Genomic DNA, 57,671 nt, shown 5'->3' with positions numbered 1-57,671 from the left:
GACATTTTCATCTGGGACACCATGGCCGGACACAGTAAATGGGCCAATATTCAGCACCGCAAAGGCCGCCAAGACGCCAAACGCGGAAAGCTCTGGACCAAAATCATTCGTGAAATCACCGTCGCGGCGCGTGCCGGCGGCCCGGATCCCGACAGCAATCCGCGTCTGCGGATGGCCTGGGACAAGGCCACCGACGCCAATATGCCCAAGGACAACATCCAACGCGCCATCCAACGCGGCGCAGGCGGCGCCGACGGCGCCAACTACGAAGAAGTCCGCTACGAGGGCTACGGCATTGGCGGCGCTGCCGTCATCGTCGATTGCATGACCGACAACCGCACCCGTACCGTTGCCGAGGTCCGTCACGCCTTCTCCAAAAATGGCGGCAACCTGGGCCAAGAAGGCTCCGTTGCCTTCATGTTCAAACATTGCGGTCAGTTCGTGTTCGCACCGGGCACGCCCGAGGACGCCGTCATGGAAGCCGCCCTCGAAGCCGGCGCCGAAGACGTGACCACCGATGACGAAGGCGTCATCGAAGTCATCTGCGCCCCGACAGACTACGCTGCCGTGCGCCAGGCATTCGAATCGGCCGGCCTGAAGGCCGAGGTCGACGGCATCATCATGAAGCCGCAAAACGAGACCGAGCTCACCGGTGACGACGCCGTCAAGATGCAAAAACTGCTCGACGTGCTGGAGGGCCTGGACGACGTGCAAGAAGTCTATACCACCGTTGTATTTGACGAAGCCCAGTAGTAACCGCCATGCCCCCAGGGACATACGTCCCCGGGTGGGTCTGCAGTAAAAAACCGACCGGCAAAACGGGGTGACCCGTCAGCCTTTTGTGCCAAGCCTGTGGCGGCAACGCCCTGGCCTCTTTAAGAAGTCATCGAAAAATGAAACTCCTGGTAATCGGCTCTGGCGGCCGCGAACACGCCCTGGCTTGGCGCCTGGCCCGCTCGCCCCGTGTCCACAAGGTCTATGTCGCGCCTGGCAATGGCGGCACCGAGCAGGGCGACCTGCTGCAAAACGTGCCGCTCACCAGCCCTGAGGATCTGGCTGATTTCGTTGAGCGTGAAGGGGTTTCTCTGACGGTCGTAGGCCCCGAGGCGCCTCTGGCAGCCGGCGTCGTCGACGTTTTTCGTGAACGCAAACTGAAAATCTTTGGCCCGACCAAGGCCGCGGCACAGCTGGAAAGCTCCAAAGACTACGCCAAGGCCTTCATGGTGCGCCATGGGATTCCCACGGCCCGCTACGAAACCTTCACTGATCCCGCCCGCGCCCACGCCTACATCGACCAGGAAGGCGCCCCCATCGTCATCAAGGCAGACGGCCTGGCCGCCGGCAAGGGCGTCGTCGTGGCCGCCGATCTGGCCGAGGCCCACGCCGCCATTGACGCCATGCTCGGCGACGGCAGCATGGGCCAAGCCGGTGCCCGCGTCGTCATCGAAGAATGCCTGGTCGGCGAAGAAGCCAGCTTCATCGTCATGTGCGACGGCCGCAACGTCCTGGCACTGGCCACCAGCCAAGACCACAAGCGCCTCAAAGACGGCGACGCCGGCCCCAATACAGGCGGCATGGGCGCCTACTCGCCTGCCCCCATCGTCACGCCGGAACTGCATCATCGCATCATGCGCGAAATCATTCTGCCCACCGTTCAGGGCATGGCGCGTGATGGCATCCCCTATACGGGTTTCCTGTACGCCGGCCTGATGATCGCCCCGGGCGACGATCCGGATCGGTCCATCAAGACGCTGGAATTCAATTGCCGCATGGGCGACCCCGAAACCCAGCCCATCATGATGCGCGTCAAAAGCGATCTGCTCGATGCGCTGGAACATGCCGTCGAGGGCACGCTCGACCAGGCCGACATCACCTGGGATCGCCGTACCGCCCTGGGCGTCGTTCTGGCCGCACACAACTACCCCGGCACACCGCGCAACGGCGACACCATTGCGCCGCTGCCTGCCGAGACCGAAGACTGCACCGTTTTCCACGCGGGCACCCGCCTGGAAAACGGTCAATTGAAAACCTCCGGCGGCCGCGTGCTTTGCGTCACCGCCTTGGGCGACTCCGTCCGCATGGCGCGTGAGCGTGCCTATGCTGCCGTCGACGGCGTGCAATTCGATGGCCGCCAATACCGGACCGACATCGGATGGCGCGCACTGAAACCGTCCCAACAAAAGGCCAAACCTTAATCAAACGCAAAGCAATGGTGGCCTCTCAGGCTTAAGCTATCCAGGTCACGCGGCGTCAGCTTCTCCGCCGCCGCGTCCCACACTGCTGACGATCTTCGTCAGCAGTCAGCCTGAATCCCCATCTGGACACTGCATGAGCAATATCCCCGTTTCCGACGTACGAGACTACCTGACCGGCCTGCAAGCGCGTATCGTGCAAGCTCTCGAGCAAGCCGGCGGCGAGGATTTTCGCACCGACGCCTGGCAGCGTGCCGAGGGTGGCGGTGGTGTGTCTCGCTTGATCGAAGGCGGTCAATTGCTCGAACGCGGCGGCGTATTGTTCAGCCATGTCCAGGGTACCCAGTTGCCGCCCTCCGCCAGTGCCCACCGTCCGGAGCTGGCCGGCCGTCCCTGGCAAGCCATGGGCGTGTCGATGGTCTTGCACCCTCGCAATCCCTATGTGCCCACCGTACACATGAACGTGCGCATGTTCATGGCCGCGGCTCGCCCGGGCCAAGACGAAGACGACGTATTCTGGTTCGGCGGCGGCATGGACCTGACGCCCTACTACGCCTTCGAAGAAGACGCACAGCATTTCCATCAGGTCTGCCACGATGCGTTGGCTCCCCATGGCGACACGTACTATCCCCGCTACAAGCGCTGGTGTGACGAGTACTTTTTCCTGAAACATCGCCAGGAAACCCGTGGCATTGGCGGCGTGTTCTTCGACGACCTCAACGAACCCGGCTTTGACGCCTCGTTTGCGTTGCTGCGCTCGGTCGGTGACGCATTTTTGCCCGCCTACCTGCCCATCGTCGAACGCCGCCGCCATATCCCCTACGAGCAGGCTCAACGCGATTTTCAGGCCTATCGGCGTGGACGCTATGTCGAGTTCAATCTCGTATATGACCGCGGCACCCTATTCGGCCTGCAATCCGGCGGCCGCACCGAGTCGATTTTGCTTTCGATGCCGCCCGTGGCACAGTGGCGCTATGACTGGCACCCCGAGCCCGGCACACCGGAATCCGAGCTCGCCGCCTTCCTGAAACCCCGAGACTGGGTGTAATCCCAGCGCCGCTGTCCACAATGCCTGTCCACTCAGAAAACGAACCCCGTATTGGCCTGCTGGGCGGCAGTTTCGACCCCATTCACCTCGCACACCTGGCGCTGGCTCGCGCTGCCCTGCGTGAATTGCATCTCGCGCAGGTGCAATTCATCCCCGCTGCCAACCCATGGCAACGCGCGCCCTTGAACGCCGCGCCCGAACATCGCCTGCGCATGATCGAGCTGGCGATCGACGGCGAGCCCGGCATGGCCGTCAATCCCATCGAAATCGAACGCGGCGGCGCTACCTATACCGTCGACACTCTACGCGCCTTGCCGTCTGGCGCCCGTTACGTCTGGATCCTGGGCGCCGATCAGCTGACCAATTTCTGCACGTGGAATGAATGGCGAGAAATATCGGCCCGAGTAGACCTGGCTGTCGCTACACGCCCCGGCACGCCGTTGATTCCCCCCGAGGAATTGACGCATTGGCTAGCCAGTCAGAACCGTCAGGATGGTTCCACACACCGCGAATTGACCACGCTGCCCTTTACCCCCATGGCGATCTCCGCCTCTGACATCCGTGCCAGGCTGGCTCGCGGCGACACGACCGAGGGCCTGCTGCCCCCGCCAGTCGCCCGTTACATCGCAGCGCACGGCCTTTACCGCTAATTCCAATAGTCCGACACCGGCAGCCGGACTCGCGCTGCCCTCAAACAGCTCCACCAGGTTTCCCCTCGCGGGTTATATTTACACCCATGGATATTCAAAAATTACAACGCGCCGTCATTGACGCCCTCGAAGACGTCAAAGCCCAAGACATCAAAGTCTTTAACACGACGCATCTCACCAGCCTGTTCGACCGCGTGGTCATTGCCAGCGGGACATCCAACCGGCAAACCCGCGCCCTGGCGTCCAGCGTGGCCAATTGCGGCCGTGCCCTGGACCTGACCGGCATCACCGTCGAAGGCGAAGACACCGGCGAGTGGGTCGTCGTCGACTTGGGCGACATCGTCATCCACGTCATGCAGCCTGCCATCCGCCAGTACTACAACCTGGAAGAAATCTGGGGCGACAAGCCCGTTCGCGTCAAGCTACTGCCCGGGTCAGGTGCCCCCGTACACGCTGCTGACCGCGATACTGGCGAAGACGAGGCCTGAAACCCTCGCTAGCCTGCGCGTTACGGCTCGCCCGGCCGCAGCCTGATGCCCGGCCCAAGCCTGCCGTAGCCGTATACTGAATCTGCCGCAGCCCGAACTCACGCGCCTCACGTTGCGTCGTGTGAGTTCTCTCCAGCCAGAGGCCATCACGTGAAACTCATCGTCATCGCCGTCGGCAACCGCATGCCCGCCTGGGTCGAAACTGCCTGGGACGATTACGCAAAACGCTTGCCTGCCGACTGCGCGCTCGAACTCCGCGAAATCAAACCCGAGCCACGCACGACGGGTAAAACGCCCGCCCAAATGATGGCGGCAGAAGCCCGCCGTATCGAGGCTGCCATTCCCCCCGGCGCCTTGAAACTCGCCCTGGACGAACGCGGGCGCGACCTGACCACGATGGCCCTGTCGCAACGCCTCGAACAATGGCGCGGCGATGGCCGGGACGTGGTGTTCCTGGTAGGAGGCCCGGATGGCCTGGACGCCTCGCTCAAGGCCGCCAGCGACGGGCAGATTCGTCTCTCGTCGCTGACCCTGCCACACCCCATGGTGCGTGTCGTGCTGGCCGAACAGCTTTATCGTGCCTGGGCGATCATGACGAATCACCCGTATCATCGGGCCTGAATCTGTCCACCTCTCGCGTGTACACAGATCATCCAGCTCACTCATGGCAAACCCAAGCCCTGCTCTCAGCACCATGACCTCACAGATCTATCTCGCCTCGGCTAGCCCGCGCCGCCGTGAACTGTTGACCCAGATCGGATTAGCTCACACCGTATTACAGGTCCCTGCGCCTCCGGGTGAAGACGAGCCGCAGCATGCTGGTGAAACCGCGGCAGACTACGTCCAACGCACTGCCCGCGAAAAAGCCGAGCGCGGACAACAATGGATGACGTCCCAGTCACTGCCAACGCTGCCGATCCTGGCGGCCGACACCACTGTCATCCTGCAAGGCGAGGTGTTGGGCAAACCTACCAACCTCGCTCACGCCACCGACATGCTAAGCCGCCTGTCCGGCACCAGCCATCACGTTCACACCGCTGTCGTCCTGTGGCACGACGGCCAACTGCACGAAGACGTATCGATCTCCGAAGTCCGCATGCGCACGCTTAGCGCAGACGATATCGCCCGCTACTGCGACAGCGGCGAGCCCTTTGGCAAAGCGGGCGCATACGGCATTCAAGGTCTCGCAGGCACATTCATCGCCCATTTATCCGGCAGCTATACCGGTGTCATGGGCTTGCCCGTGTTCGAAACGGCGAACCTGCTGCGCCGCGTGGGCATAGCGCTACCGTAGCCTCATCAGAGCCGTCCCCATCAAAAATGGCCAGCCTGCAAAATTCACAGGCTGGCCATTTTTTGTGCAGATAAACGCAACGTAATTACTTTTCCGCTTTCGCCCCGGAAATCTGCACCAGCTCCGCTGCCTCGACCATCCCCTTTTGCACCATGTCCCAATACGCGTCGATCGACATGGGTTCAGCCGGTACCGAGCCGAGATCCACGAACTTTTTACGCAGCTCCGGATCTTGCAGCGCTTTGGTCAACGCGTCATTCAGCTTGATCAAAACCGGACGCGGCGTCCCGGCAGGTGCCACGAGCCCATACCAGGAATCCATGTAAAACCCTTTGACCCCCGCCTCGTCAAACGTCGGCACATCGGGCAACGCGGCAATTCGCGATTTCGCCGTGATCGCCAGCGGACGCACCTTGCCCGAAGCAATCGGCGCCATCGCACCCGTGGTGATGATCATATCGATACGGCCCGCCATCACATCCGTCAACGCAGGCGCCGTGCCTTTAAACGGTACATGCAAAATATCGATCCCGGTACGTGTCTTGAAACTCGCTCCCGCCAGATGCTGCGACGAGCCCACACCGCCGGAGCCGTATGTCAATTTCCCCGGATTCTCTTTCGCATACGCCACATAATCCTGGACCGTTTTAAACGGCGAATCCAGCGGCACCAACATCGTCGAAGGCGAGGTATTGATCAACCCCACTGGCGCAAAATCCTTGATCGAGTCATATCCGATATTGTCGTACAGCGCAGAATTCAAGCCGTGCGATGCCACAGTCGCCAACATAATGGTGTAGCCATCAGGCGTAGCGCGCGCAGCAGCCACCGAGCCGATATTGCCGCCCGCCCCGCCCTTATTGTCCACGACAATGGATTGACCCAGATGCTTGCCCATTTCGGCGGCCACCATGCGCCCGACGCCGTCCGCCGGTCCGCCAGCCGCCCAGCCAATAATCATCGTGACGGGTCTGCTCGGATAGCTGTCCACCGATTCTGCCTGCGCAGACAAAGCGGACAGCCCGAGAGAGAGTGCTAGCGCAACTTGTTTATAACGACGCAATATTGTGGTCATAGTAAAACGCCTGATCAGAGAAAATCGAAATAGGAACACAAAGGATCGCTACGATAGCGCAATCCTTCAGCGATATACGGTTGCTACGAGGAATCGACAACGTCGGCGGCACGGCACGTGCATGCCACGACATCACATTGACGCCGGCGAACGGCCGAGGCGTAGCGATACCTGCCGGTCTGATTACGACATCGTCAGCTCAAGGTATCGCGCCGTTGAATACGACGCGCTAGCTATCACGCCTCCGAGGCAACTTGACGCAACGCCTGCTCAAACGCCTCGGGCGGCTGCCCGCCAGACACTAGATACTTATCATTAATGATCACTGACGGCACAGAGGTAATCCCCAACTCGCGCCATTTCGCCTGCTCTGCGCGGACCTCATCCGTATAGCGTCCGGACGCCACGACATCACGCGCAGCGTCCGCGTCCAGTCCCACGTCTTGCGCGGCTTGCACCAACACCTCGGTCTCGCTGGTGTCGTAATTATCAAAGTGATAGACCTTCAGCAATTGCCGTTTGAGTGCGACTTGCTGCGGTTGCCCCAGCGTACCTGCCCAATACAGCAATCGATGTGCGCCGAACGTATTGTAGGAACGGCTTTCTTCCGTCTGATGCATCGGCATCCCCACCGCCGCCGCGCGTTCTGCAATCACCTTGCGGTTCTCTTGCAAACGCGCCTGGTCAAAGCCGTACTTCTTCATCAAACGTTCGCCCGTATTCTGCCCACCCTTGGGCATATCCGGATTCAGCTCGAACGGCTGCATATGAATGTCGAACTGCGCCTCGGAGCCAATGCGATCGATAGCCGTCAGCAAACCACCCAAGCCTACCGCACACCACGGGCAAGCGACATCGGATACGAAATCGATTTTGATTTTTTTGGACATGAATGGCTCCGGACAATGCGCTGATAGCGTAAATCTATGCATCAAATACAAAGAAATACGAGCTGGCGGCTAAAACATCAATCTAACACGTGCTTGACCAGTATATAGGGACCCTGCCGAGATTCCACGTACAGCAAAAAGTTGTTAACGTTGAACGTACTGAGAATTGAGATGCCTCACGTGGACTACAAAGAATATGCATATCGACTTCCTCGGCATTCAAGCGTTCTTGGCAATTGTCGAAACCGGCAGCTTTCAACTGGCCGCAACAGAACTCAACCTGTCCCAAACAGCCGTCAGCCACCGTATGCGGAAGCTGGAAGAAACACTCGGCGTCAAGTTGATTGCCCGTACTACACGCGACGTCACGCTCACCGAAGCTGGCCGCGCTTTGCTTCCCACCGCGCGCAGTGCGGTGAAGGAGCTTGGCATGTCTTGCGACGCCATCCGTAAACACGGCCAAAATGCACCCGATTGGCTGGCGTTTGCTTGCCTCCCTAGCCTGAGCCACGGACTGGTAAGTCCTTTACTCCTAGCGGCCAAAGACCGTTGGCCGGACGCACTCGTCAGAGTCTTCGATACCTCTGTCCGAGAGATGGTAGAGCTACTCGAGTCACGCGTCGTGTCATTTGGAGTGTCGGTACTGCAACAGGGCTATGGTGATTTACAAGTCGAATCGATAGGCGACGAGCATTTCGTACTCGCATGTCCGCCGCAGCACCGGTTTGCCCAACAACCGAATGTCGATTGCTCCACCCTCGAAAACGAGTCCATGATCCGGATCAGCCTGACTTCGGGTAACAGCGCAACCATCGACAGCGCACTCGGCCACCTGCGCGAGCGCTTGCGTTGGCGTTATGAAGCGCTTCATAACGCCATGGCCCTGGATATGGTGCGCGCGGGTCTGGGACTAGCTATTGTGCCGCGCCTCTTCGTCCCGCCCAACTCTGGCGTAGCCGTTGTGCCTATCAAGGCGCCAATCATCAAGCGAACGCTGTGCCTGCTGTCCCGCGGGGACGATACGCCGAGCGCACAGGAGCAATGGCTGCGCGATCAAGCGATGACCCTGTTGAAGATGCATCTGACAACGAAAGAAGATGATTCGTATGCATGAATAGCGCAGAACTATTCATTTGATCTTACTGAAGGGCATATCTAGACTTTCTCCCGAACAAATCCGCATATGCGGGACCGGCTGCCAGCCGCAGCCGATAAAGGAGACAGCCTCATGCCCCCCAACGTCGGCGAGCCGACTGTCGCGCCCAGTACGCACCGCGGCCAAACCATCGCACAGAAAATTATCGCGCGCCATGCCGGGCGCGAGCATGTCGAGGTGGGTGAGTATCTCAGTTGCGTTCCAGACCATGTCGTAACGCAGGAGCTTTACTGGCCCACACATAAAGAGAATCTCGAAAAAATCGGTGCCAAAGGGCTTGCTCGGCCCGACAAGGCCATTATCGTCATCGATCACACCGCTGCAGCCGCCGTAGGCTCTCGGCATGCCGCAACCCACAAGCTGCTCAAGGAACTCACCGAGAGATTCGGCATCGAGAATTTCTTTGGGCCCAATACCGGTCTGCGTCACTTGGTACTCGTGGAACGAGGATTTGCCAGACCTGGCTCGCTGGTCTTCTCTGACGAAGGGAATATCGCCAGCATTGGTGCTGTCGGCGCATTGAACATACCTACATCCGCCGATATTCTCGTTCCTTTGCTAAAGGATGAGAACTGGCTTCGCGTTCCGAAGACCGTTCGCATCAATCTTTTCGGCCAGTTGGCATTCGGGGTTTCCGCCCGCGATGTTGTTCAATCCATCATCCGAGATTATGGAAGCGGCGAATTCCTTCAATGCTGCGTCGAATATGGCGGCCCCGGCGTACATGACCTCACGCTTGACGACCGACAAACGATTCTGGCCTCGACCTTTCACACGATGTCGGACACCGCGATCATGGAAGTGGACGACGTGGCGCTTGCTTATGTCGACGAGCGCGCGAACGGCCGCCCCTATGAGACCATCTTCAGCGACCCCGATGCGCAGTACGAACGGGTCATCGACATCGACCTGTCCTGCATCGAGCCATTAGTCACAGTGCCGCCCGAACTCACCGGGGCACAGCCGGTGTCGCTGCTTGCAGGTACCCCTATCCATCAGGCAACCATTGGATCGTGCGCCGGCAATCGGCTGCAAGACATGCGCGACGCGGCCGCCATCTTGAGCGGCCGCACCATTGCCCGAAAGGTCACCCTGTACATCTCGCCGGGCAGTCAGAACGTATACGCACAAGCTGCCCGCGAAGGGTTGCTAGCAATTTTCGCCACCGCGGGCGCAACCGTACTCTCTCCCGGCTGTAATACCTGTTGGGGTTATCTCGGCGTACTGAACGAGAACGAGAACTCCATATCCACCCATCAATTCAATTACCAAGGCAGAAATGGCGCAGAAACCGCTCGCATTTTTCTGGCCTCACCTCTGACCGTGGCCGCCTCCGCTGTCTGCGGAGAAATCGTGGACCCACGTATTTTGCTGGGAGAAGCACGATCCCCTAACGCATTGATGGAAGCGGACTGATATGGAAGACCCCCAGCTGAAAGGACGAGTCTGGAAATTCGGTGATCAGGTCTCCGGCGATGACGGGATCATCGACTTTTCCGCAGTGCGTGATGGCTTCGGCAAGCCTTTCGATGCGCCTCTGCTCCGGTCCATGTGTTTTCGCAGACTCAACCCGCGGTTTCCATCGGAAGTGCGAGAGGGTGACATCGTGGTGGCCGGCAAGAATTTTGCCCACCATAACCATATCGAAGTCAGTGCAGCCATCAAACTCTCCGGTATTTCAGTGGTTCTCGTGGAATCCTGCGAATCTGGATTTGTCAGGCGCGCCTTATCACAAGGCTTGCCGATCTTGACTGTCCCCGGCATCACGGCCCACGTCAGCAACGGAGACACCATTGGGGTCGATCCCGCCAATGGCCTGATCACCCTCGCCGACGGTAGAACACTGTCCGCGCAACCATTTTCTGAGCGAATGCTGGCCATCTGGCGGGCCGGCGGCCTGGTTCGAGCCCTTCAAAACGAGTTTCAACAACGCTAACGGCTCTCACCTGCGATTGCATGGACATACCAATAATATCCACGGAGACAATATGCAAATCAAATACTCGGCATTTTTGCCAGCGAGCGTCCGGCGTGCCGCTGCCACATTGCTATGTGGCGCGATGGCGGTCTCGCCATTATTGGCACGCGCAGAATACCCTGACAAGATGATCCGCCTCGTGCACCCGTATGCAGCGGGCGGCGCGGGCGACCTGCTGACCCGCGAACTTGCCGACGGCCTCAAGACAGCTTTCAACGGCGCCGCCGTCATTACCGACAACAAACCAGGCGGCGGCACCATCGTGGGCGCCGTCGCGGTGGCCCATTCGGCGCCGGACGGCTACACCGTATTGATGATCGGCCCGGCCACGCATGTGATCATGCCTCTCATCAATCCCAAGATCCCCTACAACGCGAAGAAGGATTTCGAACTGGTGGGCATGTGGAGTGTCATCGGCAGCATGGTTTCCGTGAATGCCGAAACCCCCGTACATTCGCTGAAGGAACTGGTCGACTATTCCCAAAAGAATCCTGGCAGCTTGAACTATTCGAGCGCAGGCGCGGGAACCGGCCCACACCTGGCTGGCGAGATGTTCAAGGATCTCACCGGGGCTCGCATCACCCATATTCCGTACAAAGGGGCGTCGCCGGCCGTGATGGCACTGGCGGGTAACGAAGTCCAGGTGTCGTTCGTCAACATCCCGCCGCAGGTACCCTTCGTGAAGAACGGAAAGATCCGGCCCCTGGCGGTATCCACGCCCCAGCGCTCGCCCTTGTTACCTGACGTTCCCACCACTGCCGAGGCAGGAATGCCGGGGTTCATTTCCGAATCCTGGTACGGCGTAGCTGTCCCCGCCGGCACGCCCGCGGACATCCGTGCCAAGCTGCTAAGCGGTATGCAGGCAGCCGCTGCCGATCCGGCCCGCAGGGAGCGCCTGGCGGCGGCCGGCGTCGAATTGCGGGTGACCGATGCAGCAGAGTTGGCCCAGTACATTGACTCGGAAGAGCAGCGTCTCAAACCCGTACTCAAGCGTCTCGACATCAAGATGGAGTGACCGTGAAAAAACCAATCCGCAACGGCATTTCCGGGCGAGTACTCGTCACAGCCAAGAGCGTGGCCCAGTCCCAGAAAGCCATCGCATTAATGCAGGAAGCGGGCCATGAAGTCATCGTCCGAAACACGCCGGCCCCAATCGATGGGGCCTGGCTGGTAGAACAGGTACGGGACATCGACGCTCTGGTGTTCGCCATGGAGCCCATGGACGCAGCCGTAATCGGAGCAGCCAACCGGCTCAAGCTGATCGCCCGGCCGGGTGTCGGCTACGACAACGTGGATCTGGAGGCGGCGACCCGCAACGGCGTGATCGTCTGCATCGCGGCCGGGACCAACGACCAGAGTGTCGCCGATTTCACCCTTGCCCTGATACTGGAAGCGATGCGCGGCATTTCCCGCGCGTCGACCAGCGTGCGAGCACATGGATGGGAGCGGTTCACAGGAACCGAGGCCTGGCGCAAGAAGATCTGCGTCGTGGGTCTGGGTCGCATCGGCCGAGGTGTGGTCAAACGTGCTCGCGGCTTCGACATGGAGGTGCTTGCTGTCTGTCCGCGGCCGGACCTGGATTTCGGCCGGGAACAAGGTGTGCGTTTCTGCTCACTCGATGAAGCGTTGGCGGAAGCAGACATCGTGACGCTGCATTTGCCCCTCGATCACTCGACGCGGCACATGATCAACGCACGCACGCTGGCACAGATGAAACGAGGTGCTTACCTGATCAACACCTCGCGCGGTGGTTTACTGGACGAAGAGGCCGTTGTGCAAGCCATCCGCAGTGGCCATTTGGCAGGCGTAGCCGTCGATGTCCTGCAGCAACAGGGGGTGGGCAGTCCTAGTTGCCTGATCGATGTCGAAGGCATCACCGTCACGCCGCACATGGCCACCTTTACGCACGAATCCATTGAGAGGGTGGCAATGTCCGTGGCTGAGAGCGTCATCACCGCATTAGCCGGCAGAATGCCGCGCCACGTCATCAATCCCACCGCGTGGGATTGATCGGTGCACGATCACTACCCTACTTTTTCGGCCGAGGCCGCATAATGTCCATCCAACCCGAAACCATCCGCCGTGTCACAGCGAAGCTCTACGACCGCTCGCTACGCGGAATTCCGTCCGACACCCGTTCTGCCCTCCTCGCACTGGAAACCACTGATCGCAGCGAAACCGCCAGGCACACGCTGCGCATCATGGTGGAAAGCGCAGACGCCGCAGCACGCGACAATCACTTCATTTGCTCGGATGCCGGTGTGCCGGTGTTCTTTGTGCGAGTCGGCACCCAGGCGCGCTTCGCGGGCGATGTCCGCCAGGCCATCACCGACGGGTTTGCGGACTTGGTGGGCAACATTCAGCCGCCCCTGCTGCCCCACGTCACCCACCCGCTCACGCTAGAGCGAGGCCATGCTGGCAAGGGCATGCCGCTCACCACCTTTGACCTAGTCGATGGCAGCGACTGTGTGGACATCACCTGCAGCCCCAAGGCACTGGGTTCGGGACGGTGGGAAGCGTTGGAAATCTTCAGTTTTCCCGATCTGGCGACTATCGAGCGATACGTCATCGACACCGTCTGCAAGGCGGGCTCGCAGCCCTGCCCGCCAGTGGTGATCGGTGTAGGCGTAGGCGGCTCTTTCGACTACGCCGCCAAGATGGCAAAGGAGGCCACTTTGCGCCCTATCGGAGAACGCCATGCCGAACCACTGGTGGCCGACATGGAGCGTCGATTGGCTGCAGCCATCAACAAGACCGGTTTCGGCCCCATGGGGACGGGCGGCGATAGTACCGCGCTATCGGTCAACGTGAACTACTGTGCCGGCCATGGTTTTACCCCGGTGGCCGTGGCTTTCAACTGCTGGATCAACCGGCGCACCCGCGCGCGGATCTACAACGACAATCGAGTGGAGATCGTAGAATGAGCATCCGCACGCATCGTATGAATTTCCCGCTGTCGGCCGAGGACGCACGCTCGCTTCGTGCCGGTGACCAATTGATCTTGGATGGCGAAATAGTCGTAACGGCCGGCCTGCCCACGCACCAGCGCCTGCTAAAAGCGCTCGACGGGGCCGAACCGCTACCTCTGCAACTGCACGACGGCTGCCTGTTTCACATCGGCAGCTACAGTCAGGAGGCAGCCGATGGCAGCTTCCAGGTGCTCTATATCAATCCCACCACGAGCACCCGTTTCAATCCCTACATGCCTGCGCTGATCCGCCAGCTGGGTTTGCATGCCGTGGGCGGCAAGGGCGGGCTGGATGCGGCGTCGGTCGAGGCAATGAAAGAGACCGGCTGCGTTTATCTCTCCTTTCTGGGGGGAGGTTGCACCCTGCTGTCGCAATCGCTGCGCGGCGTGCTGGAAATCGGCTGGCCCGATATGCTGACCCACTACCGCGTAGTGCGGCTAAAGGTCGAAGGGCTAGGGCCAGTCACCGTAGCCATTGATGCGCATGGAAACAGTTGCTATGCCGATGCACAAGCGCAGGCCAGCGCCGCCATGGATACCATCCTGTCGGAGCTGGACGCCGGCCGCGCTGAATTCTGCAGGAACGGCCCATAAACAGACACGCAAGATTTTGCGTCTACTTGCCGTATGATTAACGCGTCTGCCCTCCTCCGGACGCGCCCATGATTCGACTAATGCGAGCACCCGATTTAATGCTGGCTCAACATTGGGTCAACCTGCTAACTCAGGCCGGCATCACCTGCCACCTCACGAACCGCTACATGCAAGGCGGCGCAGGGGAAATCCCGGTAGATCAATGCGGCCCGGACATCTGGCTGGAAAACGAACACGACAAAGCCGTGGCCATGCAAATTATTGAGGGTCCAGTAAAGAACGAGCTATTCGGCGCCAGATTCAACTGGCACTGCGGCGACTGCGGAGAATGGCTGGAGCCGCAATTCACCACCTGCTGGCAATGCGGCGCGGCACGTCCTCAAGGTATTGAATAGTCTGGCTCTCACCAAAACTGGGCCGAGCCTTGAAATAGTTTTGGTTTTAACCAAGCGCATCGCTCTGCACGGAAAGCCCTTCCACCATCCTCAACAGCGCCACCATTCCCGGATCATCCATCCCGATAGTTCGATCCGCAAACATGCGAGCGCGCCCTATCCGATTCGGCCTGTCACGGAATTCATCGAGCGCCCTCTGCACGGCATCACGGGCCACAGGTAAGAGACAGTCTTCGTCAGCCGCTGCTTGCAAGGCCACACAAATCGCCTGCAGCCCATCCAAAACCGTTTTATCTCCCAGGCTGGCGCCTCCTCTGGCAGACAAGGCCTCAATCACAACAGTGAGCAGATCCGCAATGTCTGATCGACTCAAACTCGTTTTGCCGGCGCTTTTTTTCGCAGCAGTCATGAATGCCACCGTCAACAGCGTACCGAAACTCGAGCCCGACGCTCTAGCGCTAGCCTGTGCCAACTTTTTAAAAGCCCCGTCCAAATCATCAGGCAGGCTCAACAGTTCTTGCTCAATCAGAACGGCACATTTGTCGAGCGTCGCCCCCAGATCCGCATCGCCCAACCTGCCATCCAATTCATTCAATTCTGGGGCCGCTGCGCGCATCGCGACACACCAACGACCCGTGGCAGCTTTCAATTCAGACTGAGACAACATCAATGCACCCTCCAGAACGGACAATCCGCCGGCGCCGTCAATAACTGCTCCAGCTCATCATCCAATTTCATCAAGGTCAACGACGCACCTGTCATCTCCATGGAAGTCGCATATCTGCCGACCAACGGCTGCACGATTTCAACTCCCTTGCTCCGCATCACGGCAGCCACTCGTCGGAACAGGATATACAGATCTTCCGCTGGCGTCGCCCCCAGGCTGTTAACGATGACCCCGACGCGACTCCCCTGACACAACGCCAACTCAGGCATCAAATGGCTGAGCATCTCATCGGCCAATTCATCAGCGGTTTTCAGCGGCCCACGCCAGAGTCCCGGCTCTCCGTGAATCCCCATGCCGAACTCCATCTCTCCGTCCTGAATCGTGAACGAGGGCTTGCCCGATTCTGGCACCACGCACGGCGTAATCGCTACACCGATAGAACGGCAAGCCTCATTCGCCTTGTTCGCGAGGCGTGTAACCTCTTCGAGCGACGCCCCCGCAGCAGCCTTCGCGCCAGCCACCTTGTAGACCAACACCAACCCCGCCACGCCTCGGCGCTTTTCCTGTTGATCGATCGGCGCGCTCGCCACATCATCCGTCACACGCACAGATGCCGTAGCAATACCCTCCAGCTCAAGCATCTCTGCCGCCATATCAAAGTTCATACGGTCGCCACCGTAATTGCCGTATAGCTGCAAAACACCCGCGCCCCCATCAGCAGCGCGCGCTGCCTCCATGCAATCCGCCATCCGAGGGCCTGCAAAGACATTGCCTACCGCACAACTGTCCAGCAAGCCCTCGCCAACATAGCCCAGAAACACAGGCAGATGGCCCGATCCGCCGCCAGTCACAATACCTACTTTTCCGGCAACCGCTCCTCGGTTGCGCGCAATCACGCGGCCATCGTCACCCATTCGTTTGAGTTCAGGATGGGCGACGCAAAGCCCCTCCAGCATTTCATCGACATAGTGTTGGGGATTGTTGAGAATTTTTTTCACGGGATTGATTCACTCGCTATTTACGCCGCATCGCCTCAGTCGACTTTCAGTCGACCGTCTTTTGCTGCCTGTGTTGCAACCGCATACTCGGCGTTCAACACCTGCGTAAACTCTGCCGGCGTACTGGAATAAGCCACACTGCCGAGCTCAGTCGCGCTCTTGACCGCCTGCGGATCCTTGACCGCCTGCGCGATCAGATTCGCCAGTTGATCCCGCAGCTCCTTGGGCATGCCACTCGGCCCCAATATGCCCACGTAGGTAGTGCCGTCGATATTGCCAAATCCCAGTTCAGCGATCGTCGGCACGTCTGGAATAATGGGATCCCGCTCAGGCCCCAACACGGCCAATGCCTTCAATGCACCGCTCTTGATATGCGGCAGGCAGCTGGGCACCTGATCGAACATCGCATCGATCTGCCCGCCGAGCAGACTGATCAATGCAGGGTTGGCCCCCTTGTAGCTGAGCACCGTGAACTGCGCCTTGAGCAGGCTTTCTGTCTGGATCAACGCCAAATGATTCGGCGTTCCAGGCCCCGAGTGGGCCGCGTTGACCCGCCCCGGTTCTGCGCGGGCATACTCGGCAAAATCCTTCAGTGTTTTGAAACGCTCGTCATTCCCACGGGCCAGCAACACCATCGAGCTCTTGTTCACCAGGCCCAGCGGGGTAAAGCTGTCGCGGCTATAGCTGGTCTTGACCATCTGCGGCACCGTGACGATGACACCGGCCCCGCACAGCAGCAAGGTATAGCCATCCGGATCAGACCGCGCCACCTGTGACGCCCCGATCGATCCGCCAGCGCCGCTTTTATTGTCCACCACCACGGACTGGCCCAGCACTTTTGCCAATGCGGTGGCAATGGTCCGGCCCACAATATCCGTATTGCCCCCGGGCGCGAACGGCACGACCAGCGTCACGGGCCGGCTCGGATAAGACTGCGCCCAGGCAGGCCTGCCGATCGCGGCGCCCACACATAAACCCGCCCCGAGCTTGATCATGCTGCGGCGTTGAATATTCATCTGTCGTCTCCTCTCTTATTGATCGCGTATGGTTTAACGGTCAAAGCGCAACACTGCCGCCATCGCCGCTTCGATTCGTTGGCGTTGTTCAGGCGAGGTTGCCGGCATCGGTGCACGCGGCAGCCCTGCTTCGCAGCCCTGGAGCGCAATCGACGTCTTGATATTCGCGGGCAAGTTATCTCCCACCAGCGCATTCCAGAATGCCAGCATGGCGGCGTGCATCTCGACGGCCTTCACATGATCGCCGGCCTGAACGGTGTTCCATAAATTGACGCATACGCCAGGCAACGCAGCCGGCGTCGCGGCGATCGTGCCGTGCGCACCGAGCGCGAACGACGAATAAAGCAACGCGTCCACAGCGGAATACACCTTGCATCCCTCGGGCACGCCCAACAGCAGATCGGCCATCAGCTTCAGATCGCCCTGGCTTTGCTTGATGCCTTGAACGCCGGGTAATTCGGACATCAGGCGAATCATCTGAGCAGGATTCAGATAATTCCAAGGCACGACGTTATAAATAATGACCGGGGTATCCACGGCCTGTGTCAAGGCCTTGAAATGATTATGCGTGGCCTGCTCATCCGGCTTGAACAGATAATGCACCGGGGTCACCTGCAGTGCAGCGACAGACAGATGCTCGATGGCCTTAGCGCGATTGATGGCATCCCGGGTGCTATTGGAAATAATCCCCGCCACGATAGGCACCTGTCCCGCGACCTCGGCTGCCGTGATTTCCATCACGCGCTTGAACTCGTCGATCGTCAGCGTGTGGCCTTCGCCAGTGCTTCCACCCGGGCAGACACCGTGTACTTGCTTGTCGAGATTAAACCGAATGACCTTGCGCAACGCAGCCTCGTCAATGCTGCCATCTGCCGTAAAGGGGGTAACGAGCGGCGGAATAACGCCGGTGAGATCCAATCCCATACACACTCCGTTTGCAAAAACAATCAATAGGGGTACTATCCCTTTCGCTGAGCTCGAACTATACACCAACTAACATGTTAGTTATATGTTAGTGATAACCCGTAGATCAGGCACAATCAAATTTATGTCCGGCTTGCTGTATTCGACCTATGAACACAACCTCTGTTAAACCCCGCTCGGCAAAGTCGTCCAGCGGCACTGCTGCCACGGCATCGCTCAGCCAGCGCGCCCTCGCCTACCAAGGATTTCGCCAGCAGATCATCGACGCCCGCATCCTGCCAGGCCAGTTCGTCTCTCAGCGCGAGCTGATGGAAATGCTGGAAATGCCGCTTGCGGCGGTCAGGGAACTCATCCCGCGTCTAGAGGCGGCAGGGCTGATCAAAACCGTGCCACAGAGAGGCCTGCAGATCGCTACCGTGGATATGAAGCTGATCCGCAATGCCTGGCAAGTCCGCACGATGATCGAACGCGAGGCGGTGATCAATTTCTGTAGAGTCGTGAATCAGAGCTCGATCAATGAGCTCATCGAAAGCCACGAGGCGATCCTCAAACGCGCGCTGGCATCCACACCTGACGACGCACTGGAGCGCGATGCCCAATCCGTCGACTGGGGGCTGCACGACCAGATGGTCGATGCCATCGGCAACGAAATTCTCTCGGAGATCTATCGGGTCAATAGCCTTCACGTGCGATTGATTCGCTACGATGCCCAGTCGATGCGGCCTGTGCAGGTCGTGCCCGCCATGGAAGAACATCTGGGGTTCTTGAGGGCCTTGGCTGCCGGCGATCACGAACGAGCGCTTGCGAACATGATGCAGCACATCGAGCAATCGAAACACCGTGTGCTGGAGGGCATGTTCGGACTCGAACGCGAGGCATGATAAACAGATATCGCGATGCCCTGCGGTGAGGAAAACACAACGCCCTGATCGCTCAATCGCGACACCGCTCTATTTACGCTTGCTGATGACCCTCGCCGCACGCATGACCAACGGCCCCAGTTCTTGCCGCGCGCGGTCCAATGACCAGCGCGGCTTGGGAACAGAAATATTCACTGCCCCGATCGGCGTACCCGTTTCGTCATAGATGGCAGACGCGACGTTCACATCCCCCGCATAAAACTCCTCATCCGCATAGCCATACTGATCATGGCGCGCTTGCTCAATCAACGTTCGTAACGCAGCCATGTCGGTGGTGGTGCGCGGTGTGTGCTTGATCGGTGTGACAGTCCTCAGCTTCTGATCGAGTTCCGCAGGCGATAAATGCGCCCATAAAGCACGCCCCGACGCGGAGGATATGCAAGGAATACGCGAGCCGACGGGCATGTACTCCGGGATATGGCGCGCCGGGGCAACCCGCATCACAAAGACCATGTTGTCCCCGTCATCTGGGACGCTCAGGTTGACGATTTCTCCGCATTCCTGATTGAGTTGATGCAGCACCGCGTGCGCGTGTTGGAACAACGGCTGCCGATACAGATAGCTGTACCCCAGCCCGACGCCTTTGACGGTCACGCTATAACGCTTGCTGCGTGCGTCCTTCGATAAATAGCCTGTGCGCTCCAGCGTGTACGCCACGCGCTGCGCCGACCCCATCGTGATGCCGTTGATCTGGGCTATCTCCTGCAAACTCAGCGAAGCATGGGCTCGAAACGACTCGAGCACCGACAGCCCTTTCTCCAACGATTGGATCATCAGTGCGGAAGGCTCAGACATTCAAACTCCGAAATTGGCGGAACGTAGATGGCAGCCAGGCGCAGTCATAGCCCTCCCTAGGGAAACCCAGACGTTGCCGCGCTCACGGGCTTGCAGTATAAATTCCAAACATTATATCGCTATACACTTTTATTTATCGTATAGCGATAATAAATAGCAAAAGAAGAGGTAACCGTTGCAGCACAGAAGCAGTCAATCAGCCGCATTCCCGGATCATGTCGAGGTCGCCATTGTGGGCGGCGGCATCATCGGCATCAGTACCGCCTACGCCCTCGCCCGCGCTGGCGTCCGGACCGCCGTGTTTGAAAAGGCGGCGCTGGGCTGTGAGCAGTCTTCCCGCAATTGGGGATGGGTCAGGACGCTGGGACGCGATCTGCCAGAGGTCCCGCTGGCGATACGTTCGAACCAGATTTGGGGCGAAATCCAGGAACAAATAGACGTGGGATTTCGCCGTACAGGCATGCTGTACTTGCAGGACAATGATGCGGACACATCCTCGCACCAAGCCTGGATCGACCATGCACGAGCCTATGGCACCGATGCGCATCTATTAGATAGTGCGGCAGCCAAACGCCTGCTGCCCCAAACCGCCCGAGCCTGGACCGGGGCCATGTACAGCGCCACCGATGGCGTTGCCGAACCCCAATTGGCGACAACCGGGATCGCCGCATTGGCGCGCGCCGCAGGCGCTCAAATTCTGGAGGACTGCGCCGTGCGTGGTGTAGAGCAGTCCGCGGGGCGAGTATCCGCCCTGCTCACCGAAAAGGGGCGCGTCGAAACCACCACAGTATTGATCGCCGCCGGCGCCTGGTCCAGGCTGTTTTGCGGCAACCTGGGGGCTGACTTTCCCCAGCTGAAGGTTCGCGGCTCGGTACTACGTACGACACCCATCGATACCGGCTCGACCGCAGCGATCAACGGCAAGGACTTTACCTGCCGCAAGCGCGCAGACGGCGGCTACACCGTATCGCAGTTCGGCGCGTCGATGGCAGATGTCGTCCCCGATAGTTTCAGATTGATGCGTTATTTCATGCGCTCGTGGCTGGCCAATCGCAGCTTTGTGCGATTGAGATTCGGCAAACGGTTTTTCGAAGAGCTGTCCCTGCCTCGCCGTTATCCCGCGGATCGCGAGTCGCCATTCGAACGCCATCGCGTGTTGGATCCGCACCCGTCGATGCGGGGCAACGCTCAGGCCTGGAAAAAATTGACGGATGCTTTTCCGGCGTTCCATAACGCCCGCATCGCACAATCCTGGGCGGGCTACATCGATGTCACACCGGATGCGATGCCTGTCATGGACGCCGTCCCCGATGTGCCCGGCCTGTTTCTGGCATCGGGATTTTCCGGTCACGGCTTTGGTATTGGACCTGCCGCTGGCGAGGCCATGGCTCAGCTCATTCAGGGCCAACAGACCACCGTTGACTTGAAGCCATTCCGCTATGACCGATACCGTCGCTAAGCCATACGCATAGCGCCATGCCGGCGCCTCACCTCATTCATTCAGTCCAAATAATCACCTCAATAGCAAGGGAATTAGTTCATGGTCAGCCACACCGCCGATTTGCACCGCCAAGCCACGATTGTCGATGGACTGGTTTTCTTTAGTGATGGCAGTACCCGCGACATGTTGAGCGGCGGCGTGAGCGCCATCAACGTCACGATCAGCGACATGGGCGCCGATTTCGAGCAGGCACTCAAGGACGCCATGCTATGGCGGCAACGTTGTGCGGCGCCTGATAGCCCCTGGCTGCTTGTCGAAAATGCCGAAGACATTGCGCGCGCCAAGCGAACCGGCAAGCTCGGACTGATCATGGGTTGGCAAAATGCCAAACCTCTCGGCGATCAAATCGACCGTGTCGCGCTTTTTCACACACTCGGCATTCGTGTCATTCAGCTGACCTACAACGAGGCAAACCTGATCGGCGACGGATGCCTTGAAAAACGCAATGCAGGCTTGAGCGATCTGGGACTGAATATGATCGACGAGATGAACCGCGTCGGCATAGCAATCGACCTGAGCCATTGCGCGCCCCAGACTTGCCTGGACACCGCGGCACGCAGCACCCGGCCCGTCTTTCTGACCCATGCCAACGCCAACGCAGTGATCAAGCGTCCACGCAACAAGTCGGACGACGTCATCAAGGCAGTAGCAGCCACGGGCGGCGTCATTGGCTGCAGCATTCACGCCTACCTCAACTGGAGTGGCGATCCGAAGAAACAACCACTGCTGTCGGACTTCGTCGCGAACGTCAAATATATCGGAGACCTGGTGGGCTACGAGCATGTAGGCATAGGCACCGACTATCCGTCCGTCGACACCTATGAGGCTGTACGCCACGTCATGGTGATGTCGCGTACCAAATACGCCAAATCCGGCGGAGATTTCTCTGATGCCTTTGGCGATGTGATGGAAGCACGATACCCCGTCGAGATGCCCACCCCGGCACAGTTTCCCGCCTTTACCGAAGCGCTGCATCAGGCCGGGTTGAGCGACAGCCAGATTCTGGGCGTGCTCGGCGGCAATTTCGCCCGTGCATTTGCGCAGGCCTGGGCCGCCAACTGAATCTCGCGGAGATCATCATGACATCACTCGTCAGCAGCATTCGCAATGCTGCCCCACAACAGCCCATTGCGCGTTGTGCCAGCGTTACCGCCGCCTTGGTAGCCAGTATGGCTGCGATCTTCCCTGTCACAGGATCCGCAGCGGATGACTACCCCACCCGCCCGGTGCATATCATCGTGCCCTATCAGGCGGGCGGGTCGACGGATACTGTCATCCGCAAATTTGCCGAGCTGGCTGCAGGCAAACTGGGGCAATCCATCGTTATCGAGAACCGGGGCGGCGCAGGCGCGACGCTCGGTGCGCGCGCCATCAAAACGGCAGAACCCAACGGCTATACGCTCGCTATCCTGCCCAGCCCCGTCTATCGCATGCCGCACATCCAGGATATGGGCTATGACCCCACTCGCGATTTCACCTACATCATGATGCTCAGCGGGTATACATTGGGTGTCGCGGTACCCACGGCGTCCCCTCATAAAACATGGGGCGAATTCATCAGCTTTGCCCAACAGCATCCGAACGAAATCACTTATGGCACAGCGAGCGTGGGCAGCGCCTCGAATGTCATGATGGAACAAATCGCGACCCGCAACAACGTGACGTGGCGTCACATCCCGTATAAAGGCGAATCGGATGTCATCACGGCAGTACTGGGTGGCCAAGTCTCTGCATACGCCGGGTCGACAACGGTACAGCCCTTGGTACAGGCTGGAAAAATGCGTATGTTGGTGACGTGGGGCGCGCAACGCAGTGCGCAATATCCTCAGACTCCCACCTTGCACGAACTGGATGGCACCCCGCCCGCCAATGCGCCGTTTGGTATTGCAGGTCCCAAAGGCATGCCGCCTCAGACAGTCGCCAAGCTGCATGCCGTATTCAAAGACATCGCAGAATCTGATGCCTTCAAACAAATCCTGACTCAGTATGGGCAGGAACTGGTCTATATGAATGGCGAGGATTACGCGGCCTATGCGAAAGAGCAGTATCAGCAAGAAGCCGAAATTGTTCAAAAACTGGGATTGGCCTCGAAATAGCCCTCTGCCCTGCCTCACGCGTGCCGGAGATCACCATGTTGACTCGTTCAGTTGTGTTCTTGAAATTGCAATCCAGTATCCGCCGCGCTGCGCGGCTCACCGCAGTAGCCGGATTAGTGGCAGCGCTGCCTGCCACCATCCAGGCCGCCGAATCCTGGCCTGATCAACCGATACGCCTAATCGTCGGCTACCCGCCCGGTGGAGGAACCGACACCGTCGCACGCGTCCTGGCACAACAGCTGGGCAAAGAGCTCAACCAGACCGTCGTCGTGGAAAACCGGGGCGGCGCCAGCGGTACCATCGCAGCCCAACAAGTCGCCCGATCCGCGCCCGACGGCTATACCGTGATGTTCGCCACCGCATCGCCATTGACGGGCGCACCACTGACAGTAAAAGGGCTCACTTATGACCCGATGAGTGATCTCGTCCCCGTCACACGCATCGGCGGGGGTCCATTCATCCTGGTGGCGAATCCGAAATTTCCGCCCAATAACCTGCGCGAACTGGTCGACTACGCAAAGGCGCATCCAGGCGAGGTGAACTACGCCTCGCCTGGCATCATGACCGCCAATTATTTCTTTTCCGAGCAATTGAACATGGACTCGGGTATCCACACGGTACACGTCCCGTATAAAGGCAGTTCGGCCCTGTTGAACGACACCATGGCGGGCCAAGTGCAATACACCCTGGATACCCCGGGCACAACGCTGCCGCTGATTAAAAACGGCAAACTCAAGGCACTGGCCGTCTTCAGCGAACAACGCCTGGAGCGGGCGCCAGACATCCCGACCGCGAAAGAAAGCGGCTTTCCGGCATTGGTAGGCGGCTCATGGTATGGCCTGCTGGTACCGAAAGGAACGCCGCCTGAAATCGTCGATGCCTTGTACAGAGCAACCAAAACCGCATTGAAAAATCCCGACGTCCGCCGCACCATGGAGGATAGAGACGTCATTATCGAGGGCAGTTCCCCAGCAGAGTTTCGAAAATACTTGACCGCGGAATTCGACCGGTGGAAATCCGTCACGCAAAAGCTCGGCATCACGCCACAATAATTCCGCTCGCTCTTCGAGAACGATCACGCTTGACCACCTACTAGAGATTGCCATGTCCACTACGACATACGCTCCCGACCTCACTGCAGGCAGCGCCCCCTCATCGATGCGTCCCACCCTGGCTGGCCTGAACCATATGATCTCGGCTGGCCACTACCTCGCCACACAAGCGGGTATGGACGTTCTGCAGCAAGGCGGCAACGCCATCGATGCCGGCGTCGCGGCGGGCATTGCGCTAGGTGTGGTCCAGAGCGATATCGTCAACGTTGGCGGTGTGGCGCCCATCCTGGTCTACGAAGCAAAATCAAATAAAGTATGGAGCATTTCCGGGCTGGGGTACTGGCCTCGCGCTACCCGCCTGGAAACATTCATGCAGAAATTCGGCGGGACCATTCCCGCTGGCGTTCTACGTACAGTCATCCCGGCCGCACCGGATGCCTGGATCACGGCGCTGGAGCGTTTTGGCACAATGAGTTTTGGCGAGGTCGCCGCCGGCGCCATACGGCTGGCTCGCGAGGGCTTTGTCATGTATCCCCTGATGGCAGAGGTGATAGCCGACAACGCCAAAAACTACGCCCGCTGGGCCTCGAGCGCCGCTGTCTACCTGCCTGGCGGCAAGCCTCCTGTCGCTGGATCCATCTTTCGTCAAACCGATCTCGCCGCCAGCCTCCAATACATGGCAGATGAAGAGCGCACCTGCCAAGGCAGCGGCCGACAGGCAGGTCTCGCAGCCGCACGCCGCGCCTTTTACGAAGGCGATATCGCAACCGCTATCGTCAACTATCACAAACAAGAAGGCGGTTGGCTGACCCATGAGGACTTGCGCGATTTCTCTGTCGAGGTGGACCCTGCACTGAGCATCGACTTTCGAGGCACACAGATCCATAGCTGCGGATTCTGGTGTCAGGGCCCGTCGCTGCTGCAAATGCTGAACATCCTCGAATCGCGAGACTTGCGTGCGCTCGGCCACAACTCCGCCCCGTACATCCACTTGCTGACCGAGGCCATCAAGCTGGCCTTTGCAGACCGCGAAGTGCACTATGCCGACCCGCGCTACGCCACCGTGCCGCAACAGGAGCTGCTATCCAAAGCCTATGCCGCTGAACGCCTGGCCATGATTGCGATGAACCATGCAGGCCCCGACATGCCGGCGGCAGGCCGCTTGCCACAGAATCGTCCTATCCCTATGCAGCCCGCGACGGCTGACGATACGGCCCGCACCGATCCTCGCTTGGACACTTCGTATGTCGCCGTCGTTGATAAAGATGGCAATGCGTTTTCCGCGACTCCCAGCGACGGCTCATATAACACGCCTGTTATTCCGGGCACGGGATTGTGCGCATCCGGGCGCGGCAGCCAATCCTGGGCGGATCCCGAGCACCCTTGCCGCGTCGGCGCAGGGCGCCGCCCTCGCCTGACGCCCAACCCGTCCCTGGCAATCAGGCCTGGACAATACGCCATGCCCTTTGGCACACCCGGAGGGGACGTGCAGTGCCAGGCGATGCTGCAGACCTTTCTGAATATCGAAGTGTTCGGTATGGAACTGCAGCAGGCTATCGAAGCCCCTCGCTTTGCGACGTTCAGTTTTCCCTCATCGTTTGAACCCCATAACGCGATGCCTGGCCGTCTCATGATCGAGGATATGGTGGACCGCAGCATCGGCGATGAATTGACCGCGCTGGGCCACGCCGTGCAGTGGTGGGCAGGCCGCAGTTGGCGCGCCGGCGCAATGTGCGCGGTGAAATATGATCAACAGACAGGAGTCCGATGGGGTGCGGCGGACCCGCGCAGGCCGGCGTACGCCAGTGGTTGGTGACGTCAAAAACATTTCCACACCAAAGCACATAGCAAGCGACAAGCTGTGCTACACCATGGAACTCGAGCGCGGCGGCATGCGCGACACTGGCGCACAAGGCGCTATGCTATCTAATGATCAATTAACGTTTTTCATTTCGAAAAAACGAATAAAAGGATAGTCATGTCCCGCCATATTTCCATGCGCCATCTGCGCTGTTTTGTCGAGGTCGCCCGCAGCGGCACCTTCACCGCCGCATCCGCCCGGTTGTACATGACGCAATCCTCGCTCACAAATGTCATCCAGCAGTTTGAGGAATCCGTCGGCGTAAAACTCTTCGACCGCAGCACGCGGCGCGTCTCCATGACTGCAGAAGCCGAACGCTATCTCGTCGAGGCCGAACAACTCATCAAGCGCTTTGACGCATCCATTTCCGATTTGAGAGCTTTCGCCAGCTTGCAGCGCGGCCATATACGACTCGCAGCGGCCGCATCCGTCATTGATTACTACCTCTACCGAGTCATAGATATCTTCAAAAAGGACTTCCCGGAGATCACGATTTCCATCCGGGATGCAGGATCAAGGCAGGTAGAGAAAATGGTCGCCGAAGGTACCATCGACTTCGCGATTGCTGCCCCCCATCAAGGCCTGGAAGACCTGATGTACAACCCGCTGCTCACCGACCGCTACGGCGTGATCGTCGACAAGGATGATTCTCTGGCGAACGACACAAGTGCACTGAATTGGAACAGGCTGGATCCGGAGCACTACGTCGGATTCAGCTCCGATACGGGAATCGACTCATTTCTGCGAAAGCACGCGCAAGGCTTCCGTATGCGAGACGGCCATCGCGATGAGGCGTCGTCAACCACATCACTGTTCTCGCTGCTGAAAATACCGGGGCGTTACTCCATCGTGCCCGCACTCACTGCCACACATGAACTGGCGACTGAGCGCCTGAAGTTTCGCCCCCTGAAAGGACCGGAACTTTCACGCGAAATATGCCTGATCTCCCGCCGGCTTCGCTCGCTCGCACCAAGTGCCGATGCTTTTCTGAAAACCTTCGAACAGATCCTGCAAACCACCCCCACCCCCAAGCATGTCAAGATCGCAGTCAATCCATCGAAATCCCGGCCTGTTTAATGATCTCCTTCAGCTTGATTGTTTCCGTACGGATACGTTCAGCAAGTACCGCCGCAGTCCCTCCTTCAATCACAAAGCCCATCTCTTTCAATTTTTCCTGATTAGCAGGGTCTTTCAGCGCCGTATTGAACGCTTGATTGAGTTTGTCGACAACGGTCGATGGCGTTCCTGCTGGCGCGAGAATGCCATACCAGGCGGTCAGTTCATAGCCAGGAATGCCTGACTCCGCAACAGTCGGTAGATCGGGATGAGCAGCAAGACGCTGCTTACTTGTGACGGCCAATGCGCGTAATCTCCCCTCTTTGACCAACGGCATCGCCTCGGGTACGACAGCGATCATAAAAGTGGTTTGATTGCCGATTAGATCCGTCAGAGCAGGAGCACCGCCCTTATAGGGCACATGCACCAGACTGACTCCCAGCTTGCGCTTATAAAGCTCTGCCCCCAAATGGGATGGCGTGCCGCTGCCGGCCGAGGCGAAACTATAGGCAGCTTCGTTATTCTTCAAAAAGGTATTGAGCTCCGTCATCGTGCGAGGAGACAATTGGCCATTGATCACCACCACATGGGGCAAGGTGCTGGTCAGAATAATAGGAGCAAAATCTTTCTGAGGGTCAAAGGGCAAGTTCTTGTATAGACTGGGATTAGCAGCTAATGCAGTCGATGTTGCCAGCACTAGCGTATAACCATCTGGCTTTGCCTTGGCGGCATAACTCGTACCGATATTGCTGCCCGCCCCGGGGCGGTTCTCAACAACGACCGGTTGCCCCAATTGCTCGCTGACACTCTTACCCAGCAGCCGGGCCACCAAATCGGTTGACCCTCCCGCCGCGTACGGAACGACTATACGAATGGGTTGATCAGGATAGCTGGCCAATACGGCTGGTGCCGCCATACCGGCAGCCAATATCAACAGCGCTCTACAGAAACTGCGTCCGGTGATTTTCATACATTCCCCTTGAGATCATTGATATATGAAAGGCGGTATGTTCCGCCCCAAACCCTCGAGCCGCGCAGTATGGCTGCGCAGCTCAACGACTACGATGCTGCCAACGTATATCCTTGCTGCTGATCGCGATGACTCATCTGCGCTACGCGCTCGACACGTGGACCATAGCCTCCGCCACCGGGTGTCCTCATGATGATTTCATCACCTGGCTGTATCCAATGTGGCTGTCGACTATTCACTGCTTGACCGTTAATCAGCAGCGCTCCGCAGGCGCCATCCTCGCCCCCCGCAATACCGGGAGCCGCAACAGTGATTCGCTCCGTCATGAAGACAACCGACATCGGTGCGTGATGCCGGCTGACAAAACAAATCTCCTGCCCCAAGCCGCCTCGATAACGCCCCTCTCCACCTGAACCGCTGCGAAGCGCTTTGTATTTGAAAAGTAGCGACGCCTCCCTCTCCGCAACCTCCACAGGAGTCGGAGAGATATTGCTGGGCCATGCCATCACTGAAGCTCCGTCCTTGCTGGACGATGCGCCCATGCCTCCGTTGTAAAACAACACGATGGCAAAAGGCTTTCCATTACTGCGAGTGCCACTAAAGTTGGCAATCCACAACGGCGAGCCCGCACCCGCAATCACCGCCTGCGGAATGACTTGCGCCATCGCGCCGAACACAACCGTGGGGACGTAATGCCCGGTGCAAGCACGGCCGCCGACGGGTGCCGGCTGGCGAGGATTCAACAAGGATCCTTCGGGAGCCATGACCTTGATGGGGCGAAACAGGCCATCGTTATTGGGCAGGTCGGGCAGGAGCAAGGACTTGATCGCGTAGACTGACATCGCCGTGGTGTACGGCAGGACGCAATTGATTCCTCGAGCCTGCTGGGGTGAAGTGCCAGCGAAATCGCAAGTGATGGAGTCGCCTTCGATTGTCACTTCGATGGCGTACCGGAACAACTCCTCAAAGCCATCGGTGTTCATCTCATAACGGTATTTCCCGTCGGGCAAGGCGCTGATCGCTGTCCGCATCGCGGCCTCGCTGCGCTCGAAAAGTGCCTGTGCCAAACCATCTATCTCACTCAGGGCGTATTCGGACAAGAGCGCATCAAGCCGGCCATCGATCAACTCCAACGCCCCGACCTGTGCCCAGATATCTCCGACGGTCTGTTCCGGCGTACGAACATTGGTGCGCAGGAGTTGCAGCAACGTTTCGTCCACCTTGCCGTCACGCAACAATGGCATCAAAGGAATATGGAATCCCTCTTCGAACAGCTCTCGTGTATCCACCGAGCGGATCTTGCCGCCGATGTCGGGGACGTGCGCAGTAGAGGCCGCGAACGCCACCAGCACACCCTGGTGAAACAAGGGCTTGACCAACGTAACATCATTCAGGTGTCCGGTGCCGACCCAGGGATTATTCGTGATGTAGATATCGCCTGGGCGCATCGATTGCGCCCCGAAACGTTCGATCACGGCTTGCGTCGTGCGTGGCAACGTACCGATGAACGACGGAATACTGCCGCTATTCTCCGACAACGATCGCCCCTGCGAATCCGTCATCACAACAGCGAAATCATTCGCCTCTGTCGAGAGCGTAGAAAACGAAGTACGTACGATCAGCTTGGCAGCTTCGTTGACGATCGAGCGTATCCGCGCCCAGAACACCTCCAGGAAGATCGGATCCGCCGCCACATCGGGGGAATAAGGCTTGTTCATGCTTGCTCCAGAATATCGACGATGAGATTTCCGCTGGCCGATTGTGTGACTCGGCCCCGGGGACCGACAACGAGCGTTGAACCGGCGTCCTCGACCAGCAACGGGCCCATCGCCTCGAATCCCGCCCGCAGACTGGCGCGATCGTAGACAGGCGTATCGGCGTAGTCGTTGTATTCGCGGAAATACACTTGGCGGTGCGCCTTCGGTTGAGCGTTTGCCCCCGCCTCCAGCACCTCATTTGGCGGCGCCTGCCGCGGTGGAGCTTCGCCCGAGACCCTCAGATTCATCAGTTCCACGGGGACATCGGGTGGCGTCCTGCCGAACTTTTCTCGATATCCCTCTTTGAAAGCCGCAGACAGGATCTCTCGCACCTCAGCTTCTGACGCAGCCCCCTCGCCATGATAGGGTCCTGCGGGCAATGCCACCGTTAACGTGAACCCCTGCCCCACAAAGCGGCCATCCGCATATCGCGCCAAGCGCACCGGCCCAAAGGTCGCTTCAAGACTATCGAGCGACTGACACACCTGACTTTCCAGATCTCGAAATGCTTGCTCCAGATTTTGCAGCGAATCCGTATCCGGGCGCACGCTGACCGTACGCGAACGATCTGTCCGTGCCGCTGCGACCAGCAAACCATAGGCGGACGCCACGCCCGCCGCTGGTGGACAAACCAGCTTGCGCACCCCCACCTTCTGCGCCACGTAATAACCATGCAACGGGCCGCCGCCTCCGGTGCATAGCAGCACGAAATCGCGTGGATCCCGGCCTCGCTCGGCAACGTGTACACGCGCTGCGCCAGCCATGTTCTCAGCCACGATATCGTGAATACCCCAGGCCACACCGACGACGTCGCGACCGACTTGCTCACCCGTCGCCGCGAGCTGCTGACGAGCCAGAGGCACGTCAATTTGCATCGTGCCGCCAGCGAAGTACTCGGGATTCAGATACCCCAGCACCAGATTCGCGTCCGTTACCGTCGCATCCTTGCCGCCCAAACCGTAGCAAGCAGGCCCTGGTTCAGATCCCGCGCTCTGCGGGCCGACTTTCAATAGACCCAATGCGTCACGATGCGCGATACTCCCGCCGCCCGCGCCGATCTCAATCAAGTCCACCGTAGTGATGCGAATCGGCAAGCCACTGCCCTCGGCAAAGCGCTTTTGCCGAGCCGCCTCAAAACCATAAGCAATTGCCGGATTGCCATCTTCGACCAGACATAGTTTGGCAGTCGTCCCGCCCATATCGAAGGCCAACAGATTGGATAGAGAATCTCGCAAGCTGTAGTGCGACGCAGAAATCGCGCCTGCGGCCGGCCCTGACTCCAGCAACTCGATAGGTGCACGACGCGCCTCATCGACGTGGCAAAGACCGCCATTGGACAACATCATCAACACGTCAGTGGGTAGGCCCAGTGCCTCCAACCGCTGCTGCAACGCCGTGAGATAGCGACGAGCCAACGGCTTGACATACGCGTTGGCACAAGTCGTCGACATACGTTCAAACTCGCGAATGACCGGTGCGACCTCGCTCGACAAGGTAATGTCCAAATCAGGATACACGGCGCGCAAGGCGTCTCGCACAGCGACCTCATGTCGGGGATCGACATAAGCATGCAACAGGCACACCGCGAGAGACTTCACCCCCTCATCCACCAGCGGAGCCACCGCACGCCGCACCTCATCGAGGTCGACTGGCGCGAGCTCCTCGCCGCCAGCATCCATCCGGGCGCTAATCTCGGCACGCCAGCGGCGCTGCACCAATGCGGGCGCCGCTTCGATGTTCAAATCATACAGATCGTATTTGCGCTCATTGCCGATCTCGACCACATCGCGAAAGCCCTGCGTCGTCAATAGGCCAGTCGCCTCGCCACGCCGCTCGATCAAGGCATTGGTAAACAAGGTCGTAGCATGAACAATACGCTTGACGTCCGCTGGCTGAATGCGGCATTGCTCGATCAACGATTTCACACCATTGGCCACACCCTCGGCCGGGTCCCCATGAGTGGTCAGCACCTTGAGCGACTGCAGGGCTCCCCCGTCATAATTGAGGGCAACCACATCGGTGAATGTGCCCCCTATATCAATCCCTATAGCCCAGGTCGACATGTGCACTTTGCTCCTTCAGATCGGAATGATGGAATGAATGCCAACCATGATAGAGAGATGACTCTCATGATTCCAACGAAAATTATCGGCTTATTATTCTGTTTTTACGATAAATAGAAAGCGCCGTATTGTTCCGGAATCCATCCTGCACATTTTCCACACCATGCAGACAAACCCGGCTTAATCCGTCTCAGCGCTATCAGTGGATACGCTACGACCGCCATACCACCAGCGGTGCCATGGCGGCGCAATATGTCCATCAGCATGTGGGCGAAGTACGAGGCGCCATGGAACTGGTATCACGCAAACTAGATGCCGACAGCAGAGGTCGGCGGGCACTACTACAAGCTATCCGAGCCGGCTTGGCGCGAGGTCCTCAGGCCGCGCGGCTCATCGCGAACGAATAGAATGTAAACGAGCTCAACGACGGGCCATCGACAACGGCTCAAGCGCAGCCAGAAAATCAGCCGGAATCGGTGCTGGCCGACGGGTTTGCTTATCGACATAGACGTGCACAAAGTGTCCCGCAGCGCGCGTCTCTGTGTCGCCTACTTTAAAGATACCAACCTCGTATCGAACACTCGATCGGCCAATATGCGCGACACGCAGACCTGCCTCGAGCGCATCGGGAAAGGACACTGACGCGAAATACTGGCAACCGGTTTCAACGACCAGACCAATCGTGCTGCCCGATGTAAAGTCGAGCACGCCACACTGGATCAGATAGTGATTGACCGCCGTGTCGAAATACGAATAGTAGGTCACGTTATTGACATGCCCATACACGTCGTTGTCCATCCATCGCGTCTGGATCGGGACAAAGACGGGATAGTCGTTACGGCTGATGGGTTGTGGCCTGCTCATACTATCTAGTCCGACGAGACGAAGGATAGGCCACGTCGTGGCTGGCCAACATTGATTCAGGCAGTGTGCTGATGAACTCCGCAAAGCCCTTTCCACTGACCGCGATATGCTCGATCATTGCCCGCACGGCGGCGTCTTCGTCGCCTGCGATGATGGCATTCGCAATCAGCTGATGATCCAACGCAGACTGCCGCATACGCCCGGGTAGCTGGAACGGGTTGCGGCGATAACTCTGCGTGCGCCGCCGAGCCATGCGGACTTGCTCGGCCAGGAACCGATTACAACAGCCTTGGTATATGGCCTCGTGAAAATCAGCATTTGCCTGGCCATAGGCGACCAAGTCATCCCCGGCACTCAACTGCAGACACAACTCCATTGAGTCCAGCATCATTTGCCGCCACGGCTCTTGCATCCTGCGAGCCGCCAGTTTCGCGCAAGAAGCCTCCATCTCGGCCAACAATTCAAACATCGCACGCAACTCGCTAATCGACATCCGCGCAACGAATATGCCCTGCCGAGGCACAATCTCCACCTGCCCTGCCATGGCTAGCTGTTGAATCGCCTCGCGCACCGGGGTCCGCGACACGCCAAATCGATCTGCCAGCTTGCGTTCGTCCAACACATCGCCAGGCAACAATGCTCCGTTGTCGATGTCGGCCTCGAGAGAAGCTCGGATATCGATCGCCAAACCAGTTTTTTTGGTACTTCCAGGTGACATCTCAATTTCTTCCATGGCATCAGTGCAGAACGTCCTGCAGCACCAAGGTAAAGGCGGGCACATAGGTGACCAGCATCAACACGGCAAACATGGCCAAGATACATGGCCAGATCGCCCGCGTGACTTCCCCTAACTTGAGCCCACTTACGGCCATTCCAACAAATAAGCAGTATCCAACAGGCGGCGTAGCCATTCCCATGGCCACATTGGTAACGATGATAGTTCCAAAATGAATGGGGTCGACCTGAAAACTAGCGGCGATTGCCATCAGCAGCGGCCCCAGGACAACCATAATAGCAATTTCGTCCATGATTGCCGCCAGCAACATAAACATCACGTTCAGCGCCAGCAGCATTTGCCATTTTTCGTGGATATGCGCAGTCAGCCATTCGGTCAGATGATGCGCCAACTGCGCTTGTGCCACAATGATTCCAAACCCGCTGGAAAACGCGATGATGGACATGATGATCGCCGTAACAGAAAGCGCGCGCCAGACAATCGCTGGAAGGTCATTCAACTTCAAGCGGCGCTCGATCACCGTCCCGACAAAGATGGCGTAGACGCAGCTGACAACTGACGCCTCCGTCGGGGTGAATATTCCTCCATAGATCCCGCCCAATACGATGACGGGGGCAAGCAAGGCCCAGATTCCACCTCGCAGGGCGTCTCGCACCTCGGCAAATGTCGCCCTCGGAATCGTCGCCACCTTGTGTCGCTTGGCATGCAGATAGCAGATGATCATTAGACTGATCGCCATCAGCAAGCCAGGCAGGATACCTGCCGTAAACAGCCGTGAAATTGACTGTTCGGCGATAACTCCCCAGATCACAAAGGCAATAGATGGCGGGATAAGCGGGGCGAGAACACCTGCGCATACGACAAGCGCGACGGCAAAGCCCCGCTGATAACCGCGTTGCGTCATGACGGGAATCATGATGGCGCCAATCGCCGCCGTCGTCGCCGGCGCTGATCCTGATATCGTCGCAAAAATCAACGCGGCGACCACAGTCACGTGTCCAAGGCCCCCTGTCAGGTGGCGAACAAAGACATCGGCAACACGCACAAGGCGCTCAGACAATCCTCCGGCGCTCATCAGTTCGCCGGCAAGCATGAAAAATGGAATAGCCAGCAAAGAAAAGGATTGCGTGCTTGCCACGAAACTCTGTGATAGCAGGATGAGATCAATATCTGCGATCCACAGCGCCCCTACCACGACCAGCCCAATGGCGAAAGCAAATGGCACGCCAATGACAACCAGGCTGCCAAAACCCGCAGACAGCATCCAGGCGAGCGCGCTCATCGTTGCCCTCCTGCTCCGTACACCACACGTTCCAGAGCAAATATGGTGAGCAAGATTCCAAATCCAGGCGCTACGGCATGCAGCAATTCCAACGGGTACTCTGACGCCGCCGACAACATCCCACGGGTTTCGAGCATGTAGTCGATCCCCGAGCGCACCAGCGCTATCCCCAGACCCACGACGCATAAAGCAATGATGCGCTCCACCAGTGCCCTACCTGCCGGCGGCAACGAGTCAGGCAACAACGACATGCGCGCGTGCAATCCGTTACGCACGACCAACGCCGTAGAAATAGCGATAATCCAGGCAAAACCCAGTAAAGCGATCTCCTCACTCCATGACAGCGCCTGACCCAGCAAGTATCGCGAAAACACCTGCAACGTCAGGACGAACAACATGATTAAAGTCAGGGCCACGACCACCATCCGCAGCCCCCGGTCCAATCCATCAAAAAACCGATGCATGCGCCCTCCCCCCTGGCATGATTACTGGGCACTGTTGAGGGCTTGATCAAGCAACGCTGATCCCACCTTGGGGCGATACTTGTCATATAGCGGCGCGACGGCACTCCGAAACGCCGACACATCGGTGATCTCATTCACGGCCATTCCGTTATCGGCCATGACTTTGCGTAAAGCGGCGTCATTCTGAGCGCTTTTGACACGTTGCGCATCGGTGGCCTTCTTGCCGGCCGCGATCACTTGTTGTTGCTGTTCGGGCGTAAGCTTGTTAAAGGCGCGCTTGGATATCAACAGTAAATTCGTGGAATAGCTGTGGCCAGTTAGCGAAAGAAACTTCGTGACTTCGTATAACTTATTGCCCGCAGCGACCGCCAACGGTACTTCCAAACCATCAATCGTGCCCTGTTGCACGGCAGTAAAAGTTTCGCCCCACGCCATGGGCACGGCCGAACCATGCATGGCATTGAACATGTCTATGAATACCGGATTTTGCATCACCCGGTACTTCACGCCCTTGACGTCTTCCGGGGCGGCAACGGGGCGTTTATTGTTGAGCATATGGCGAAATCCTCCCTCGGTGAACCCGAGCACAATGACGCCTTTGGCTTCGAGCTTCTTCGCCAACTGTTCTCCTACCGCCCCGTCCAGGACCTGATACGCATTGTTCGCACTGGCGTAAAGAAACGGCAGATCATTCAGCCCAAAAGCAGGCTCCAGCTGAGCCACAACGGAATTAGTAATGACCGCAGCGTCGACCGTCCCAAAGCGCAGCCCCTCCAACATTTGCTTCTCGTCGCCCAACTGCCGATTCGGGTAGTACTGCACCGTAATACTGTCGCCAGCGCTCTCTTTGAGCGCATCGCTGAAATAATGCGCAGCAAGCGCATAGGGATCGTCAGGACTGTCAGTCGTGGTCCAGCCGATTTTCAATATCGATTGTGCCCATGCACCAGCAGGTATCACCAAGGATAGTGCCAACGTTGCCAGCCAGGCTTTTGCCGTGTATTTCATGTTGTCTCCTCTGTGGATTTTTTATAGCGTGTAGATAAAGTCTTTAAGGATCTGGTTAAACAGTGCAGGTTCTTCCAGATTCAGTACATGACCGCTTCCTGGAAATACTGCCAATCTGGCACCGGGCCAGTTACCGGCGAGATATAGACTCGGCTGCAGACACGGTGCGTCCTGATCACCACATAGAATCAACGCGGGCAGCGAGGTCGTGCGCAGTTGTGCCTCAAAGTCCCACAAAGACGGTCTCGAACCCTGAACTCCTCTCAGCGTATTAGCGAGCCCTCGCGAATCATGCTCAGCCAGCTGGGAGAGAAACTCCGCAAATCCCCGTGGATCCTTACGCTTGTAGCTATCGCGAGTCAGGTCCACATCGCAAGCCCGCACAAACGCTCCCGTGCCTTGCGCGGCGACTTGATCGGACATGGCTCGAAAGGCAGCCTGCTTGCTGTGATAGAGCTGCGGTTCGGATCCCGAGCCACAACTCGCTATCGTTGCCGAACGCACCCTTGCCGGGAAATCTAGGGCGATCTGCACCGTGACAAAGCCCCCCATGGACAACCCAACGATATGAGCCTTTTCAATCCCCAAATGATCCAACAGGGCGATTGCATCGCGCGCTGACTGCTGTTGGGAATAAGAACCAAGGGCCTCTGGTACACCAGAAGGCAGATAGCCACGGGCGCTATACGTGATGCAAGTGTGACTTCGTGCCAAGGCACGCACCTGGGGCTCCCAGCTTCTGAAGTCGCCCGCCAATTCATGAATGAACAGGATAGGGCTGCCGCTTCCCGTGACCTCGTAATAGAGGGAGGTGTCATGTACCTGGGCGAAAGGCATTGCTGAACCATTACTCGAAAGAATATTAATGGCCGGAATTTTGTATTAGATCCCTTTCTGGCACATCAGTGTTTTCCATATGTTTTAATTAAATTAGTCGTGGTATACCTTAAACACATTCAACAAATACCAAAAAAGAGGTGAACATGGAGGAACAGCAATCCACTCCCCCGACGCTGCACGTCGAGGACGCCATTGCGACGATTCGTCTTAATCGGCCAGCCCAGGCCAACCGCATCGAACCAGAAGACCAACAGACCCTGATTGAGCACTGCCAACTGTTGGCCAAGAGTCCGCGCGTACGGGCCGTGATCCTGACAGGAACAGGCAAACATTTCAGTGCGGGCGCCGATCTCACCACCCTGCTGGAATCGACCGAGGAATCGCCGGGGACCGAGTTGGTAGTCAATCCGTTTGCAGCCATGGTCAGTGCGGTAGAACACCTGCCCCAACCCGTGATTTGCGCGCTGAACGGCGGGATTTATGGCGGCGCAACCGATCTGGCGTTGGCCTGCGATCTACGGCTTGGCACGCCCGCCGTAAAGATGTTCATGCCGGCGGCCCGATTGGGGCTGCACTACTACCTGGACGGCATGCGGCGTTATGTCTCGCGCCTTGGCTTTAACACGGCGAAACGCTTGTTTCTGTTTGCGGAAAATCTAGACGCCGAACAAATGCTGGCTACAGGGTTCATCGACCGGATCGTACCCGCAGACCAACTGCAGGATGCCGCGCGCGAAGCGGCCCTTACCGCAGCCAGTATGGCCCCGCTGGCGGTCCAGGGGATGAAGGCCGCGCTCAATGATCTCGCCCAGGAACGATTAGACCCGCAGAAATTTGCGTTACGCGAATCGCAGTGCCTGCGGTCGGACGACATTCGCGAAGGCGTCAAAGCCTGGAAGGAAAAGCGGACACCCCTTTTTGAAGGCCGTTGATCAGATTGATCAGCTTGGGCCGGACATCCACTGCATGACATGCGCCGAGCCCGCTAATAACAACCTTAGAGGAGACAAAGTAGATGAAATTCGTCCACCAAAACTTGCTGCGTTCTGCTGGAATCCTGACGATGATGCTCGCCTGCAGCGGCACTGCATTCGCCTCCAACTACCCCAACCAGCCCATTCGGCTCCTGCTTGGCTATACCCCCGGGGGAGCCGCTGACGCGACAGCTCGATCTATCGCGCCCAAGCTCAGTGAAGTACTCGGGCAGCCTGTCGTCATCGAATACAAGGCCGGCGCAGGCGGAGGCATTGCCGCCGAAGCCGCAGCGAGGGCTACGCCGGACGGATACACACTGCATCTGATCGATTCCGGCGCCATGGTCATTTTGCCGAATATCCGCAAAATCAACTTCGATCCGCTCACTTCCTTCACGCCCATCGGCATGGCGGCAGATAGTGGCTTGGTACTGGTCGCACATCCGTCCTTGCCTGCCAAAACGCTGCCGGAACTCATCGCCCTCCTGAAGGAGAAGCCGGGTCAATACAGCTACGCCACATCGGGTGTAGGCGGCGGAGGCCACGTCGCCGGCGAACAACTGAAAATCGCAACAGGCACATCCATGCAACACGTCGCGTATCGCGGAGGCGGCCCTGCCATGGCAGACCTCATAGGCGGCCAGATATCGCTGGGCGTCTCTACGCTGGCTCCGGCCATCCCCCAAATCCGAGCCGGCACGATTCGGGCATTGGGAGTGACCTCTTTAAAACGATCATCGTCGATTCCCGACGTTCCTACGATTGCTGAACAAGGCGTCGAGGGCTTCGAAGCCCTCAATTGGTTTGCCATCGTCGGCCCCAAAGGCCTACCCGACGACGTCGTCAAAAAGGTCAATAGCGCCTTGAAAACAACGTTGGCCAGCAAGGAAGTCCAGCATGCCCTGCAAGAGCAAGGGCTGGACGCCATCGGCGGCTCGCCAGAGCAATTGATGCAGCAAATCCGCACAGATCTCGATAAGTGGAAAACCGTCGTACAAACCGCAGGTATCAAAGCAGAGTAAATAAATGTCTTCTTCCCCGCTTTCCGGCATCAAGGTGTTAGAACTCGCACAGATCATGGCAGGCCCGACCTGCGGCATGATGCTCGCGGACCTAGGCGCCGATGTCATCAAAATCGAAAAATTGCCCCACGGGGATGATTCCCGCGTCTATACCGGCGCCTCGACCAAGGCACTCCCCGCTCCCTTTGTCATGCTCAATCGCAATAAACGCGGTATGGCAATAAACCTCAAGCTGTCTGCGGGGCAGGAAATCATGCAACGCATGGCTCGCTCGAGCGACGTGTTCTTAGAGAACTATCGAAAGGGCACGATGGACAAGCTGGGTCTGAGTTGGGACACCCTGTCCGAACTCAATCCCCGCCTGATTTATTGCTCCATCTCCGGTTATGGACGTACGGGCCCCTATGCCGATAAGGGCGGCTTTGACCTCATCGCACAAGCCTTCGCAGGCCTGCTCAGCGTCACCGGCGAAAAGAACGGGCAACCCGTCAAGCCTGGGAACTCGGTCGCAGATATCAATTCCGGCGTGCTGGCTGTCGTCGGCGTTCTGGCCGCACTGCTGCATCGTGCGAATAGCGGCAAAGGACAGTACGTAGAAACCTCGCTCATCGAGTCGTCGCTACAACAAATGTATTGGTTCGCGGCGATGTATTTCCAGACGGGCCAGTCCATGGGAGCCTCGGGTTCGGCTCACCCCTTGGCAGCCCCCTACCAAGCGTTTCGTACTCAGGACAGTTGGCTCGTCCTAGGCGGAGCGAACCAAGCAAACTGGGAACGCATCGCGGATATGCTGGGTCATTCGGAATGGAAATCCGATCCGCGATTCGCAACAAACGCCGCCCGCAAACTACACGAAGACGAGCTGGCTGAAGCCATCTCAGCGGAGCTGCAGAAAGACACGACCGAATGCTGGATCACCCGCTTCGATGCTGCCGGGATCCCTGCAGGTCCCGTGCATAACGTCGCAGAGGCCCTGAATCATCCCCAAACACGCGCCCGCGATATGGTGATCGACGTCGAGCATCCCGTCGCAGGCAAAGGCAACGCGCTTGCACTACCGATAAAGTTTTCAGAAACACCTGCCGTCGTCAAACATCCGGCCCCTCTGCTAGGAGAAAACACTCGCGAAATCCTGCGTGAATTCGGCTACCAGGATGGTGATATCACAGACCTGTTGCGACAAGGCGTCGTCGGCGATCCACAATCACTCGCCGTTTGAGCATAAGAGAGACACACATTGAATCCGTTCACTTTCAACACCACGCCGTCAATCGTATTCGGTGCATATAAAGCTAAGTCTATTGCTCAATACGCCGCGCGGTTGGGGCCGCGCGTATTGATCATCACCGATCCTGGTCTGATTAAGACCGGTATCGTCGATCCTGTCGCGGCTGGTCTGAAGACCCACAATCTGGAAGTTCACTTGTTTGATCAGGTAGTGGCCGACCCTCCTGAATCACTGGTCTTACGCGCTATAGACATCGCGCGCACAACAAGAGCGACAGGCATCATTGGCTTAGGCGGCGGCTCGTCACTAGACGTGGCCAAACTGGTCGCTGCCATGTCTGCAAGCACGCAGCACATCTCTGAAATCTACGGCATCGACAATATTCGCGCATCACGTTTACCGCTCGTGTTGATCCCGACCACAGCGGGCACAGGTTCGGAAGTCACGCCCATATCGATTATCACTGTAGGTGAGCACGAGAAAAAGGGAGTAGTCTCGCCCGTCCTCTTACCGGATGTCGCCGTACTCGATCCGGTGCTGACACTCGGCCTTCCCCCTGCGGTGACCGCTGCGACCGGCGTTGACGCCATGGTGCATGCGATCGAAGCGTATGCATCCAGTCATGCGAATAACAACCCTATTTCCAAAGGCCTGGCAATTCAGGCCCTGAAGCTGCTTGTGGGCAGTATTCGGCAAGCTGTCCAGAATGGCAGCGATCTGCGAGCGCGTTCGGCCATGCTGTTGGGGTCATTGCTTGCAGGACAAGCCTTCGCCAACTCACCCGTGGCTGCCGTACATGCCCTCGCCTACCCGCTTGGTGGACATTATGGCGTCCCCCACGGCCTATCAAACGCCCTGATGCTGCCACATGTACTACGATTTAATGTCGCAACACATCCCGAGCCCTATGCAGAGCTGGTTGCTCAGCTCAACCCGGAGTTTTCAAGCGCCACCTCGTCCAAAGCCGCGATGGATTTGATTAGCCTCATCCAGCAACTGATAAATGATATTGGACTGCAGGCCCGGCTGCGCGAAATCGGGATCCCTCAAGAGGCATGCCCCATGCTCGCGAGCGAGGCCATGAAACAAACGCGACTGTTGGTCAACAACCCACGCACGGTCACCATCGAAGACGCGCAGCGCATGTATGAGACTGCTTGGTAGGATGTGCGCGTAGCACCGTCGCTACGCGACCGGCGAGCTTTTCAGATGCTGTACAAACGTTCGCGCGAGCTCGGTCTGTGGTCGCAGCGTACTCCACAGCAGATAGCTATGCACCTGAACCTCAGGCGCCAACGGCCGGCTCGTCAGCCCCGGCACAGGCAACGCCTTCAACAGACTCGACTCGACCAGCGCGACGCCTGCGCCGTGGAAGGCCAGCACAATTCCCGTCATCGATGTCGCGACCTCGACCTGTATGTTCGGGGGTGGATTGAGAAACCCGGCCAAACAACGACGCAACAACGCTTGCGGCACATAAGTAATCACTGGATAAAGAGATAGATCCTCAATAGTGATCGACTCGAGTGCAGCCAACGGATGCGTCTCAGGGAAAATACAGCTGAGCTCGGCATGCCCCATAGGCAGCGACTGCACGCCCTCGTGCTCTCCCGGTGCAAAAGCCACGCCTAGATCTATCTGTTCATTAATAAGTTTTTCTGTAATCAGGTTCGAGTCCATCGATTGCAGTGAGATGCGAACCTTTGGACGTATCTTGACGAATTCGGCGACGGCCTGCGCTAACCATGCATTGGCGATGGGCGAACTGGCTGCGATAGACAGTGACCCCTGAATGCCTTCGGCAAGGTCCTGGCTAAAGCGCTCCAACCCGGCAACCCGCCCGAAAATATCCTGCACCTCCGGCAAGAGTGCGCGAGCCTCCGGCGTTGGGACCAGTCGGCCTCCTTGACGCCGAAACAACGTGAATCCCAGGCGCTGCTCAAAGTGTTTGATCGTCGCGCTGACCGCGGGCTGCGTAACGTGTAACAATGCCGCCGCCCCCGTGATCGACCCGGACATCATGACAGCATGAAAAGCCTCTAAATGGCGCAACTGAATGCGAGCAAGCATAGCGGACCCGACGTCTCCATAAGCCGGGTTTATGACCGGCACTATTTATGTGATTGGTCACTATGTTAGAGCACTGCCTAGAATCCAGCATTCACCAGCCTCAGCAGACCGACCGCACAGCCTAGAGTGCGTTGCCGGCCTCTGCCACAAACCTGCCAGGAGTCCTCATGCCGTCAACACAGGAAACCGTCTACCGTCCCAAGCAAGAGAACCTGTATTTTCCGAAGTATCCGACATTCGACTCGATCGAGGCAGAGCGCTGGCACCGCCGTCAGCGCCTGGCTGCGGTCTGTCGGGTGTTTGCGAAATTTCGCTACGAATACGGTTTTGCCGGCCATGTCACGGTCAGAGACCCGGAACATCCCAACCTGTATTGGACCAACCCTTTTGCCATGGACTTCGGACGCGTGCGCGCCAGCGACATGATGCTGGTAGACCACGCTGGCACCGTCCTGGAAGGCACATGGGCGGTCAACCGGGCGGGCTTTGTCCTGCACTCCGCCATTCACGAAACCAACCCGGATGTGATGGCCTCATGCCATGCCCACACCACCAACGGTATGGCATGGGCCGCGCTGGGACGGCCGCTGGACCCGATCACCCAGACCGCTTGCGGATTCTACGAAGACCAGGCCCTGATTACCGAGGAAGCCGGCGCAGTGGTGGTGGAAGATGACAAGGGTCACGCCGTCGCGCACGCCTTCGGCAACGCCAAAATCGCGATCCACCAGAATCACGGTCTCTTTTCAGCGGGACGGGAAACGATCGAGGAAGCCGCCTGGTGGTTTATTGCCGCGGAGCGCGCCTGCGAAATTCAGCTCAAAGCCGAGGCCACCGGCAAACCGCTGAAAATGATCAACCGGGAAGCCGCCCTGCACTCGAAAAATCACTTGGCGACGCCCTTTATGGCCTGGCTGCACTTTCAACCCATCTACGACGCCATCGTGCGCGAACAACCTGATTGCTTGCTGTAATCACAGAGCCCGCAAAGCGGGCTCGAACAACAATAAATGACATAAAGGAGAATAACCATGGCATTCCCTATCGGCTCAACGCTGTTCGCCGCAATACTTGCCAGCGCAAGCCTCTGTACACCTGCCTGGGCAGCATGGCCCAACGATAAACCCATCGAACTCGTCGTAGGCTTCGCTGCGGGTGGAGAAACCGACGTGTTGGCACGCACGCTGGCGCCGTTTATGCAAAAGCACTTGTCGGATGCGGCGAATATCGTCATCGTCAACAAGCCGGGCGCCTCAGGTGCGATAGCGAACTCTTATGTCCAGCGTGCACCCAAGGACGGCTATACGGTAGCAATGGTCAACACGCCACCGATGAATTTCATGCCGTTGGTGCAATCCACGCCTTACAACCCAGATCAGTTTGCGTTAATCGGAAGGGTTGTCAGCGACCCTACCTTATTAGTGGTACGCGACGATAGTCCCTATACCTCGTTAAAAGATTTGGTTGCGGCAGTTAAAGCCAAACCAGAGAGCGTCTCGATTGGTCAAAATGGACTAGGCAGCAATGGCGGAGTCGCATTGAATGTTCTGATGTTGGAAAGCGGTGCATCGTTTACCGAGGTTCCGTACACGGGCACGGGCCAATCAAAAATTGCTTTGATGGGGCAACATGTGGACATGATTTTCGCGAGCCACACAGCGGTGCCAAATCCAGCCGGAGAGCAGACAAAACTGAGAATTCTGGCACAGTTCGTACAAGACCGTGCTCCCATGCTGCCGGATGTACCGACTGCAAAAGAAGAAGGCTTTGATGTTGTCGTGCCATCGGATCGTGGCCTGGCGGTGGATAAAGGCGTACCAGCCGACATGCGGAACAAGCTGCAAACCGCATTGGAAGCAGCCTTGAAAGATCCAGGTTTTCTCGACTCGGCAAAAGCTTTCTCAGCCATCATTGCCTATAAAGACGGACAAGCATGGCAAAAAGATATCGATGCTGCGAAACCGTCATTGACCCGGCTGGCAGCCGAACTCAAACGCAGCGGCCGTCTTCCTGCGCAATAGCGCACAGCGCTGTCACGCAATATACGCTGCATCGCATCATGTCCGCTTCGGCCAACACGCTCGTTATAGAAGAATATTGGCCGAAATGATGACCGACCGCGCAAGCCATTAATGGCTGAAAGAGTTGCGACAGCCAGCGGACTCCCCCACCCAACTGACGCCATTGCAAACAAGCGGGTCTCAGGAGGGACCCTGCAGGCTTACGCTATTGCACAACCCGCGACGCGCTGGCCATCCGCACACACAAATCAAAAGCGCGCTGCAAACCCTGCACGTTGGCGATGCCTTTGCCGGCAATATCAAAAGCACTGCCGCTGGCTGAAGTCGCCACCGGCACAGGCAGGCCGCCATGCAAAGTGACACCATGATCAAAGCCCATGAGCTTCATGGCGATCTGCCCTTGATCGTGGTACATACAAACCACGGCATCAAAATCGCCTCGCCGCGCGCGGATGAACACGGTGTCAGACGGATAGGGACCCGATGCAGCCAAGCCCTGCGTCGCTGCCGCGCGAACTGCTGGGCCGATGAGATCGATCTCTTCGCGGCCGATAGAGCCGCCATCTCCGGCATGAGGGTTCAGTCCACACACCGCGATACGCGGCTCGGACAATCCACTACGGCGTAATGCATCGTCAATCAGCTTGATCGCTTCGATCACGCCTTCGATACTGAGATGATCAGCCACCTCACGCAGCGGTACATGGGACGTCACGCGTGAGGTCCACAAGGCATCGGTAATATTGAATTCGCAGACGAACTCAGACACACCAAAACGCTCCTGCATATGACGAAGTTCGTCTTCAGCCTCCAGCCCGCCTAACTTCAGGGAATGTTTGTTCAGCGGAGCAAACAGAATGGCTGACGCCTGGCCTGCCGACACGAGGTCAATGGCGCGTTCCAACGCCAGAAAGGCGGCTCTGCCGGCGAGTTCCGTCGACTGGCCACGCTCGGGAAGGCGACCTCCCAAAGCATCAATCTCGAGCAATGCAACTTGGCTGGACCCCGGACGAATGTCTTTGATATCGCTGACGATCCGGGTATCGATACGAACGCCAGCCACACGTTGTGCATCCTCCCAGACGCACGCATCCCCGACGATAAACAGTGGAAAGCGATTCAAATTGTTGGGAGCCGCTAGCAATCGAGCAGCCATTTCAGGGCCGACGCCGGCGGGATCGCCGAGTAGTACAGCGAGAGGCGGAACAGCAGACATAGGATTTGCAGACATAGAATGAGGCTTTACGGTTATTGCGCTTTGAGGCCCGCGTTGGCGACGAGCTTGCCATAGCGGTTGAATTCTTCTTTATTGAACTGAGCAAACTGCTCGATGGTCATCGGACGGATTTCACCTCCCAAGGCAGCAATGCGCTCACGCGCCTCAGTCGTCTGCAGAACGGCCTGCAACTCCTGGCTCAGTTTCTGGACAATAGGCGCCGGTGTACCCGCAGTCGTATAGAGCGCATACCATATGCTCACATCGGCGTCTTTAACACCCTGCTCGGTCAAGGTCGGGACATCAGGCAACTCGGCCGCTCGGCTCTGGGCGCTGACCGCCAACGGACGCAGCTTGCCAGATCGGATCTGAGGCATTGCCGACGATGAACTGTCGAATATCATCTCGATCTGTCCGCCTATCAGGTCGATCTGAGCCTGGGCACTGCCCTTGTAGGGCACGTGATCAAGACGTAAACCGGTCGCCGCGGCAAAAGCGACGCCACTCACATGCTGGGTGCTGCCCACGCCCGACGAACCATAACGAAAAGGCTGGGGCTGCTTGCGCATGGCCTGCAACAGGTCATCGACATTTTTATAAGGCGAAGTCGCGGACACCACCAGCACGCTCGGCATGACAGCAACCAGACCGATAGGCTGCAAATCGCGTAATGGGTCATATTTCAGCTTGAGAATATGCGGTGCAATGGCTTGCGCCGTCGTCGTTGCCAGCAGCAGCGTCAGCCCATCCTTTTCCGCACGGGCAGCAATGTCGGCGGCGATGGTGTTAGACGCGCCAGGACGGTTCTCCACGACCACCGACTGATCAAAATCCTTGCCGAACCGCTCGGCCAGCAGGCGAGCCAAGATATCCGTACCGCCGCCAGGGGGAGAGCCAACCAGGATCCGTACAGGCTGCGAAGGATAGTTCTCCGCCGCAGCGACATGACAGGACCACATCGACAAAACGGCAGCGCATGCCATCGCTGCCCGGGAGAATACGTTCATGTCTGTCTCGATATCGTAATTGGTATGCCGCGCAGCTTAGCAAGCAGCGCCATTCCCAATCCAATCTCTTTTTGGCACTAAGCCATATATTTTTGTATATCATTCTGGGTATGACAGCCCTCACCGATGCCCAACTGCTGCTGCGTCTGCGCACCCGGCAACTGCTGCTGATTCGCCTGCTGGACGCGGAACGCAATCTTGGCCGCGCGGCCACCGCACTCAACATCAGCCAGCCTGCAGCGACCAAGCTACTGCAACAGGCAGAGGAAACTCTGGGCGTCAAACTTTTCCAACGAAGTGCGCGCGGTGTTCTGCCTACGACCGCTGGCGAAGTCGTCGTACGCTACGTGCGCACGCTGTTCAGCGATTTCGGCATCATGCGTGAGGAGTTGGCGGCGCTGGCCTCGGGATTAAAAGGTCACCTGCGCATTGGCAGCGTGCCCGGCGCCGTTCCATCTCTGGTCGCGCCTGCCCTGATCGAATACAAACGCCTGCACCCGAACGTGCAGGTCGGCGTCATCGAGGACACCAGCAACGTTATCGTGCATCTGCTAGAACGCGGCGAAGTCGATCTGGTTTTAGGCCGTCTCACTGACCAGCATGCAGCTGGCGACTATGACGTCAGCCCGCTATCGGAAGAAGCCTTGGTGGTCGTGGTCCGTCAAGGCCATCCCCTGCTTGGACAGAGCAGCGTCTCACTGAAGGAATTGATCTCCGCCACGTGGATCATGCAGCCGCCTGGTGCACCTCAGCGTACACGCCTGGATGCGGCGCTACGCGAGGCAGGCATCACTCGCAAACTCAATATCACCGAGACCTCATCTACGGTCTTGACGACAGCGTTACTGCAGATCTCTGAGATGGTGGCCGTGATGCCAGCCTCGCTCGCCGCACATTATGGGCGACTCGGCGCATTGCGTGCGTTGCCTCTGAACACACCAATGCGCTTGCCAGCCATCAGCCTTATTACGCCTGCGGGACGGCCGTTAAGCGCAGCGGCCGCCCATTTTGCCCCCTTGGTCAGAGCCTTGGCACAAGAGGGCAGCCTTCCATAGGATATCGGTGATTGCTCTTGCTAGATCGCACGCGTCGCGCGTTCGATGCTCTCGCTAAAGGGAATCGAGGTCGTTTCTGCCTGCGCGGACATATCGAAGCGTTCCCCTTACGACGCGTCAATGATTATGACGCGACTCACCACGTGTCTCCAAGATATTCATATAAAGCGTGGCTGGTTCCAGGCACGCGCCGCTGCCGTGCTGGCCCACGAGACTCCGATAAATCTCCTCCCACGGAGTCTTGTGCTCCAACGTGGGGGCGATCCACGCATCGCGCCTGCGGGCGAGCTCATCTTCCGGCATTATCACGTCCACCTTGCGCGATTTCAGATCAATACGAATCCTGTCGCCCGTTTTGAGTAGCGCAAGGCCACCGCCGACAGCCGCCTCCGGCGACACGTTGAGGATCGACGGACTCGCCGAAGTGCCGCTCTGCCTGCCATCACCTATTGTCGGCAATGTTTTGACACCGCGCTTCAGTAATTCGGCGGGTGGCTGCATATTAACGACTTCCGCGCCGCCCGGATAACCGACGGGCCCGCAGTTACGAATGACGAGAATGGAGCGCTCGTCGATACCTAATTCCGGATCGTCGATGTGCGCATGATAATCCTCTGGTCCCTCAAACACGATAGCCCTACCCTCGAATACGTCTGGGTTGTCTGGATTGGACAAAAACTGTTTGCGGAAAGTGGAATCAATAACGCTAATCTTCATCACGGCGCTGTCGAAAAGATTGCCGGACATGACAACGTAACCCGCCGCCTCCTTCAACGGACTGTCGAAGGCGCGAATTACTGTACGGTCCGGCACCTCGACTGCAGCCAGGTCTTCGGCCAATGTACGTCCCGTGACCGTCCTGACCTCCGTGTGGAGACGTCCGGCCAACATCAGTTCCTTCATGACCGCCGCTACACCTCCCGCGCGGTGAAACGCCTCGCCGAGAAATCGTCCGGCCGGTTGGCAGTCGACGAGTAGCGGAATCTCCGGCCCAAGGCGCTGCCAATCATCGAGCGTGTGGTTGACCCCCATGTGCCTCGCAATAGCGACAATATGAATCGGACAGTTCGACGATGCCCCGAGCGCCGCTGCGGCGACGACCGCATTCTCGAACGCGGCCTGGGTCATGATATCGGACGGCCGCAGATTTTCGGCGACCATCTCGACGATCCGCTCCCCTGTACGATACGCCATCCATCCGCGCTCCCGATAAGGCGCGGGAATCGCGGCGCACCCGGGCAGTGACATGCCAAGCGCCTCGGCGAGGGAATTCATCGACAGCGCGGTGCCCATCGTATTGCAGTGCCCCACCGACGGTGCAGACGATGCCACCATGTTCATGAAAGCGTCATAGTCGATTTCGCCCGTAGCAAACCGCTTGCGCGCATCCCACACGACGGTGCCAGAGCCCGCCAGACGCCCCTGGTACCAACCGTCGAGCATCGGTCCACCCGAAAGAACGATCGATGGAATATTCACCGTGGCCGCCGCCATCAGACAGGCCGGCGTAGTCTTGTCACAGCCGGTAGTGAGCACCACGCCGTCGATTGGATAGCCGTGCAGAATCTCGACGAGACCAAGATACGCGAGGTTGCGGTCGATCGCGGCCGTCGGGCGCTTACCGGTTTCCTGGATCGGATGTACCGGGAATTCGAGGGGAATTCCACCTGCATCGCGGATGCCGTCCCTGACGCGCTTGGCCAGGTCGAGATGATGCCTATTGCATGGCGCAAGGTCCGAACCGGTTTGCGCGATTCCGATGATCGGTTTGCCCGACTGCAGTTCGTCGCGTGTGATACCGAAGTTCATGTACCTCTCGATATACAGAGCGGTCATGCCCGGGTCGGCGGGATCGTCAAACCAGCGGCGGCTGCGCAGGCGGGGACGATTCCCCGTTGCAACCGACGGATGCTTTTCTGTCGTCATGGTACGCACGTTCCTAAAAGAGTGTCAGTCGCGCAAATTGGGGCGCGACACCTGATGCATTGATACGGTTCTTAATTGCCGAACGCTTAAGCGTGGCGTTCCGCGCTCTCGCGCTCGCCTTGCCTATCTCATTGGCCCAAGAAACTCCGTCAGCAACGGCCGACCGGCGAAGTAAGCGCTCAGGTTTTCCCGTACGAGAGCCCCCATGGCGGCGCGCGTTTCCCTCGTTGCACTCGCTTGATGGGGCTGCAGAATGACATTGTCGAGTTCGCAGAACTCCTGTGCGATATCGGGCTCATTGTGAAAGACATCAAGCGCGGCTCCAGCGATCAGGCGCTCGCGCAAGTACGTTAGCAAGATAGGTTCGTCAACGATCGCGCCCCGGCCAACATTCACTAACATTCCATCGTGTCCCAATGCGTCGAGCACAGGTTTGCCGATCAGACCGCGCGTGTCAGTATCAGCGGACGCACAGATCACGAGGAAGTCCACTTCAGCAGCCAACGCGACCACATCGTCAAAATAGCGATAGTGCACATCGTCGAAACTGCATCGATCGTGGTATGCGACTTCAAGCTTGAATGCTTCTGCTCGCCTGGCCACTGCGCGCCCCACGCGGCCGAGGCCCAGTATGCCGAGACGCTTGCCCCATACGCGCGTTGTCAGGCCGGGATTGCCCTCGGGCCAGCGCCCCTGCCTCACGTAGCTATCACACTGCGGAATACGGCGGGCGCACGCGAGCAGCAAGCCGAACGCCATGTCTGCGACATCCTCCGTCAACACATCTGGCGTGTGGGTCACGCGGATATTTCGCCGCCGTGCGTGCGCGAGGTCGATTGCGTCAAGTCCGACGCCAAAGCTGGCGATGAGCTCGAGGTCCGGGAGTAAATCCATCGTCGCTGCGTCGGCGCCGTGCTCACCGTCAGTCGCGAGCGCGCGCACACCTGGGCCGGATGTCCGAAGGAAGCTCACCTTGTCGGTTGCCTCCCACAGACGGTGCACGTTATACGTTTGTTCGAGAATCGCCATATCAGTCGGCGTATATGGCCGTACAAGAATCAAGGGTTGCTTGCTCATAAGGTCGTAGTCAGTAGAAGACGGGGGCATTTATCGTCGCTGCGCGCCGACATCGCGGAAGCGAATGTTTCGCGGTATCGCATAGGCGATGAGTAAAGCCGTTACTGCGCAGGTCAGTGCGATCGTGTAGAGACCCATTGATGCGCTGCCGGTCACCTCCTTGACCTTGCCCACCATATACGGTGCGATGAGCCCGCCGATCTGCCCGATCGAATTAATGAGCGCCACACCCGCAGCGGCCGCCGCTCCAGTCAATACGCGCGCGGGGAAAATCCAGAAAATGCCGAACGACGCGATCACGCCGGTCGCCGCGATCATCATGCCGATCACGAGAATCACCGTGTTATTCCCATACGCCGCGCTGAGCACATAGCCGATTGCCGCCGCCAATGCGCAACCCGTTAGGTGCCAGCGGCGCTCACCGGTACGGTCCGACGTCCTGCCCAGCAAGATCGTGCCAATCAATGCCACGATGTACGGCAGTGACGTAATCAGGCCGATCATGAACGGGTCGGTGGTGCCGGCTGTCTTGATCAATTGCGGCATCCAGAACAGAAAACCGTAGATGCCCATGCACAGTCCGAAATAAATGAGCGAGAACAGATACGTGATTGGCAGCTTCAGCGCCGCAGCGAACGAATGTGTACTGCCCACTTGGGAGTCGCGCGCAAGGATCTCGCTCAGGCACCGCTTCTCGTCTTGCGTGAGCCACTTCGCATCCTTGACGTGGTCGTCGAGTACCAGCAGCACGACCACGCCCAGAAAGACCGAAGGCACGCCTTCCAGCAGAAACAGCCACTGCCATCCTGGCAAGCCGTGCACACCGTCGAAGTACTTGAGAATCGCACCTGAAACCGGCCCTGCGATAATGCCGCACAGCGCGATGCTGCCGAAAAATAGATTATTGATCCGTCCACGGCGCTCGGCCGGAAACCACCGTGTGAAGTAATAGAGCACACCCGGCACGAAACCGGCTTCCAGCACACCGAGCAGGAAACGCAAAAAATAGAACATATTTTCCGAGCGCACGAACATCATCGCGGCCGAGACGATGCCCCACGTAATCATGATCCGCGCGATCCAGATGCGCGGACCGACCTTCACCAAAATGGCATTACTCGGAATTTCGAATAGTAGGTAGCCGACAAAAAAAGCACTGGCGCCGAGACCATAGGCGGCGTCGCTCAGGCCGATATCCGATTGCATCTGCAGTTTGGCGAAGCTGACATTTACCCGGTCCAAGTAAGCGACGACGAAACAGGCGAGGATTAAAGGAACAATACGCCAACTAACCTTGTTAAGAACTCTGGCCTCGTCGATCAGATTGGCAGGCTGCTCGCCTGCCACCAATGATGCTTGCATTTTGTGTCTCCAATTTGTTTTGTAGTGCTGCTTAAAACGACCCACGTCTAACGGCTACACCTGCTCGCGCTAACCACGTCCTATAAAAGGCATCGCGGTGGCCATGACGGTCATAAACTGAACGTTGGCTTCCAGCGGCAGGCTCGCCATGTAGGCGACGGAACGCGCCGCGTGCGACACATCCATCACCGGCTCAAGTGCACGTTCGCCATTCGCCTGAAGCGTGCCTGCGCCCATCTTCGCCGTCATGTGAGTCTGCGCATTGCCGAAATCGATCTGGCAAACCGCTATGCCGTATTGGCGTCCGTCCAGCGCACAGGCCTTTGTCAAGCCGTTGACTGCGTGCTTGCTTGCGGTGTAATCGGCAGAATGCAATCGTGGGACGTGCGCGGAGAGCGAGCCGTTATTGATAATGCGCCCGCCGCTAGGGGTCTGTGCGCGCATCTGCCGGAACGCGGCCTGCGTGCAAAGCAGCGTCCCCGTCACGTTAACGTCCATCAATTTCTTCCACCGATCGATGGACAATGCCTCTACCGACACCCCTTCCACACCAAGGCCCGCATTATTAAAGAGCAGGTCAAGGCGCCCGAATGTCTCCCGCGTAACGTCAAACAGTTGCTGCACCGATGCCGGATCGGACACGTCAGTGGGTACCACGATCGCACGAGCGCCGTCGCCTCCCTCCTCACAATACGCATGCACCACTTCATTGAGCGCATCCTCGCGGCGGCTAGCCAGTACAACGCACCAGCCGTCATCGAGCAACGTACGCGTAGTGGCTCGGCCGATTCCAGTGCTCGCCCCGGTCACGATTGCTACCCGGTTATGCTTCACGCCTTCTTTTGGCGTTTCTTGCTCCATGTCATACCCTCCTCTTGCTGGCATGGGCGCCAGCGCACACGAGCTAACGCTACGCAAGCTCGATCTTTCCATCGACGAGACGATTGACCTTCCACGGATTAGCCACTCTTAGCGCCTCAGGCAGCAACACCTCTGGCATGTCCTGATAGCACACCGGCCGCAGATAGCGGCGAATCGCGAGACTCCCCACCGAAGTCGAGCGTCCGTCGGCCGTGGACGGATAGGGACCGCCGTGCACCATCGCATGCGAGACTTCCACGCCCGTACCAAAGCCATTGACGAGCACCCGCCCCACACGCCGCTCCAGAACCGGCAGGAACGGCCGCACCGCCGAGTAATCCGCTTCATCAATATGCAGTGCCGCCGTCAATTGTCCTTCCAGCGATTCAATCAGTGCATGCATTGCTTGCAAATCCGGACAACGTACGATCAACGAAGCAGCGCCGAAAATCTCATCACGCAACAGGGCGTCCTCGCGAAACGCCTCGACGGTCGTCGAAAAGAGCGCTCCCTGCCCCTCATTCGCGCCAGCAGCAGGCTGCGCGCGCGCCACCGTTTGCACATGTGGGTGCGCAGAGAAGTTCGCTACGCTCTTCTCGAATGCCCGATGGATGCTCGGCGTGAGCATCGTTGCGGCCGGCGTACGAGTCAACGCTTCTGACGCCGCCACCACGAACCGTTCGAGCGCCGGCCCTTGCACCGCGAGGATCAACCCCGGGTTCGTGCAGAACTGACCGGCGCCCAGTGTCAGCGACTGCACGAATGCCTGCGCAATCTCTTCGCCGCGCTGCTCGAGCGCATGAGGAAACAGGATCACCGGATTGATGCTGCTCATTTCGGCGTATACCGGAATCGGCTCGGGACGCGCCGCGGCAACAGCCATCAGATCCGTTCCCGCCTGACGCGAACCGGTGAAACCCACAGCCTTGATGCGCGGATCGCGCACGAGGCCCTGACCGATTTCGCGACCGCTGCCGAACAGTAGCGAGAACGTCCCCTCCGGCATACCGCAGTCCTCCACGGCCTGGCGCACCGCCACGCCCACAAGTTCTGATGTGCCGGGGTGCGCCGCATGCGCCTTGACGATTACGGGACAGCCCGCCGCGAAGGCGGAAGCCGTATCGCCGCCCGCAACGGAAAAGGCGAGCGGAAAGTTACTGGCACCGAACACCGCGACCGGCCCGAGCCCAATATGGCGCATGCGCAGATTGGCGCGTGGTAGCGGCTTGCGTTCCGGCTGCGCAGGATCCATACGCACTTCGAGAAAATCGCCGGAGCGCACGACGTCCGCGAACATGCGCAATTGACCAACCGTGCGTGCACGCTCGCCTTCGATCCGTGCGCGCGGCAGCCCCGACTCCGCAACGCAGCGCTCGATGAGCCCGTCGCCCAGTGCGAGAATATTGGCGGCGATCGTATCCAGGAATTCCGCCCGGGCTTCCAGACTCGTTTCGCGAAAGAGGTCGAACGCGGACCACGCGAGCCCGCAAGCGGCATCCACGTCCTCGAGCGTGGCACCTCCGAAACCGGGCGCGAGGCGTTCGCCGCTTGCTGCGTCGAGCCCATACGACACACCGTTGGTTCCGCGCCGCGCGCTCTGGCCAATCAATAGGTTTCCTGCGATGTCCATTTCCATTTCCTCAATGGGATAAATCGAACCCCCGAATGTCAAACGTCGAGATTCACGTGCGCGCAAGCGCCGCACGTCCCGGCCATGCCCCACCTGCGCGCCTCACAGCGACGCTTCAAGCATGACGCGGTAATCCGCCGCGGACGCCTCGCGCGGATTGGTCTTGTGGCTGTGATCCTTGAGCGCGCCCGTGATGATGTCCGGAAACATCGTGGGCGTGACGCCGAGTTGCGCGAGCCCGGTGGGCAAGCCGAGCCGCTGCGTCATAGTGCGCACCGACGAAACCACTTCATTGCCATTGCTCACACCCATTGCCATTGCTAGGCGGTCAAGCTTGTTCTCGTTGCGCACGGAAGGTGCTTCCTGGTTAAAAGCGAGCACAGCCGGCAGAAAGATGGCGTTCAGCGTGCCGTGATGAAGTCGCGGATTGATGCCGCCGAGCGAATGGCTCAGGCTGTGCACGCAACCAAGGCCCTTCTGGAATGCGAGCGCACCCTGCATCGACGCGCTCATCATGTTCATGCGCGCGACGCGGTCGCCGGGCTCGCGCGCCGCGCGCTCGATATGCCGCCACGCGCGCCACAATCCGTCGAGCGCGATGCCGTCCGCAGGCGGGTTAAAAGCGGGAGCAAGGAACGTTTCGATGCAATGCGCGATGGCATCCATACCCGTTGCCGCCGTCAATGCGCTCGGCAAGCCCAGTGTCAGTTCGGGATCGCAGATCGCAACGCGCGGCACTACGAACGGCGAGATCACGCCGACTTTGCGGCCATCGTCAAGAATCAGGATCGCGCCGCGGCCCACTTCGCTACCGGTGCCGGCCGTCGTCGGCACCGCGATGACCGGCGCGGTTTTCGCGGTGATGTTTGCCACGCCGCCTTCGATCACAGCGAAGCGCTGCAGCGGACCATCGTGCGTGGCGCAAACGGCCACACCCTTGGCCAGATCAATGGAGGAACCGCCACCTACGGCGATGATGCCATCGCACTCTCCGGCCTCATAAACCGCCACGGCTTCGCGCACGGCAGCCTCGTTCGGATTCGGCGGTGTGCCGTCATAGATCGTTGCCGGCACACCGCCCGCAAGCGCCTCGAGCACGGTATCGATAATGCCCGCGGCGCGCACCCCCTTATCGGTCACAATCAATGGTCGGGATACGCCCACGCGTTCGCATTCACTCTTAAGCAAACGGACGGCACCAAAGTCGAACTGAATCTGCGTGATGTAGTTGATGAGAGACATGGCAATAAGCGTTAGTTATAATGAGTCAGTCAATGAATGCGTTGCCGCGGCGTTAGATACTGACCAGCCTAGACTTTGGCAGCGCTTTGACGCCTGAAAATGCTGCGTTGACCCAGTATAGGAAAAAGCTTATTGCGCAGTAATTGAGAAGTTCTAATACGGGTATAACTTTTCCTCAAGCCCATGATCCCCCCGCTCAATTCCATCATCTCCCGACTGCACCTGAAGCAATTGCGGCTTTTGATTGCGCTCGGCGACCACGGCTCGCTGCTCAAGGCCGCGCAGCAGGTCGCGCTCACGCAGCCAGGCGCCAGCAAGGCACTGCAGGAAATCGAAACCACCTTCGACACGCCGCTATTCAATCGCACCAACCGTGGGCTCCAACCCAACGAGACCGGACATTGCGCGATCCGTTATGCGCGCGTGATTTACACGGAGCTTTCGCATATGCGCGAGGAAATGGTGGGGATCCAGGGTGGCCGTGTGTCGGTTGGCGTCATCATGGGGGCAGTGCCGCTTCTTACTGATGCAATCACGGCGCTCAACCCGGACCTGTCGGTCGAGATAGTGGAAGACACAAGCGCAGCCCTGCTGAGTCTGATCGATGTGGGCCGACTCGATCTTGCGATCTGCCGTACGACAATCAGCCAGACGCCACAGATTTACGATTCGCTCAAGCTGCAGGACGAAACGCTCGCAGTGGTTGCCAACGTGCAGCATCCACTCAGGCGGGCGAAGCGGCTTACGCTACAGGATCTTGCGGAATATCGCTGGGTGGTCTACCGCGCGAACATGCCGATGCGCCAGCTACTCGAGCGCGAGTTCAGGGATGCCGAAATCCGCTTCCCGAGACATCTGCTCGAAACGACATCCGTGTTCGCCACCCTCGCGATTCTGCGAAGCAATCCGTCATTCGTCGCGCTCGTGTCCATCGACGTCGCGCAGTTTTTTGCCCGTCACGAGATGACCTGCATTCTTTCGCTCAATCTAACCTCACGCAGTGAGCCCTATGAACTCGTTACGCGGAAAGGCGCACCGCTCTCACACGGTGCAAGACTGCTAATGGAAGCGCTGAGCCGCGACCAAGGTGAGCGTCCGCCGAACGCATCTTGACAGCCCGCATGAGCGGGCATTTTGACTTTATGGCATTGCAGGTTGCCAGTCCCCGCATCCAGAGGTGCAGCGCGTCGGCCAGGGGTTTTGCTCGTTCCTGACGTATCCGCCTTCGAGCATCGATGTCCAGGTCCTTGAGCTGGCGTTCCACCTCATTAGAACAGCGGCTCAGAATCCGCCAGCGCGTGACCTCGAGCAAAGTAAGCGTCCGGCCATCCCATATTGACACGCCCGCATAAGCGGGCGTTGCTGTTTATGGTGTTTGCGGT

The 57,671-nt window shown here is 58.5% G+C and carries 55 protein-coding genes; 30 read left to right on the top strand and 25 right to left on the bottom strand.

Annotated elements, in window-relative coordinates:
* The first annotated feature begins 21 nt into the window (after positions 1–21).
* The 7 genes from ACYVI2_RS26980 to ACYVI2_RS26950 all read left to right on the top strand — a co-directional run bounded on the left by ACYVI2_RS26980 (position 22) and on the right by ACYVI2_RS26950 (position 5,672).
* The gene (locus ACYVI2_RS26980) at positions 22–753 is read left to right on the top strand and encodes a YebC/PmpR family DNA-binding transcriptional regulator (RefSeq protein ID WP_415821008.1); all 732 of its coding nucleotides are present in this window, start codon (positions 22–24) and stop codon (positions 751–753) included.
* A gap of 140 nt (positions 754–893) precedes the next feature.
* Entirely contained in the window at positions 894–2,195 is a 1,302-nt protein-coding gene (purD, locus tag ACYVI2_RS26975; RefSeq protein ID WP_415821007.1) for a phosphoribosylamine--glycine ligase, read from the top strand.
* 133 nt (positions 2,196–2,328) lie between these two features.
* Positions 2,329–3,240, top strand: a complete 912-nt coding sequence (gene hemF, locus ACYVI2_RS26970; RefSeq protein WP_415821006.1) for an oxygen-dependent coproporphyrinogen oxidase — start codon at positions 2,329–2,331, stop codon at positions 3,238–3,240.
* 20 nt (positions 3,241–3,260) lie between these two features.
* Entirely contained in the window at positions 3,261–3,890 is a 630-nt protein-coding gene (gene nadD, locus ACYVI2_RS26965) for a nicotinate (nicotinamide) nucleotide adenylyltransferase (RefSeq protein WP_415821005.1), read from the top strand.
* 86 nt (positions 3,891–3,976) lie between these two features.
* The gene (gene rsfS / locus ACYVI2_RS26960; protein ID WP_415821004.1) at positions 3,977–4,378 is read left to right on the top strand and encodes a ribosome silencing factor; all 402 of its coding nucleotides are present in this window, start codon (positions 3,977–3,979) and stop codon (positions 4,376–4,378) included.
* Between the two features lie 150 nt (positions 4,379–4,528).
* The gene (gene rlmH / locus ACYVI2_RS26955) at positions 4,529–4,999 is read left to right on the top strand and encodes a 23S rRNA (pseudouridine(1915)-N(3))-methyltransferase RlmH (protein WP_094822058.1); all 471 of its coding nucleotides are present in this window, start codon (positions 4,529–4,531) and stop codon (positions 4,997–4,999) included.
* A 43-nt stretch (positions 5,000–5,042) separates the two neighbouring features.
* Positions 5,043–5,672 carry a Maf family protein gene (locus ACYVI2_RS26950; protein WP_415821002.1) on the top strand — a complete coding sequence of 210 codons (630 nt, stop codon included), beginning with the start codon at positions 5,043–5,045 and terminating at the stop codon, positions 5,670–5,672.
* Positions 5,673–5,757: 85 nt separating this feature from the next.
* On the opposite strand, the gene ACYVI2_RS26945 is transcribed toward ACYVI2_RS26950, so the two are convergent.
* Positions 5,758–6,747 carry a Bug family tripartite tricarboxylate transporter substrate binding protein gene (locus ACYVI2_RS26945; protein WP_415821000.1) on the bottom strand — a complete coding sequence of 330 codons (990 nt, stop codon included), beginning with the start codon at positions 6,745–6,747 and terminating at the stop codon, positions 5,758–5,760.
* Between the two features lie 236 nt (positions 6,748–6,983).
* On the bottom strand, positions 6,984–7,637 hold the full coding sequence (locus ACYVI2_RS26940; protein ID WP_415820999.1) for a DsbA family oxidoreductase: 654 nt from the start codon (positions 7,635–7,637) through the stop codon (positions 6,984–6,986).
* A 196-nt stretch (positions 7,638–7,833) separates the two neighbouring features.
* On the opposite strand from ACYVI2_RS26940, the gene ACYVI2_RS26935 reads away from it, so the two are divergent.
* From ACYVI2_RS26935 to ACYVI2_RS26900, 8 genes are all read left to right on the top strand, one after another.
* Entirely contained in the window at positions 7,834–8,751 is a 918-nt protein-coding gene (locus tag ACYVI2_RS26935) for a LysR family transcriptional regulator (RefSeq protein ID WP_415820997.1), read from the top strand.
* A 114-nt stretch (positions 8,752–8,865) separates the two neighbouring features.
* Positions 8,866–10,209, top strand: a complete 1,344-nt coding sequence (locus tag ACYVI2_RS26930) for a 3-isopropylmalate dehydratase large subunit (RefSeq protein WP_460490379.1) — start codon at positions 8,866–8,868, stop codon at positions 10,207–10,209.
* Between the two features lies 1 nt (position 10,210).
* Complete coding sequence (locus ACYVI2_RS26925) at positions 10,211–10,729, top strand: 3-isopropylmalate dehydratase small subunit (protein ID WP_415820994.1); 519 nt, start codon at positions 10,211–10,213, stop codon at positions 10,727–10,729.
* 52 nt (positions 10,730–10,781) lie between these two features.
* The gene (locus ACYVI2_RS26920; protein WP_415820993.1) at positions 10,782–11,786 is read left to right on the top strand and encodes a Bug family tripartite tricarboxylate transporter substrate binding protein; all 1,005 of its coding nucleotides are present in this window, start codon (positions 10,782–10,784) and stop codon (positions 11,784–11,786) included.
* A 2-nt stretch (positions 11,787–11,788) separates the two neighbouring features.
* Entirely contained in the window at positions 11,789–12,781 is a 993-nt protein-coding gene (locus ACYVI2_RS26915) for a phosphoglycerate dehydrogenase (RefSeq protein ID WP_415820992.1), read from the top strand.
* 44 nt (positions 12,782–12,825) lie between these two features.
* The gene (locus ACYVI2_RS26910) at positions 12,826–13,695 is read left to right on the top strand and encodes a fumarate hydratase (protein ID WP_415820991.1); all 870 of its coding nucleotides are present in this window, start codon (positions 12,826–12,828) and stop codon (positions 13,693–13,695) included.
* Positions 13,692–14,333, top strand: coding sequence for a fumarate hydratase C-terminal domain-containing protein (locus tag ACYVI2_RS26905; RefSeq protein ID WP_415820990.1), 642 nt, complete (start codon positions 13,692–13,694; stop codon positions 14,331–14,333). Before ACYVI2_RS26910 ends, ACYVI2_RS26905 begins: the two co-directional genes overlap by 4 nt.
* Positions 14,334–14,401: 68 nt before the next feature.
* Complete coding sequence (locus ACYVI2_RS26900) at positions 14,402–14,728, top strand: putative signal transducing protein (RefSeq protein ID WP_415820989.1); 327 nt, start codon at positions 14,402–14,404, stop codon at positions 14,726–14,728.
* A gap of 46 nt (positions 14,729–14,774) precedes the next feature.
* Here the strand turns inward: ACYVI2_RS26900 and ACYVI2_RS26895 are convergent, their stop codons facing one another.
* The 4 genes from ACYVI2_RS26895 to ACYVI2_RS26880 form a co-directional block, all read right to left on the bottom strand.
* Complete coding sequence (locus ACYVI2_RS26895; RefSeq protein ID WP_415820988.1) at positions 14,775–15,302, bottom strand: dihydroxyacetone kinase subunit L; 528 nt, start codon at positions 15,300–15,302, stop codon at positions 14,775–14,777.
* A gap of 92 nt (positions 15,303–15,394) precedes the next feature.
* Positions 15,395–16,393 carry a dihydroxyacetone kinase subunit DhaK gene (locus ACYVI2_RS26890; RefSeq protein WP_415820987.1) on the bottom strand — a complete coding sequence of 333 codons (999 nt, stop codon included), beginning with the start codon at positions 16,391–16,393 and terminating at the stop codon, positions 15,395–15,397.
* Positions 16,394–16,428: 35 nt separating this feature from the next.
* A complete protein-coding gene (locus ACYVI2_RS26885; RefSeq protein WP_415820986.1) occupies positions 16,429–17,409 on the bottom strand; it encodes a Bug family tripartite tricarboxylate transporter substrate binding protein in 981 nt (326 codons plus the stop codon).
* 33 nt (positions 17,410–17,442) lie between these two features.
* Positions 17,443–18,333 (bottom strand): dihydrodipicolinate synthase family protein, encoded by an 891-nt coding sequence (locus ACYVI2_RS26880; RefSeq protein ID WP_415820985.1) that lies wholly within the window; start codon positions 18,331–18,333, stop codon positions 17,443–17,445.
* 149 nt (positions 18,334–18,482) lie between these two features.
* Here ACYVI2_RS26880 and ACYVI2_RS26875 point away from each other — a divergent pair, with 149 nt between their 5' ends.
* Complete coding sequence (locus ACYVI2_RS26875; protein WP_415820984.1) at positions 18,483–19,214, top strand: GntR family transcriptional regulator; 732 nt, start codon at positions 18,483–18,485, stop codon at positions 19,212–19,214.
* Positions 19,215–19,283: 69 nt separating this feature from the next.
* On the opposite strand, the gene ACYVI2_RS26870 is transcribed toward ACYVI2_RS26875, so the two are convergent.
* Positions 19,284–20,048, bottom strand: coding sequence for an IclR family transcriptional regulator (locus tag ACYVI2_RS26870; RefSeq protein ID WP_415820983.1), 765 nt, complete (start codon positions 20,046–20,048; stop codon positions 19,284–19,286).
* Between the two features lie 175 nt (positions 20,049–20,223).
* On the opposite strand from ACYVI2_RS26870, the gene ACYVI2_RS26865 reads away from it, so the two are divergent.
* From ACYVI2_RS26865 to ACYVI2_RS26840, 6 genes are all read left to right on the top strand, one after another.
* A complete protein-coding gene (locus ACYVI2_RS26865) occupies positions 20,224–21,507 on the top strand; it encodes an NAD(P)/FAD-dependent oxidoreductase (protein ID WP_415820982.1) in 1,284 nt (427 codons plus the stop codon).
* 81 nt (positions 21,508–21,588) lie between these two features.
* Positions 21,589–22,611, top strand: a complete 1,023-nt coding sequence (locus ACYVI2_RS26860) for a dipeptidase (protein WP_415820981.1) — start codon at positions 21,589–21,591, stop codon at positions 22,609–22,611.
* Between the two features lie 17 nt (positions 22,612–22,628).
* Positions 22,629–23,645, top strand: a complete 1,017-nt coding sequence (locus ACYVI2_RS26855) for a tripartite tricarboxylate transporter substrate binding protein (RefSeq protein ID WP_415820980.1) — start codon at positions 22,629–22,631, stop codon at positions 23,643–23,645.
* Between the two features lie 35 nt (positions 23,646–23,680).
* Positions 23,681–24,697 carry a Bug family tripartite tricarboxylate transporter substrate binding protein gene (locus ACYVI2_RS26850; protein WP_415820979.1) on the top strand — a complete coding sequence of 339 codons (1,017 nt, stop codon included), beginning with the start codon at positions 23,681–23,683 and terminating at the stop codon, positions 24,695–24,697.
* A 52-nt stretch (positions 24,698–24,749) separates the two neighbouring features.
* Entirely contained in the window at positions 24,750–26,513 is a 1,764-nt protein-coding gene (locus ACYVI2_RS26845; RefSeq protein WP_415820977.1) for a gamma-glutamyltransferase family protein, read from the top strand.
* A gap of 162 nt (positions 26,514–26,675) precedes the next feature.
* The gene (locus tag ACYVI2_RS26840; protein WP_415820975.1) at positions 26,676–27,635 is read left to right on the top strand and encodes a LysR family transcriptional regulator; all 960 of its coding nucleotides are present in this window, start codon (positions 26,676–26,678) and stop codon (positions 27,633–27,635) included.
* On the opposite strand, the gene ACYVI2_RS26835 is transcribed toward ACYVI2_RS26840, so the two are convergent.
* The 9 genes from ACYVI2_RS26835 to ACYVI2_RS26795 form a co-directional block, all read right to left on the bottom strand.
* On the bottom strand, positions 27,607–28,584 hold the full coding sequence (locus ACYVI2_RS26835; protein ID WP_415820974.1) for a Bug family tripartite tricarboxylate transporter substrate binding protein: 978 nt from the start codon (positions 28,582–28,584) through the stop codon (positions 27,607–27,609). The two genes, ACYVI2_RS26840 and ACYVI2_RS26835, sit on opposite strands and share 29 nt — an antisense overlap.
* Positions 28,585–28,673: 89 nt before the next feature.
* Positions 28,674–30,302, bottom strand: a complete 1,629-nt coding sequence (locus ACYVI2_RS26830; protein WP_415820973.1) for a hydantoinase B/oxoprolinase family protein — start codon at positions 30,300–30,302, stop codon at positions 28,674–28,676.
* The gene (locus ACYVI2_RS26825; protein WP_415820972.1) at positions 30,299–32,404 is read right to left on the bottom strand and encodes a hydantoinase/oxoprolinase family protein; all 2,106 of its coding nucleotides are present in this window, start codon (positions 32,402–32,404) and stop codon (positions 30,299–30,301) included. The genes ACYVI2_RS26830 and ACYVI2_RS26825 overlap by 4 nt, the downstream gene beginning before the upstream one ends.
* Positions 32,405–32,824: 420 nt before the next feature.
* Positions 32,825–33,268 carry an acyl-CoA thioesterase gene (locus tag ACYVI2_RS26820; protein WP_415820971.1) on the bottom strand — a complete coding sequence of 148 codons (444 nt, stop codon included), beginning with the start codon at positions 33,266–33,268 and terminating at the stop codon, positions 32,825–32,827.
* Between the two features lies 1 nt (position 33,269).
* On the bottom strand, positions 33,270–33,986 hold the full coding sequence (locus ACYVI2_RS26815; RefSeq protein WP_415820970.1) for a GntR family transcriptional regulator: 717 nt from the start codon (positions 33,984–33,986) through the stop codon (positions 33,270–33,272).
* A gap of 19 nt (positions 33,987–34,005) precedes the next feature.
* Positions 34,006–35,268, bottom strand: a complete 1,263-nt coding sequence (locus ACYVI2_RS26810) for a TRAP transporter large permease (RefSeq protein WP_415821026.1) — start codon at positions 35,266–35,268, stop codon at positions 34,006–34,008.
* A gap of 14 nt (positions 35,269–35,282) precedes the next feature.
* Complete coding sequence (locus ACYVI2_RS26805) at positions 35,283–35,750, bottom strand: TRAP transporter small permease (RefSeq protein WP_415820969.1); 468 nt, start codon at positions 35,748–35,750, stop codon at positions 35,283–35,285.
* 21 nt (positions 35,751–35,771) lie between these two features.
* Positions 35,772–36,758: a TRAP transporter substrate-binding protein gene (locus ACYVI2_RS26800; protein WP_415820968.1), complete on the bottom strand. Its 987-nt coding sequence runs from the start codon at positions 36,756–36,758 to the stop codon at positions 35,772–35,774.
* A 21-nt stretch (positions 36,759–36,779) separates the two neighbouring features.
* On the bottom strand, positions 36,780–37,595 hold the full coding sequence (locus tag ACYVI2_RS26795) for an alpha/beta fold hydrolase (protein ID WP_415820967.1): 816 nt from the start codon (positions 37,593–37,595) through the stop codon (positions 36,780–36,782).
* Between the two features lie 146 nt (positions 37,596–37,741).
* Here ACYVI2_RS26795 and ACYVI2_RS26790 point away from each other — a divergent pair, with 146 nt between their 5' ends.
* From ACYVI2_RS26790 to ACYVI2_RS26775, 4 genes are all read left to right on the top strand, one after another.
* Positions 37,742–38,530: an enoyl-CoA hydratase/isomerase family protein gene (locus ACYVI2_RS26790; protein ID WP_415820966.1), complete on the top strand. Its 789-nt coding sequence runs from the start codon at positions 37,742–37,744 to the stop codon at positions 38,528–38,530.
* Positions 38,531–38,613: 83 nt separating this feature from the next.
* Positions 38,614–39,594, top strand: a complete 981-nt coding sequence (locus tag ACYVI2_RS26785; protein ID WP_415820965.1) for a Bug family tripartite tricarboxylate transporter substrate binding protein — start codon at positions 38,614–38,616, stop codon at positions 39,592–39,594.
* Between the two features lie 4 nt (positions 39,595–39,598).
* Entirely contained in the window at positions 39,599–40,813 is a 1,215-nt protein-coding gene (locus tag ACYVI2_RS26780) for a CaiB/BaiF CoA transferase family protein (protein WP_415820964.1), read from the top strand.
* 18 nt (positions 40,814–40,831) lie between these two features.
* Positions 40,832–41,986, top strand: coding sequence for an iron-containing alcohol dehydrogenase (locus tag ACYVI2_RS26775; protein WP_415820962.1), 1,155 nt, complete (start codon positions 40,832–40,834; stop codon positions 41,984–41,986).
* A 21-nt stretch (positions 41,987–42,007) separates the two neighbouring features.
* Here the strand turns inward: ACYVI2_RS26775 and ACYVI2_RS26770 are convergent, their stop codons facing one another.
* Entirely contained in the window at positions 42,008–42,892 is an 885-nt protein-coding gene (locus tag ACYVI2_RS26770) for a LysR family transcriptional regulator (protein ID WP_415820961.1), read from the bottom strand.
* Positions 42,893–43,059: 167 nt separating this feature from the next.
* On the opposite strand from ACYVI2_RS26770, the gene ACYVI2_RS26765 reads away from it, so the two are divergent.
* Together ACYVI2_RS26765 and ACYVI2_RS26760 are read left to right on the top strand one after the other, a co-directional pair.
* A complete protein-coding gene (locus ACYVI2_RS26765; protein ID WP_415820960.1) occupies positions 43,060–43,866 on the top strand; it encodes a class II aldolase/adducin family protein in 807 nt (268 codons plus the stop codon).
* Between the two features lie 195 nt (positions 43,867–44,061).
* Positions 44,062–44,913: a tripartite tricarboxylate transporter substrate binding protein gene (locus tag ACYVI2_RS26760; RefSeq protein ID WP_415820958.1), complete on the top strand. Its 852-nt coding sequence runs from the start codon at positions 44,062–44,064 to the stop codon at positions 44,911–44,913.
* A 205-nt stretch (positions 44,914–45,118) separates the two neighbouring features.
* Here the strand turns inward: ACYVI2_RS26760 and ACYVI2_RS26755 are convergent, their stop codons facing one another.
* Positions 45,119–46,129 carry a 4-hydroxythreonine-4-phosphate dehydrogenase PdxA gene (locus ACYVI2_RS26755; RefSeq protein ID WP_415820957.1) on the bottom strand — a complete coding sequence of 337 codons (1,011 nt, stop codon included), beginning with the start codon at positions 46,127–46,129 and terminating at the stop codon, positions 45,119–45,121.
* Between the two features lie 32 nt (positions 46,130–46,161).
* Positions 46,162–47,136, bottom strand: a complete 975-nt coding sequence (locus ACYVI2_RS26750) for a Bug family tripartite tricarboxylate transporter substrate binding protein (protein ID WP_415820956.1) — start codon at positions 47,134–47,136, stop codon at positions 46,162–46,164.
* Positions 47,137–47,246: 110 nt separating this feature from the next.
* On the opposite strand from ACYVI2_RS26750, the gene ACYVI2_RS26745 reads away from it, so the two are divergent.
* Complete coding sequence (locus tag ACYVI2_RS26745) at positions 47,247–48,191, top strand: LysR family transcriptional regulator (RefSeq protein WP_415820955.1); 945 nt, start codon at positions 47,247–47,249, stop codon at positions 48,189–48,191.
* A 117-nt stretch (positions 48,192–48,308) separates the two neighbouring features.
* On the opposite strand, the gene ACYVI2_RS26740 is transcribed toward ACYVI2_RS26745, so the two are convergent.
* From ACYVI2_RS26740 to ACYVI2_RS26715, 6 genes are all read right to left on the bottom strand, one after another.
* Positions 48,309–50,117 (bottom strand): IlvD/Edd family dehydratase, encoded by a 1,809-nt coding sequence (locus ACYVI2_RS26740; protein ID WP_415820954.1) that lies wholly within the window; start codon positions 50,115–50,117, stop codon positions 48,309–48,311.
* Positions 50,118–50,240: 123 nt separating this feature from the next.
* Positions 50,241–51,194: a 2-hydroxyacid dehydrogenase gene (locus tag ACYVI2_RS26735; protein ID WP_415820952.1), complete on the bottom strand. Its 954-nt coding sequence runs from the start codon at positions 51,192–51,194 to the stop codon at positions 50,241–50,243.
* Between the two features lie 30 nt (positions 51,195–51,224).
* Positions 51,225–52,556: an MFS transporter gene (locus ACYVI2_RS26730; RefSeq protein ID WP_415820951.1), complete on the bottom strand. Its 1,332-nt coding sequence runs from the start codon at positions 52,554–52,556 to the stop codon at positions 51,225–51,227.
* A 69-nt stretch (positions 52,557–52,625) separates the two neighbouring features.
* On the bottom strand, positions 52,626–53,417 hold the full coding sequence (locus ACYVI2_RS26725) for an SDR family oxidoreductase (protein WP_415820950.1): 792 nt from the start codon (positions 53,415–53,417) through the stop codon (positions 52,626–52,628).
* Positions 53,418–53,466: 49 nt separating this feature from the next.
* Positions 53,467–55,047, bottom strand: a complete 1,581-nt coding sequence (locus ACYVI2_RS26720; protein ID WP_415820949.1) for an aldehyde dehydrogenase (NADP(+)) — start codon at positions 55,045–55,047, stop codon at positions 53,467–53,469.
* 102 nt (positions 55,048–55,149) lie between these two features.
* Positions 55,150–56,289 (bottom strand): iron-containing alcohol dehydrogenase, encoded by a 1,140-nt coding sequence (locus tag ACYVI2_RS26715; RefSeq protein WP_460490378.1) that lies wholly within the window; start codon positions 56,287–56,289, stop codon positions 55,150–55,152.
* 183 nt (positions 56,290–56,472) lie between these two features.
* On the opposite strand from ACYVI2_RS26715, the gene ACYVI2_RS26710 reads away from it, so the two are divergent.
* Positions 56,473–57,402 carry a LysR family transcriptional regulator gene (locus ACYVI2_RS26710; protein WP_415820947.1) on the top strand — a complete coding sequence of 310 codons (930 nt, stop codon included), beginning with the start codon at positions 56,473–56,475 and terminating at the stop codon, positions 57,400–57,402.
* The last annotated feature ends 269 nt before the right edge of the window (positions 57,403–57,671 follow it).

The sequence above is a fragment of the Bordetella tumbae genome, assembly GCF_054780995.1.
The sequence above is the reverse complement of the archived record's forward strand: the minus strand, read 5'-3'. Positions and strand labels throughout refer to the sequence as shown.

What these genes read in the sequence shown, in the direction of transcription:
- ACYVI2_RS26980 (WP_415821008.1), top strand. Translation starts at nt 22, where the DNA reads ATGGCCGGACACAGTAAATGGGCCAATATTCAGCACCGCAAAGGCCGC.
- purD (WP_415821007.1), top strand. Translation starts at nt 894, where the DNA reads ATGAAACTCCTGGTAATCGGCTCTGGCGGCCGCGAACACGCCCTGGCT.
- hemF (WP_415821006.1), top strand. Translation starts at nt 2,329, where the DNA reads ATGAGCAATATCCCCGTTTCCGACGTACGAGACTACCTGACCGGCCTG.
- nadD (WP_415821005.1), top strand. Translation starts at nt 3,261, where the DNA reads ATGCCTGTCCACTCAGAAAACGAACCCCGTATTGGCCTGCTGGGCGGC.
- rsfS (WP_415821004.1), top strand. Translation starts at nt 3,977, where the DNA reads ATGGATATTCAAAAATTACAACGCGCCGTCATTGACGCCCTCGAAGAC.
- ACYVI2_RS26950 (WP_415821002.1), top strand. Translation starts at nt 5,043, where the DNA reads ATGGCAAACCCAAGCCCTGCTCTCAGCACCATGACCTCACAGATCTAT.
- ACYVI2_RS26945 (WP_415821000.1), bottom strand. Translation starts at nt 6,747, where the DNA reads ATGACCACAATATTGCGTCGTTATAAACAAGTTGCGCTAGCACTCTCT.
- ACYVI2_RS26940 (WP_415820999.1), bottom strand. Translation starts at nt 7,637, where the DNA reads ATGTCCAAAAAAATCAAAATCGATTTCGTATCCGATGTCGCTTGCCCG.
- ACYVI2_RS26935 (WP_415820997.1), top strand. Translation starts at nt 7,834, where the DNA reads ATGCATATCGACTTCCTCGGCATTCAAGCGTTCTTGGCAATTGTCGAA.
- ACYVI2_RS26930 (WP_460490379.1), top strand. Translation starts at nt 8,866, where the DNA reads ATGCCCCCCAACGTCGGCGAGCCGACTGTCGCGCCCAGTACGCACCGC.
- ACYVI2_RS26925 (WP_415820994.1), top strand. Translation starts at nt 10,211, where the DNA reads ATGGAAGACCCCCAGCTGAAAGGACGAGTCTGGAAATTCGGTGATCAG.
- ACYVI2_RS26920 (WP_415820993.1), top strand. Translation starts at nt 10,782, where the DNA reads ATGCAAATCAAATACTCGGCATTTTTGCCAGCGAGCGTCCGGCGTGCC.
- ACYVI2_RS26910 (WP_415820991.1), top strand. Translation starts at nt 12,826, where the DNA reads ATGTCCATCCAACCCGAAACCATCCGCCGTGTCACAGCGAAGCTCTAC.
- ACYVI2_RS26905 (WP_415820990.1), top strand. Translation starts at nt 13,692, where the DNA reads ATGAGCATCCGCACGCATCGTATGAATTTCCCGCTGTCGGCCGAGGAC.
- ACYVI2_RS26900 (WP_415820989.1), top strand. Translation starts at nt 14,402, where the DNA reads ATGATTCGACTAATGCGAGCACCCGATTTAATGCTGGCTCAACATTGG.
- ACYVI2_RS26885 (WP_415820986.1), bottom strand. Translation starts at nt 17,409, where the DNA reads ATGAATATTCAACGCCGCAGCATGATCAAGCTCGGGGCGGGTTTATGT.
- ACYVI2_RS26880 (WP_415820985.1), bottom strand. Translation starts at nt 18,333, where the DNA reads ATGGGATTGGATCTCACCGGCGTTATTCCGCCGCTCGTTACCCCCTTT.
- ACYVI2_RS26875 (WP_415820984.1), top strand. Translation starts at nt 18,483, where the DNA reads ATGAACACAACCTCTGTTAAACCCCGCTCGGCAAAGTCGTCCAGCGGC.
- ACYVI2_RS26870 (WP_415820983.1), bottom strand. Translation starts at nt 20,048, where the DNA reads ATGTCTGAGCCTTCCGCACTGATGATCCAATCGTTGGAGAAAGGGCTG.
- ACYVI2_RS26860 (WP_415820981.1), top strand. Translation starts at nt 21,589, where the DNA reads ATGGTCAGCCACACCGCCGATTTGCACCGCCAAGCCACGATTGTCGAT.
- ACYVI2_RS26855 (WP_415820980.1), top strand. Translation starts at nt 22,629, where the DNA reads ATGACATCACTCGTCAGCAGCATTCGCAATGCTGCCCCACAACAGCCC.
- ACYVI2_RS26850 (WP_415820979.1), top strand. Translation starts at nt 23,681, where the DNA reads ATGTTGACTCGTTCAGTTGTGTTCTTGAAATTGCAATCCAGTATCCGC.
- ACYVI2_RS26845 (WP_415820977.1), top strand. Translation starts at nt 24,750, where the DNA reads ATGTCCACTACGACATACGCTCCCGACCTCACTGCAGGCAGCGCCCCC.
- ACYVI2_RS26840 (WP_415820975.1), top strand. Translation starts at nt 26,676, where the DNA reads ATGTCCCGCCATATTTCCATGCGCCATCTGCGCTGTTTTGTCGAGGTC.
- ACYVI2_RS26835 (WP_415820974.1), bottom strand. Translation starts at nt 28,584, where the DNA reads ATGAAAATCACCGGACGCAGTTTCTGTAGAGCGCTGTTGATATTGGCT.
- ACYVI2_RS26830 (WP_415820973.1), bottom strand. Translation starts at nt 30,302, where the DNA reads ATGAACAAGCCTTATTCCCCCGATGTGGCGGCGGATCCGATCTTCCTG.
- ACYVI2_RS26825 (WP_415820972.1), bottom strand. Translation starts at nt 32,404, where the DNA reads ATGTCGACCTGGGCTATAGGGATTGATATAGGGGGCACATTCACCGAT.
- ACYVI2_RS26820 (WP_415820971.1), bottom strand. Translation starts at nt 33,268, where the DNA reads ATGAGCAGGCCACAACCCATCAGCCGTAACGACTATCCCGTCTTTGTC.
- ACYVI2_RS26815 (WP_415820970.1), bottom strand. Translation starts at nt 33,986, where the DNA reads ATGTCACCTGGAAGTACCAAAAAAACTGGTTTGGCGATCGATATCCGA.
- ACYVI2_RS26810 (WP_415821026.1), bottom strand. Translation starts at nt 35,268, where the DNA reads ATGCTGTCTGCGGGTTTTGGCAGCCTGGTTGTCATTGGCGTGCCATTT.
- ACYVI2_RS26805 (WP_415820969.1), bottom strand. Translation starts at nt 35,750, where the DNA reads ATGCATCGGTTTTTTGATGGATTGGACCGGGGGCTGCGGATGGTGGTC.
- ACYVI2_RS26800 (WP_415820968.1), bottom strand. Translation starts at nt 36,758, where the DNA reads ATGAAATACACGGCAAAAGCCTGGCTGGCAACGTTGGCACTATCCTTG.
- ACYVI2_RS26795 (WP_415820967.1), bottom strand. Translation starts at nt 37,595, where the DNA reads ATGCCTTTCGCCCAGGTACATGACACCTCCCTCTATTACGAGGTCACG.
- ACYVI2_RS26790 (WP_415820966.1), top strand. Translation starts at nt 37,742, where the DNA reads ATGGAGGAACAGCAATCCACTCCCCCGACGCTGCACGTCGAGGACGCC.
- ACYVI2_RS26785 (WP_415820965.1), top strand. Translation starts at nt 38,614, where the DNA reads ATGAAATTCGTCCACCAAAACTTGCTGCGTTCTGCTGGAATCCTGACG.
- ACYVI2_RS26780 (WP_415820964.1), top strand. Translation starts at nt 39,599, where the DNA reads ATGTCTTCTTCCCCGCTTTCCGGCATCAAGGTGTTAGAACTCGCACAG.
- ACYVI2_RS26770 (WP_415820961.1), bottom strand. Translation starts at nt 42,892, where the DNA reads ATGCTTGCTCGCATTCAGTTGCGCCATTTAGAGGCTTTTCATGCTGTC.
- ACYVI2_RS26765 (WP_415820960.1), top strand. Translation starts at nt 43,060, where the DNA reads ATGCCGTCAACACAGGAAACCGTCTACCGTCCCAAGCAAGAGAACCTG.
- ACYVI2_RS26755 (WP_415820957.1), bottom strand. Translation starts at nt 46,129, where the DNA reads ATGTCTGCTGTTCCGCCTCTCGCTGTACTACTCGGCGATCCCGCCGGC.
- ACYVI2_RS26750 (WP_415820956.1), bottom strand. Translation starts at nt 47,136, where the DNA reads ATGAACGTATTCTCCCGGGCAGCGATGGCATGCGCTGCCGTTTTGTCG.
- ACYVI2_RS26745 (WP_415820955.1), top strand. Translation starts at nt 47,247, where the DNA reads ATGACAGCCCTCACCGATGCCCAACTGCTGCTGCGTCTGCGCACCCGG.
- ACYVI2_RS26740 (WP_415820954.1), bottom strand. Translation starts at nt 50,117, where the DNA reads ATGACGACAGAAAAGCATCCGTCGGTTGCAACGGGGAATCGTCCCCGC.
- ACYVI2_RS26735 (WP_415820952.1), bottom strand. Translation starts at nt 51,194, where the DNA reads ATGAGCAAGCAACCCTTGATTCTTGTACGGCCATATACGCCGACTGAT.
- ACYVI2_RS26730 (WP_415820951.1), bottom strand. Translation starts at nt 52,556, where the DNA reads ATGCAAGCATCATTGGTGGCAGGCGAGCAGCCTGCCAATCTGATCGAC.
- ACYVI2_RS26725 (WP_415820950.1), bottom strand. Translation starts at nt 53,417, where the DNA reads ATGGAGCAAGAAACGCCAAAAGAAGGCGTGAAGCATAACCGGGTAGCA.
- ACYVI2_RS26720 (WP_415820949.1), bottom strand. Translation starts at nt 55,047, where the DNA reads ATGGACATCGCAGGAAACCTATTGATTGGCCAGAGCGCGCGGCGCGGA.
- ACYVI2_RS26715 (WP_460490378.1), bottom strand. Translation starts at nt 56,289, where the DNA reads ATGTCTCTCATCAACTACATCACGCAGATTCAGTTCGACTTTGGTGCC.
- ACYVI2_RS26710 (WP_415820947.1), top strand. Translation starts at nt 56,473, where the DNA reads ATGATCCCCCCGCTCAATTCCATCATCTCCCGACTGCACCTGAAGCAA.